The sequence below is a fragment of the Intestinimonas sp. RTP31139st1_F5_RTP31139_211217 genome, from assembly GCF_040226735.1.
Classification (GTDB): Bacteria; Bacillota; Clostridia; order Oscillospirales; family Oscillospiraceae; genus Intestinimonas; species Intestinimonas butyriciproducens.
Window position 1 is genome coordinate 1 of the sequence record NZ_JBCOAQ010000027.1, and the last position, 43,043, is coordinate 43,043.

35 protein-coding genes and 1 pseudogene are annotated in these 43,043 nt (G+C 61.0%); 19 read left to right on the top strand and 17 right to left on the bottom strand.

Translation table 11 applies throughout. The annotated features are described in order from the left end of the window. The 5 genes and pseudogenes from ABUA09_RS13785 to xdhC all read left to right on the top strand — a co-directional run. Positions 1-222, top strand: a pseudogene (locus tag ABUA09_RS13785) (knotted carbamoyltransferase YgeW); the annotation flags it as partial. 66 nt (positions 223-288) lie between these two features. Beyond that, on the top strand, positions 289-1,221 hold the full coding sequence (gene arcC / locus ABUA09_RS13790; RefSeq protein WP_033118284.1) for a carbamate kinase: 933 nt from the start codon (positions 289-291) through the stop codon (positions 1,219-1,221). Positions 1,222-1,306: 85 nt separating this feature from the next. Then, a complete protein-coding gene (gene xdhA / locus ABUA09_RS13795) occupies positions 1,307-3,625 on the top strand; it encodes a xanthine dehydrogenase subunit XdhA (RefSeq protein WP_279203173.1) in 2,319 nt (772 codons plus the stop codon). Between the two features lie 3 nt (positions 3,626-3,628). Continuing rightward, positions 3,629-4,510 (top strand): xanthine dehydrogenase subunit XdhB, encoded by an 882-nt coding sequence (gene xdhB / locus ABUA09_RS13800; RefSeq protein ID WP_208319959.1) that lies wholly within the window; start codon positions 3,629-3,631, stop codon positions 4,508-4,510. After that, positions 4,507-5,001: a xanthine dehydrogenase subunit XdhC gene (xdhC, locus tag ABUA09_RS13805; protein ID WP_033118287.1), complete on the top strand. Its 495-nt coding sequence runs from the start codon at positions 4,507-4,509 to the stop codon at positions 4,999-5,001. The genes xdhB and xdhC overlap by 4 nt, the downstream gene beginning before the upstream one ends. Before the next feature lie 105 nt (positions 5,002-5,106). On the opposite strand, the gene ABUA09_RS13810 is transcribed toward xdhC, so the two are convergent. The 9 genes from ABUA09_RS13810 to ABUA09_RS13850 form a co-directional block, all read right to left on the bottom strand. After that, positions 5,107-5,769 (bottom strand): 3-oxoacid CoA-transferase subunit B, encoded by a 663-nt coding sequence (locus tag ABUA09_RS13810; RefSeq protein WP_033118288.1) that lies wholly within the window; start codon positions 5,767-5,769, stop codon positions 5,107-5,109. Next, complete coding sequence (locus tag ABUA09_RS13815; protein ID WP_075704821.1) at positions 5,769-6,455, bottom strand: CoA transferase subunit A; 687 nt, start codon at positions 6,453-6,455, stop codon at positions 5,769-5,771. The genes ABUA09_RS13810 and ABUA09_RS13815 overlap by 1 nt, the downstream gene beginning before the upstream one ends. Positions 6,456-6,538: 83 nt before the next feature. Continuing rightward, on the bottom strand, positions 6,539-7,723 hold the full coding sequence (locus ABUA09_RS13820) for an acetyl-CoA C-acetyltransferase (RefSeq protein ID WP_033118289.1): 1,185 nt from the start codon (positions 7,721-7,723) through the stop codon (positions 6,539-6,541). Positions 7,724-8,019: 296 nt separating this feature from the next. Continuing rightward, a complete protein-coding gene (mfd, locus tag ABUA09_RS13825; protein ID WP_349949430.1) occupies positions 8,020-11,529 on the bottom strand; it encodes a transcription-repair coupling factor in 3,510 nt (1,169 codons plus the stop codon). A gap of 259 nt (positions 11,530-11,788) precedes the next feature. Continuing rightward, positions 11,789-12,244 (bottom strand): hypothetical protein, encoded by a 456-nt coding sequence (locus tag ABUA09_RS13830; RefSeq protein ID WP_349949431.1) that lies wholly within the window; start codon positions 12,242-12,244, stop codon positions 11,789-11,791. 44 nt (positions 12,245-12,288) lie between these two features. Next, the gene (pth, locus tag ABUA09_RS13835) at positions 12,289-12,882 is read right to left on the bottom strand and encodes an aminoacyl-tRNA hydrolase (RefSeq protein ID WP_033118293.1); all 594 of its coding nucleotides are present in this window, start codon (positions 12,880-12,882) and stop codon (positions 12,289-12,291) included. A 158-nt stretch (positions 12,883-13,040) separates the two neighbouring features. Then, on the bottom strand, positions 13,041-14,000 hold the full coding sequence (locus ABUA09_RS13840) for a ribose-phosphate pyrophosphokinase (RefSeq protein WP_033118294.1): 960 nt from the start codon (positions 13,998-14,000) through the stop codon (positions 13,041-13,043). A 69-nt stretch (positions 14,001-14,069) separates the two neighbouring features. Then, positions 14,070-15,248 (bottom strand): DapH/DapD/GlmU-related protein, encoded by a 1,179-nt coding sequence (locus ABUA09_RS13845; RefSeq protein WP_033118295.1) that lies wholly within the window; start codon positions 15,246-15,248, stop codon positions 14,070-14,072. Positions 15,249-15,435: 187 nt separating this feature from the next. Continuing rightward, complete coding sequence (locus ABUA09_RS13850) at positions 15,436-15,942, bottom strand: HD domain-containing protein (RefSeq protein WP_033118296.1); 507 nt, start codon at positions 15,940-15,942, stop codon at positions 15,436-15,438. Between the two features lie 249 nt (positions 15,943-16,191). On the opposite strand from ABUA09_RS13850, the gene ABUA09_RS13855 reads away from it, so the two are divergent. The 3 genes from ABUA09_RS13855 to ABUA09_RS13865 are packed head-to-tail and all read left to right on the top strand — an operon-like array spanning position 16,192 to position 19,443. Further along, the gene (locus tag ABUA09_RS13855) at positions 16,192-16,560 is read left to right on the top strand and encodes a GntR family transcriptional regulator (RefSeq protein WP_033118297.1); all 369 of its coding nucleotides are present in this window, start codon (positions 16,192-16,194) and stop codon (positions 16,558-16,560) included. Continuing rightward, complete coding sequence (locus tag ABUA09_RS13860) at positions 16,557-17,459, top strand: ABC transporter ATP-binding protein (RefSeq protein ID WP_033118298.1); 903 nt, start codon at positions 16,557-16,559, stop codon at positions 17,457-17,459. Before ABUA09_RS13855 ends, ABUA09_RS13860 begins: the two co-directional genes overlap by 4 nt. Beyond that, positions 17,434-19,443 (top strand): ABC transporter permease, encoded by a 2,010-nt coding sequence (locus ABUA09_RS13865; RefSeq protein WP_279203060.1) that lies wholly within the window; start codon positions 17,434-17,436, stop codon positions 19,441-19,443. Before ABUA09_RS13860 ends, ABUA09_RS13865 begins: the two co-directional genes overlap by 26 nt. Positions 19,444-19,528: 85 nt before the next feature. Here the strand turns inward: ABUA09_RS13865 and ABUA09_RS13870 are convergent, their stop codons facing one another. Then, positions 19,529-20,200 carry an HAD family hydrolase gene (locus tag ABUA09_RS13870; protein ID WP_058118655.1) on the bottom strand — a complete coding sequence of 224 codons (672 nt, stop codon included), beginning with the start codon at positions 20,198-20,200 and terminating at the stop codon, positions 19,529-19,531. A gap of 563 nt (positions 20,201-20,763) precedes the next feature. Between ABUA09_RS13870 and ABUA09_RS13875 the strand changes: the two genes are divergently transcribed. The 6 genes from ABUA09_RS13875 (at position 20,764) to ABUA09_RS13900 (ending at position 26,431) form a co-directional block, all read left to right on the top strand. Further along, the gene (locus ABUA09_RS13875; protein WP_195969897.1) at positions 20,764-21,201 is read left to right on the top strand and encodes an RpiB/LacA/LacB family sugar-phosphate isomerase; all 438 of its coding nucleotides are present in this window, start codon (positions 20,764-20,766) and stop codon (positions 21,199-21,201) included. A 1-nt stretch (position 21,202) separates the two neighbouring features. Continuing rightward, on the top strand, positions 21,203-22,039 hold the full coding sequence (locus ABUA09_RS13880) for a transketolase (RefSeq protein ID WP_058118652.1): 837 nt from the start codon (positions 21,203-21,205) through the stop codon (positions 22,037-22,039). 2 nt (positions 22,040-22,041) lie between these two features. After that, positions 22,042-22,986, top strand: a complete 945-nt coding sequence (locus ABUA09_RS13885; RefSeq protein WP_227152295.1) for a transketolase family protein — start codon at positions 22,042-22,044, stop codon at positions 22,984-22,986. Between the two features lie 67 nt (positions 22,987-23,053). Continuing rightward, positions 23,054-24,394 (top strand): transaldolase family protein, encoded by a 1,341-nt coding sequence (locus ABUA09_RS13890; RefSeq protein ID WP_195974260.1) that lies wholly within the window; start codon positions 23,054-23,056, stop codon positions 24,392-24,394. 30 nt (positions 24,395-24,424) lie between these two features. Beyond that, positions 24,425-25,312: a dihydrodipicolinate synthase family protein gene (locus ABUA09_RS13895; protein WP_208319954.1), complete on the top strand. Its 888-nt coding sequence runs from the start codon at positions 24,425-24,427 to the stop codon at positions 25,310-25,312. Between the two features lie 48 nt (positions 25,313-25,360). Next, positions 25,361-26,431, top strand: coding sequence for a sugar kinase (locus ABUA09_RS13900; protein WP_349949432.1), 1,071 nt, complete (start codon positions 25,361-25,363; stop codon positions 26,429-26,431). Positions 26,432-26,548: 117 nt separating this feature from the next. Here ABUA09_RS13900 and ABUA09_RS13905 read toward each other — a convergent pair whose 3' ends face one another. Beyond that, on the bottom strand, positions 26,549-27,271 hold the full coding sequence (locus ABUA09_RS13905) for a UTRA domain-containing protein (RefSeq protein ID WP_033118305.1): 723 nt from the start codon (positions 27,269-27,271) through the stop codon (positions 26,549-26,551). Positions 27,272-27,745: 474 nt separating this feature from the next. Here ABUA09_RS13905 and ABUA09_RS13910 point away from each other — a divergent pair, with 474 nt between their 5' ends. Both ABUA09_RS13910 and ABUA09_RS13915 read left to right on the top strand, forming a co-directional pair. Next, positions 27,746-29,020 carry a peptidylprolyl isomerase gene (locus ABUA09_RS13910; RefSeq protein WP_058118650.1) on the top strand — a complete coding sequence of 425 codons (1,275 nt, stop codon included), beginning with the start codon at positions 27,746-27,748 and terminating at the stop codon, positions 29,018-29,020. Positions 29,021-29,196: 176 nt separating this feature from the next. Continuing rightward, complete coding sequence (locus tag ABUA09_RS13915; protein ID WP_279203071.1) at positions 29,197-31,854, top strand: calcium-translocating P-type ATPase, PMCA-type; 2,658 nt, start codon at positions 29,197-29,199, stop codon at positions 31,852-31,854. 76 nt (positions 31,855-31,930) lie between these two features. Here ABUA09_RS13915 and ABUA09_RS13920 read toward each other — a convergent pair whose 3' ends face one another. The 6 genes from ABUA09_RS13920 to ABUA09_RS13945 all read right to left on the bottom strand — a co-directional run bounded on the left by ABUA09_RS13920 (position 31,931) and on the right by ABUA09_RS13945 (position 38,596). Further along, positions 31,931-32,866 carry a phosphate acyltransferase gene (locus ABUA09_RS13920; RefSeq protein ID WP_033118308.1) on the bottom strand — a complete coding sequence of 312 codons (936 nt, stop codon included), beginning with the start codon at positions 32,864-32,866 and terminating at the stop codon, positions 31,931-31,933. A 295-nt stretch (positions 32,867-33,161) separates the two neighbouring features. Continuing rightward, the gene (locus tag ABUA09_RS13925) at positions 33,162-34,403 is read right to left on the bottom strand and encodes an MFS transporter (protein WP_208319952.1); all 1,242 of its coding nucleotides are present in this window, start codon (positions 34,401-34,403) and stop codon (positions 33,162-33,164) included. A 132-nt stretch (positions 34,404-34,535) separates the two neighbouring features. After that, positions 34,536-35,261 (bottom strand): TetR/AcrR family transcriptional regulator, encoded by a 726-nt coding sequence (locus ABUA09_RS13930; protein ID WP_081959908.1) that lies wholly within the window; start codon positions 35,259-35,261, stop codon positions 34,536-34,538. A gap of 139 nt (positions 35,262-35,400) precedes the next feature. Next, a complete protein-coding gene (locus ABUA09_RS13935; protein ID WP_052082755.1) occupies positions 35,401-36,180 on the bottom strand; it encodes a coenzyme F420-0:L-glutamate ligase in 780 nt (259 codons plus the stop codon). Between the two features lie 139 nt (positions 36,181-36,319). Further along, the gene (gene gltA / locus ABUA09_RS13940; RefSeq protein WP_058118647.1) at positions 36,320-37,717 is read right to left on the bottom strand and encodes an NADPH-dependent glutamate synthase; all 1,398 of its coding nucleotides are present in this window, start codon (positions 37,715-37,717) and stop codon (positions 36,320-36,322) included. A 3-nt stretch (positions 37,718-37,720) separates the two neighbouring features. Next, a complete protein-coding gene (locus ABUA09_RS13945) occupies positions 37,721-38,596 on the bottom strand; it encodes a sulfide/dihydroorotate dehydrogenase-like FAD/NAD-binding protein (RefSeq protein ID WP_349949433.1) in 876 nt (291 codons plus the stop codon). 190 nt (positions 38,597-38,786) lie between these two features. Here ABUA09_RS13945 and ABUA09_RS13950 point away from each other — a divergent pair, with 190 nt between their 5' ends. Genes ABUA09_RS13950 through ABUA09_RS13960 form a run of 3 tightly spaced genes read left to right on the top strand, consistent with a single transcriptional unit; the run spans position 38,787 to position 42,610 of the window. Beyond that, a complete protein-coding gene (locus tag ABUA09_RS13950) occupies positions 38,787-40,304 on the top strand; it encodes a spore germination protein (RefSeq protein WP_033118312.1) in 1,518 nt (505 codons plus the stop codon). Further along, positions 40,301-41,446: a Ger(x)C family spore germination protein gene (locus tag ABUA09_RS13955; protein WP_208319950.1), complete on the top strand. Its 1,146-nt coding sequence runs from the start codon at positions 40,301-40,303 to the stop codon at positions 41,444-41,446. The genes ABUA09_RS13950 and ABUA09_RS13955 overlap by 4 nt, the downstream gene beginning before the upstream one ends. A gap of 51 nt (positions 41,447-41,497) precedes the next feature. Further along, entirely contained in the window at positions 41,498-42,610 is a 1,113-nt protein-coding gene (locus ABUA09_RS13960; RefSeq protein WP_279202152.1) for a GerAB/ArcD/ProY family transporter, read from the top strand. The last annotated feature ends 433 nt before the right edge of the window (positions 42,611-43,043 follow it).

A 43,043-nucleotide genomic window follows, 5' to 3' on the forward strand; every position in this document is an offset into this window, starting at 1 on the left:
GCGCTGTATCTCCACTGCCTGCCCGCCGACATCAACGGCGTCTCCTGTGTGGACGGCGAGGTGGAGGCCGGTGTCTTTGACCGCTACCGCACCCCCCTCTACAGGGAGGCCAGCTTCAAGCCCTATATTATCGCCGCCATGATCTTCCTGGCCCAATGTGAAAAGCCCGTGGAGATGCTCCGGGAGCTGGAGCGCCGGGGCCGGGTCCGGAGGAAGAAGTAAGGACCCATATCCGCGGGAGAGACAGCGCCCGCGCGGCGGCCGAAAGGCTGGAAAGGGGGATTGCCTATGAAACCCAAGCGCATTGTTCTGGCTCTGGGGGGAAACGCCCTGGGGGAAAACCTGCCTGAGCAGATGAAAGCCGTAAAGCGCACCGTCAAGACTATCGCCGACCTCCTAGAGGAGGGACATCAGATGGTCATTACCCACGGCAACGGTCCCCAGGTGGGGATGATCAACATGGCCATGACCACGCTCTCCCGGGAGGACCCCAGCCACCCCATGGCCCCTCTCTCGGTATGTACCGCCATGAGCCAAGGCTACATCGGCTATGACCTCCAGAACGCCCTGCGGGAGGAACTGCTGAACCGTGGCGTTCGCCGCAGCGTGGCCACGGTGCTCACCCAGGTGGAGGTAGACCCCGCAGACCCGGCTTTCCAGCATCCCACCAAGCCCATCGGAGCCTTTATGACCCAGGCGGAGGCGGAGGAGATGCGCCGCCGGGGAAATCCGGTCATGGAGGATGCCGGGCGGGGCTGGCGCCGGGTGGTGGCCTCTCCACGGCCCCGCCGGGTGGTGGAGCTGGACACCATCCGCACACTGGCCGATGCGGGACAGATCGTCATCGCCTGCGGCGGAGGCGGCATCCCGGTGTTGCCGGATGGCAACCACCTGCGGGGCGCCGGCGCCGTGGTAGACAAGGATTTCACCGCGGAGCTCCTGGCGGAGGAACTGGGGGCGGACTGCCTCATGATCCTCACCGCCGTGGAAAAGGTGGCAGTCCACTTTGGAAAGCCCAATCAGCGTTGGCTCACCCATATGACCGTGCCTGTGGCGGAAAAATACATCGCGGAAGGACAGTTTGCCCCCGGTTCCATGCTGCCCAAGGTGGAGGCCGCTGTGGCGTTCGCCAAGTCGAGCCCCGGCCGGCAGACCCTGATCACCCAGTTGGAGAAGGCGCTGGACGGGATGCGGGGTCAGACCGGGACCATCATCGGCTGATGGGACCCATTGAAAAGGGGGCTGGACGCCCCCTTTCTTTTTGGACAAAACTGTGTTATATTACCTTTAAAAGGAGGTGTGTTTTGTGGAAGTTGGCAGAAGTCTGACTCGCGTAGACGCCTTTGACAAGGTGACGGGGCGGGCCAAGTATACGGACGATCTCCACGGTGAGGCCATCCTTGTGGCCAGAATCCTCCACAGCACCATTGCAAACGGCGTGGTCAGATCCATGGACATTTCAGAAGCCCAGGCGGTCCCCGGCGTGGTGAAGGTGCTCACCTGTTTTGATGTGCCCGACATCCAGTATCCCACGCCGGGCCATCCCTGGAGTGTGGAGGAGGCACACCAGGACGTGGCCGACCGAAAGCTGCTGGCCACCCGGGTACGCATCTATGGGGACGACATCGCCGTAGTGGTAGCGGAAAATGAGCTGGCAGCGCAGCGGGGGCTGGAGGCCATCCGGGTGGAGTATGAGGAGTACCCCGTTTGCACCACGCCGGAACAGGCGATGGCGGAGGGGGCCCTTCCCATCCACGAGGAGCACCCGGACAATGTCTTGAAGCACACTCTGTTCAACGTGATCACCCCGGGCGCGGCGGTAAAGGATGTGGATGAGGTCTTTGCCGATCCCGCCTACCGGGTCTTCGAGGACCACTTCGACACCCAGGCCGTTCAGCACTGCCACATCGAGAACCCGGTGTCTTACGCCTATATGGAAGCCGGGCGCATCGTGGTGGTGTCCTCCACCCAGATCCCCCATATCGTCCGCCGCGTCATCGGCCAGGCCCTGGGCATCGGCTGGGGCAACATACGGGTCATCAAGCCCTATATCGGCGGCGGGTTCGGGAATAAACAGGAGGTACTCTACGAACCTCTCAATGCCTGGATCACCACCCAGGTGGGCGGCCGGCCGGTGAAACTGGAGTGCACCCGGGAGGAGACCTTTCAAAATACCCGCTCCCGCCATCCCATCCACTTCGACCTGAAGGCCGCCGTGGGGCCGGATATGCGCCTTATGGCCCGGGAGTGCCGGGCGGTCTCCAATCAGGGGGGATACGCCTCCCACGGCCATGCCATCGTGGCCAATGCCGTCACCGGTTTCCGCCAGACCTATCCCGATGTCCTGGCCCACCGCTCCGAGGCATGGACGGTGTACACCAATCTGGGCTCTACCGGCGCCATGCGGGGCTATGGCATCCCGCAGTGCAATTTTGCCGGCGAGTGCATGATGGACGACATCGCCCGGGAGATGGGGTGGGATCCGCTGGAATTCCGGCTGAAAAACAGTATGCCGCTGGGCTACGTGGACCCCACCAACGGCATCACGTGCCACTCCACCGGACTCCGGGACTGCATCCGGAAGGGTGCGGATTTCATCAGGTGGAGGGAGCTGCGGGAGAAATATGCCCATGAGACCGGAGCCATCCGCCGGGGTGTGGGCATGGCGGTCTTTTCCTATAAGACCGGCGTGTGGCCCATCTCCCTGGAGACCTCGTCGGCCCGGATCATCCTCAACCAGGACGGTACCGTGCAGCTCCAGCTCGGGGCCACGGAGATCGGACAGGGGGGCGACACCGTCTTTTCCCAGATGTGCGCGCAGGCCGTGGGCATCCCCACCGAGGATGTACATATCGTCTCTTTCCAGGACACCGACACGGCGCCCTTTGACACCGGTGCCTATGCATCCCGGCAGACCTATGTCACCGGTAAGGCCATCAAAAGGGCGGGAGATATCTTCCGGGACAAGGTACTGGACTATGCAGCCGAGCTCACCGATCTGGACCCGGGCAATCTGGACATCCGGGGCCGGGATGTGGTGTCCACAGTCAGCGGCGCGCCTGTGCTGCGCATGGCGGACCTGGCGATGGAGGCCTTTTACTCTCTGCAGCACTGTGTCCACATCACCGCTGAGGCCACCGTCCAGTGCAAGAACAATACCTTTTCCTTCGGCTGCTGCTTTGCCGAGGTGGAGGTGGACATCCCGGTGGGCAAGGTGCGGGTGCTCCGCATCGTGAATGTTCACGATTCCGGAAGGCTCATCAATCCCAAGCTGGCCGAGGCACAGGTGCACGGCGGCATGAGCATGGGGATGGGATATGCCCTCTCAGAGGAGATGAAGTACGATGACAAGGGCCGCCTCCTCAACGGCAATCTGCTGGACTATAAGCTGCCCACCGCGATGGACCACCCGGAGCTCCACGCCCTCTTCGTGGAGACCGACGACCCCTCGGGGCCCTTTGGGAACAAATCCCTGGGAGAGCCGCCGGCCATTCCTGTGGCCGGCGCGATCCGAAACGCCGTGCTCCAGGCCACCGGCGTGGGCCTCCGCCGCCTGCCCATGAATCCGCAGCGGCTGGTGGAGGCCTTTACGGAGGCGGGACTCATCGAGAAAGTGGGGGATTGAGCCGTGTACGATATTCAATCCATTTACCGGGCCGTATCCGTGGAGGACGCCATTTCGGCGCTGCAAAAGGACCCGTCGGCCGTTGTCATCGCGGGCGGCTCCGATGTGCTCATCAAGATCCGGGAGGGAAAGCTAGCCGACAGCCGTCTGGTGTCCATCCACGGACTGCGGGAGGAGCTGGAGGGGGTGACGCTGCTGGAAAACGGCGATATCGCCGTGGGACCTCTGACCACCTTCCGGGGCGTCACCGGCAGCGAGATCATTCAGGAGAGGGTCTCCGTGCTGGGGGAGGCCACCGATTTGGCCGGCGGACCCCAGCTCCGGGCAGTGGGGACCATCGGCGGCAACGTCTGTAACGGCGTCACCTCTGCCGACTCGGCCCCCACCCTTATGGCCCTGGACGTCCGGATGCACCTGCGGGGCCCCGCGGGCTGGCGGATTGTGCCCATTTCCCAGTGGTATCAGGGGGTGGGCAAAGTGGACCTCGGCCCCGCCGAGCTCCTGTGCAGAATTGTGATCCCAAAAGAAAATTATGACGGCTGGAGCGGACACTATATCAAATACGCCCAGCGCAACGCCATGGACATCGCCACACTGGGGGTCTCCTGTCTGGTCCGGCTTTCCGCAGACAAGAGGATCTGTGAGGATGTGCGCCTCGCCTTTGGCGTGGCCGCGCCGACGCCCATCCGTGCCCGGACGGCGGAGGAGGGGGTCCGCGGCCTCCCCGTATCGGAAGCGGCTGCGCGGCTTGGAAGCCTGGCGCTGGAGGACGTCAGCCCACGGACCAGCTGGCGGGCCTCCAGGGAATTTCGCCTCCAGCTCATCCGGGAACTGTCCGGGCGGGCCCTGCTGGAGGCGGCCCGGAAGGGAGGGGCGCAGCTATGATGGAAATTCTGCACTGCACCGTCAACGGAAGGCCGGTGGAGGTGGGGTACGACCTGCGGGAGTCCCTGCTGGACACCCTGCGGGACCGGTTGGGCCTTACCAGCGTCAAGCGGGGCTGCGAGGTAGGGGAGTGCGGGGCTTGTACTGTTCTGGTGGACGGCGTGGCCATCGACTCCTGCATCTATCTCACCTGTTGGGCGGAGGGAAAACACATCCTGACTGTGGAAGGACTCCAGGGGGAAAATGGGGAGCTTACCGAGATCCAGAAGGCGTTTATCGAGGAGGCCGCCGTCCAGTGCGGCTTCTGCACCCCGGGCATCATTCTCTCCGCTGTGGAGATTGTGGGAACAGGGCGAACGTACACACGGGAGGAGCTCCGAAAGCTGATCTCCGGCCATCTGTGCCGCTGCACCGGCTATCAGAACATCCTCAACGCCGTGGAGAAGGCGGTCAACGTCTGCAACGGCTACGTGGGGGAGAAACAGAGTTAAAAAGGAGCAGCCCGCCATACGGCGGGCTGCTCCTTTTTAATAGGGCCGGGCGGGGAGAAAAAAGATTCCCCGGACAGATGTCCGGGGAATCTTGATAAGAAAAACTCAGGCGGTCATATCCTTGAGGTCCTCGGCCACAGTGAAGTCCGCGGCGGTAGCGGCCTTCACATCATCTACCGTGAACTCAGGGTTGATCTCGGTCATCACCAGGCCGTCCTTGGTCACATTGAATACGCACATCTCGGTGATGATCTTGGTGACACAGTGCACGGCGGTATAGGGCAGGGTGCACTTCTTCAGGATTTTGGGGTTGCCCTTGGCGGTGTGCTCCATGGCCACGATGACTTCCTTGGCGCCCACCAGCAGGTCCATGGCGCCGCCCATACCAGGCATCTTCTTGCCGGGGATGATCCAGTTGGACAGAGAGCCCTCCTGATCGACCTCCAGACCGCCCAGGATGGTGGCGTTCACATGGCCGCCGCGGATAAAGGCAAAGGAGGTGGCGGAATCGATGTAACAGCCGCCCTTGGCAGCCTGAGCGGGAGAGCCGCCGGCATCGGTCTTGTAGGCGGGTTCAGCGTCGGCGCCGGTGGGTTTGGCGCCGGTGCCGATGATGCCGTTCTCAGACTGAAGAATCACATGTACGCCCTCGGGCAGGTAGGCGGGGACCAGGGTGGGCAGGCCGATGCCCAGATTCACCACGTCGCCGTCCTTGAGCTCCTTGGCAACACGCTTGGCGATAAAGCCCTTGATCTCAGACTTTTCCATTACAGCTTCCCTCCATCCACGATGTATTTGATGTAGGCGCCGGGGGTGACAACGTTCTCAGGCTCGATGTCGCCGATCTCGACCACGTGATCGGCCTCGGCGATAACGATGTCAGCGGCGGTGGCGGCTACAGTGTTGAAGTTGCGGGTGGTGCCCTTGTACCACATGTTGCCGGCCTTGTCGACGAAATGGGCGTTGACCAGAGCAAAGTCGGCCTTCAAGGCCTTCATGAGCAGGTACTCCTTGCCGTCGATGGTCTGCTTGCCCAGGCAGAGAGGGGAGTCCTCCACGATGGTACCCACGCCGGTGGGGGTGAGCACGCCGCCCAGGCCCGCGCCGCCGGCACGGATCATCTCGGCCAGAGAGCCCTGGGGGACCAAGTCCACGGTGAGGGTCTTGTCCACCATGTTCTGAGTGCCCACGTCGGGAGTCATGCCCACATGGGTGGCGATGACGCGCTTGACTTGGTGGTTGTGTACTAGTTTGGCCATGCCGTACAGGTCGCCGTTGGGGCCGGTGGCCATGCCGCAGTCGTTGCCAATGATGGTGAAGTCCTTCTTGCCACTTTTGGACAGGGCATCGATGATATGGTGAGCGCTGCCGCAGCCCAGGAAGCCGCCGAACATGATGGTAGCCCCATCGGGGATCATGGCGATGGCTTCCTCAACAGAAATAATTTTTGCCACTGTTACGTTCCCTCCTAAAATTGTTTCTATGCTGACTTCGGCGGACGGACTCTGCCCGCCCGCCGAAGAACCGCAAGCTTATTTTAGCACTTTTCAAAGATGGTGGCAACGCCCATGCCGCCGCCGATGCAGAGGGTGGCGAGGCCCTTCTTGGCGTCGTCGCGCTTGAGCATCTCGTGGAGCAGGGTGACGATAATCCGGGCGCCGGAAGCGCCGACAGGGTGGCCGATGGCGATGGCACCGCCGTTGACGTTGACCTTGCTCATGTCGAATTTCAGCTCACGGGCAACCGCCACGGACTGGGCGGCAAAAGCCTCGTTGGCTTCCACCAGGTCGATGTCCTCGATGGTCACGCCGGCCTTTGCCATGGCGTTCTTGGAGGCGGGCACAGGGCCCACGCCCATGATCTTCGGGTCCACGCCGCCCTGGCCCCAGCCGATCAGCTTGAACATGGGCTTCAGGCCATACTTCTCCACGGCCTCCTTGGAGGCCAGAACAATGGCGGCGGCGCCGTCGTTGATACCAGAGGCGTTGGCGGCGGTCACGCGGCCGCCGTCGGGCTTGAAGGCGGGCTTCAGCTTGGCCATCTTCTCCAGGGAGACGTCGCCCTTAATGAACTCGTCGGTCTTGAACTCCACGATCTCCTTCTTCACCTTCACGGGCACAGGCACGATCTCGTCGTTGAAGCGGCCGGAGTCACGGGCGGCGGCGGCCTTCTTCTGAGAGTTGTAGGCGAACTCATCCAGCTCCTCGCGGGTGATGCCCCACTGATCGCAGACATTCTCGGCGGTGATGCCCATGTGATAATTATTGAAGGCGTCGGTCAGACCGTCGTTCACCATGGTGTCGATGATCTTGTTGTTGTTCATCCGGGCGCCCCAGCGGGCGGCGGGGATGGAGTAGGGGGCCGCGGACATGTTCTCGGTGCCGCCGGCCACGATGATGTCGGCATCACCGGCGACAATGGAGCGGGCACCCTCAATGACGCTCTTCATGCCGGAGCCGCAGACCATGCCCACGGTGTAGGCGGGGACCTCAATGGGAATCCCGGCCTTGAGGGAGGCCTGGCGGGCCACGTTCTGGCCCAGGCCGGCGGTCAGAATGCAGCCAAACATGACCTCATCCACATTCTCGGGGGCAACATTGGCGCGCTTGAGCGCTTCCTTGATGACAATGGCACCCATCTCGGGAGCCGGAACGTCCTTCAAGGACCCGCCGAACGAGCCGACAGCGGTACGGCAGCAGTTCACAACATAGACTTCTCTCATGGGACTAACCTCCATAAATTAAGTATTTTTGTATTTTGCTTTCCCATCCTTATGCTTCGTGGTTTATTATATATGATTGTCCCATAAAAAGCAACGGGACCTTTGAGAATTGTTTGTGTATAAGTTAAGGTTTTTTTATACTTTGTGGTATATCGCGGAACTTAATTGCCGGATGTTCTGATCAGCGGAACCAGATGAGAGAAAACAAAGAGATTGTCTGCATATAGGCTCGAATTGGTATTACCAATATAAAGGCAACTTGGAGGCCGCGGGATCGGAGCGTCAGGCGGCAAGGGCTATTTTGCGGGGGAAGGGAGCGGTGTGGCCCTGTACTCCTCCACCAACCGGGCGGCCAGTTTCAGCGCGTCCTCTCCCTTACGCACCTTGAGGGCCAGGTAGGGATTTTCCCCGGCGGAGAAGAGAAGGCGGCCCCGGTAGGCCGCTCCACCGCACAGAGAGGAGACCTTGGCGAAATCCACCTGGGCCAGCGTGAAGTTCAGGCGTTCCCCTTTCTGGGCGATCTCTGTAATGCCGCAGCCGGCAGCGGCGGCGCGGAGCAGCGCCACGGAGATGAGATTGTTTACGGTCCGCGGGGGATCTCCGTAGCGGTCGATGAGCTCATCCACCAGGTCGTCGGCCTCCTCTTCGCTGCGGATACGGGCGATGCGGCGGTAGAGGTCCATGCGCTGTTCCGGCGAGGGGACATATCGATCCGGGATAGAGGCGGCCACCGCCAGATCGGCGGCGCATTCGGCCTGGACCTTGGGCGTCTCGCCCCTCTGTTCCAGGACCGCCTCCTCCAAAAGCTTCAGGTACATATCATAGCCCACGCTGACCAGGAAGCCGGACTGCTCGGGACCCAGCACGTTACCCGCGCCCCGGATCTCCAGGTCCCGCATGGCGATTTTGAACCCAGAGCCGAATTCGGCGAACTCCCGGATGGCAGAAAGGCGCTTGGCCTGGACCTCGGTGAGCACTTTGCCCTGGCGGTAGGTCATATAGGCGAAGGCGCGACGGGCGGAGCGCCCTACCCGACCCCGGAGCTGGTGGAGCTGGGCAAGCCCCATCCTGTCCGCATCCTCTATGATGAGCGTATTGGCGTTGGGGATATCGATACCGGTTTCGATGATGGTGGTACACACGAGAATGTCCACCTCGCCGTCGGTCATCCGGCTCATGACATCGTTGATCTCTTCCTGGGTCATGCGGCCATGGGCGATGGCGATGCCTGCATCAGGCAGCATGGCCTGGATACGGGCCGCCGTGCGCTCGATGGTCTCCACACGGTTGTGGAGATAGTACACCTGGCCGCCCCGCTCCAGCTCGCGGCTCATGGCGTCGCCCAGCACGGACCAGTCGTGCTCAAGCACATAGGTCTGGACCGGTTGGCGGTCCTGGGGCGGCTCCTCCAGGGTAGACATGTCACGGATACCGGAGAGGGCCATGTTCAGCGTGCGGGGAATGGGGGTGGCGGAGAGTGTAAGCACGTCCACCTGCTTGGAGAGCTCCTTGAGCTTCTCTTTGTGCTGGACGCCGAACCGCTGCTCCTCATCCACCACCAGCAGCCCCAGGTCCTTAAAGTGGACATCCTTATTGAAAAGGCGGTGGGTCCCGATGAGCAGGTCCACCTTTCCGGACTGCACGTTCATCAGCGTGGCCTTCATCTGGGCCGGTGTACGAAAGCGGCTCACCACATCGATCTCCACGGGGAACTGCGCAAAGCGGCGTTTGGCGGTGAGAAGGTGCTGCCGGGCCAGCACGGTGGTGGGGGCCAGGATGGCCGCCTGTTTGCCGTCCAGCACACATTTCATGATGGCACGGAAGGCCACCTCCGTCTTGCCGTAGCCCACATCCCCGCAGAGAAGCCGGTCCATGGGCTTGGGCGTCTCCATATCGCGTTTGATCTCCTCGATGCATCGGAGCTGGTCGTCGGTCTCAGCGTACTCGAACTGATCCTCGAACTCCTTCATCCAAGGGGAGTCGGGCGAGAAGGCATAGCCGGGCATGCGCTCCCGCTCCGCGTAGAGCTGGATGAGCCCCTTGGCCAGGTCCTGGACCGCCTTCCGCGCCCGGGTCTTGGCCTTTTCCCAGTCGGTGCCCCCAAGCTTGGAAAGCTTTTTATGCTCGGTGTCATCGCCGGAGCCGATGTACTTGGACACCAGGTCGAGCTGGGTGGCGGGCACATAAAGAATATCGGACCCGGCATAGGCGATTTTTACATAGTCTTTCTGCACGCCGTCGGCGGACATTTTTACCATGCCCACATACCGGCCGATGCCATGGTGCTCATGGACCACCAGATCGCCGGGGGAGAGGTCGGCATAGGAGTCCAGCTTCTGGCGGTTGGATGCCTTCCTGCTTTTCGGCTTTTTGACGGGGGCGGCCCGCCCTTCGGTAAGTACGGCCAGTCTGGCGTCCGGATACTCAAAGCCGGCGGAGAGGCCCCCCACGCAGATGACCGTCTTGCCGGGCGCGGGCAGATCGTGGAGGGCGAAGTCCACGGCGGAGCGGACCTTCCGCTCCCGCAGCAGCGACTGGAGGTTCAGACAGCGCTGCTCGCCGGCGGCCAGGGCGATGGACCGGAAGCCCACGGACTGGTAGTGCTCCAGGTCGGCGGCGGCGGTCTCCGGGCTCGCGCCGTAGGAGGGGAGCTGTTTGGCCATCACGTCCAGAAGCGATCTGGGACGCAGGGGGTAGGAGGACGAGGAAAAGGTGTCCAGAAAGACCACGGGGTAGTCGGAAAGCCCGTGGGACAGGTCGTCCATGGTGCGGGAGAAGGCGGCCAGCTCCCCAGGGAGGAGGCCGGACTCCATCAGGGTCTTGGCGTCCTCCTCCAGCCGCCACTGGTAGTTCCTGGCCCGCTCCGCCACGCGGGGACTTTCAGAGAGGCAGACCACGGCGTCCTCGGGGAGATAGTCGACTGCTGTGGACATCTGAGGATAAATAAGGGCGATGTACCGGTCCACGGCGGGAAAGGAGCCCCCCGCCTCCAGGCGGTCCCGGTCCTCGACCAGGGTGGCGAGAAGCTCCGGCTGTGGGTGTTTGGCCCGTTTTACCCGGGAAATGAGCTGGTCCATGGACTCCAGGAGCCCGGGATAGCCTCCGGGGGCAAACTGAGGGAGGACTTCTGCCACCGGAAGAATCTCCGCCTCCTCCCGGTTTTCCGTCCTGCGCTGACTGGAGGGGTCAAACAGACCCATGGAGTCGATCTCATCTCCAAAAAATTCGCATCGGACAGGCCGGTCGTAAGCAGGGGAGAAAAAGTCCAGAATACCGCCCCGCAGAGCAAACTGGCCCGCGCCCTCCACCTGCTCACAGCGGGCATATCCCGCGGCGGCAAGGCGTTCGGCCAGCTCCGGCAGGTCATGGACCTCCCCCACGCGCAGGGTCTGTGCCGCCTGGGACAGCAGTGTTTTCGGGAGGGTCCGCTGGAGGAGGGCATCCACAGTGGCCACGACCAGCGGCGCCCGCCCGGTGGACATGGCCCGGAGAACGGAGAGCCGCCGGTGCTCCCACTGGCGGGAGACCACGGCGGCGTTGTGGAAGGTAAACTCCCTGGCGGGCAGCCGAAGGACCGTCTCCCCGGTCAGAGCGGCCAGGTCCTCCCCCAGACGGGCGGCCTCGGTCTCGTCGGCGCACAGAAGGACCACCGGACGCCCGGTATTAGCCCGGATGCCGGCGGCAAAATGGGCGCGGTGGACCGCCGCCAGCCCTGTGACGGCCGCGGGACACCCGCCGGAGTCGATGGCCGCCAGAAGCTGGGAAAATTCCGGGACCTGGGATAAGATCGAGAGCAATTGATTCATAACAGGCGGTACTCCTTGGATCAGGTTTCTCCGGCGACCGGCGCGGAGCTGCGGAGCAGTGCTTCCGCGTCGGCGCGGTGGTGGAGCCACCCACCGTGGGCGGCGGCGTATTCCAGATGGGGGCGGGCCTCCTCCGACCGGCCCGCATTTCAGGCAGAGGCGGCCCAGCAACAGACGGACTCATACGGAAGTGTAGCGGTCGGGAGCGGGAGCCATCGGGGAGAGCAGGTCAGCCTCCAGGCCGACACGCTCTTCCTGGTCAAACCGGAGCAGCAGACCGTTGAGACAGAGGTTCCACTGGAGGGAAAAACGATTTTCCCCGCTCATAGGTCCATGGCGGAAGGATTCCGCGGCCCGGTTGTGGTCTTCCGCCGCCTCCTGCCAGAGTTCGACGCCGGCGAGGGCGCAGCTCAGGGCATACCAATAAGGCGGCACGGACCAAGGCATGGTTGGGAAAGACGGCATCGGGCTCCATCCGGCACAGGAGGGAGAGCGCAGTGCTCTCCTCCCCCATATCCATGCTGACATCCGCCAGATTGAGGGCATGGAGGAAGTAGAGCTGGGGAGAGGAGACGGTCAGTCCGGCGTCGGCCATGGTCCTGCGGGAGACATCCAGCAGCGGTCCCGGGTCGCAGTCCTCTTTCAGATGCCGCATGGCGCGTTCGCCGCTGTGGGCGGTGCGGTGCATGTGGAATAGATTCGCCCAATTTCCCATGCCGGACCCTCCTCAGAATCAGAGCGGCCGGGGAGAAGGCCCCATCAGCCGTTGTAGCGGTTCATGGCCTCCTCGGGGCCCCGTTCGATGAGGCATTCCACTGCGTCGGCGGCGCGCTTCACCGCAGCTTCCACCGCTTTTTTGTCCTCGCCCTGGAACTTTCCCAGGACCCAGTCGGCCATATCACAGGCGGGGTGGGGCTTCTGGCCCACCCCCACCCGAACCCGGGGAAACTGGTCGGTGCCAAGGTGGGCAATGATGTTTTTCAGGCCGTTGTGGCCGCCGGCACTGCCGTTTTTTCGGACCCGGATCTTTCCAGGGGGAAGGGCCACCTCGTCGGAGACCACCAGGACCCGCTCCGGAGGGATCTTGTAAAAGGAAGCGGCCTCGTGTACCGCTTCGCCGGAGAGATTCATGTAGGTCATAGGCTTCATGAGCAGGACCTTCCGGCCGCCCAGCGTCACCGTGTTGGTGAGGGCGCGGAACTTCAGGCGCTGAACGGGTACGTTCAGGCGGTCCGCCAGCTCGTCGGCCACCATAAAACCCGCGTTATGGCGGGTATTCTCGTACTGGTCGCCAGGATTGCCCAGGCAGACCAGCAGCCAGTCCACACCGCCGCTCTTTGGGGAGAAGAACATGGTTTCACCTCGATGATCTGGATAAGAAGCGGCCCAGCAAGGGGAGGGGACTCCGGCGCAAGGCGGGCGCCCAGCCTTACAGAGGCCGACTTTCTTCCGATGCACAACGGGGGCGAAGCTGCCGCTCCGCCCCTGTCGCAGTGTTCAGTTGAAGCCGATCAGTTGAAGAGCTTGGAGACGGAGATCTCCTCGTAGATGCGCTCGATGGCCTCGGCAAACATCTCAGCCACGGAGAGATACTTGATTTTAGCACACTTTACCTCAGGACGCGCGGGAATGGTGTCGAGGAAGATGACCTCGTCCAGGACGCTGTCCTCAATGCGCTGGATGGCGGGACCGGAGAGAACGCCGTGGGAAGCGCAGGCGGTGACGGACTTGGCGCCGCCCACCTCGACCAGGGCCTTGGCCGCGCCGCAGAGGGAGCCGCCGGTGTCCACCATGTCGTCGAGGAGGATGACCCGCTTGTCGCGGACATCGCCGATGATGTTCATGACCTCGGAGGAGTTGGCCTTCTGGCGGCGCTTATCCACGATGGCCAGCGGCATATCCAGCTTCTGGGCAAAGGCGCGGGCGCGGGCCACAGAGCCCACGTCGGGGGAGACCACCATGACCTCCTGGTGACAGTCGGCATACTTCGTCATAAAATGATTGACAAAAATGGGAGAGCCCAGCAGATTGTCCACGGGAATGTCGAAAAAGCCCTGGATCTGATTGGCGTGCAGGTCCATGGTCAGCACCCGGTCGGCGCCGGCGCGGGTGATGAGGTTGGCCACCAGCTTGGCGGAGATGGGGTCGCGGGGCTTGGTCTTGCGGTCCTGGCGCGCATAGCCGAAATAGGGGATCACGGCGGTGACGCGCCCGGCAGAGGCACGGCGCATGGCGTCGATCATGATGAGGAGCTCCATCAGGTTATCGTTTACAGGAGAGCAGGTGGACTGGACGACAAATACGTCGGAACCACGGACGGTCTCATAGATGGAGACGGACTTCTCTCCGTCGGAGAACGTGCCCACCTCGGCGTTGCCCATCTGGGTACCCAACTTCTTGCAGATGTCCAGCGCCAGCTTGGGGTTGGAGTTGCCGGAGAAAATCTTGATGTCCTTGCCGTGTGCGATCATTTCAGCATCCCTCTCATTTTTTGTGATGTGTTTCACATAATTTGCAGGCGTTCCCGCCTGGAAGCTACGTTATTTCCGGCCCTTGGCCCTGCGGCGTTTGGCGGCCCACTGCACTTTGATGGTCTGGGGCGAGCGGGCGATGCACAGGCTGTCCGCCGGCACATCCTCGGTGACGGTGCTGCCCGCTGCGGTGTAGGCCCTGTCCCCGATTTTCACAGGGGCCACCAGATTGGTATTGCAGCCGATAAAGGCGTGGTCGCCGATGGTGGTGCGGTATTTGGCCGTGCCGTCATAGTTCACTGTGACAGTGCCGCAGCCGAAATTCACATGGTCGCCCACGTCGGAATCCCCCACGTAGGTGAGGTGGGAGATCTTGGTGCCGTCGCCGATGGTGGAGTTTTTGAGCTCCACAAAGTCGCCCACCTTCACGTCGGCGCCCACATGGCAATGGGGCCGGACATAGGCAAAGGGGCCCACCTTGGTCCGGTCGGCCACGGTGGACTCGTTGAGCTGGGAGGCGTTCACCGTCACACCGTCGCCGATGACACAGTCCTGGATCATGGAATTGGGGCCGATCTCGCAGTCGGCGCCGATGGTGGTCTTGCCCCGAAGGATGGTGCCGGGTAGGATCACCGTACCCTTGCCGACCCGCACGGTAGGGTCGGAAAAGAAGGAGCCGGGGTCGATGAACCGGGCGCCCATCCGCTCCAGACGGCTCACCTCCAGCACCTGCGCCTGACCCTGGTACATGCGCCACATGGCGGGGTTCCGGCTCTGGAGGGGCATGGCGCAGGTCTCGCTCACCGCGCCGCCATGGAGCTTGAGGGCACCGGCGAAGTCCTCGCCGGCGGCCAGGTCGGCGGCCAGGACCTCGGTGGACATGCAGTACATGCCGGTCTCCACCTTGGGAGACTGTCCGGCGGGCAGGAAGTTGAGTCCGTCCGGCGCCAGAAGCACCGGGCGGGTGACGACCACCACCTTGCCCGGTTCCCGGGTGAGGAAAGCGGAGAGCTTTGCGCCGGCGTCGTCCGCGCCGGTGGTGACAAATTCCGTATCCGCGGGGAAACAGGCTGCAGCCGCCTCACGGTCATCATCGTGGCAGACCACCAGAAAACGGCCCACTCCTGCGCTTTTCAGGGCTTCGCACAGCCACACCGCGCCGGGAGAAAACAGCAGCTTCTCCAGCAGCAGGGGCATTTCATTGGCGTGATCGCGGGGCAGAAATACAACGGCGCCCACAGATTCCATATCCAAGCCTCCCAGAAAAAAGTCGAACGGACACAGTATAGCATATAAGAAGGGAAAAAGCGATGTCCAGTCTTGCAAGAACATTATATCAGAGCGAGAGGTTTTTTGCACTGATATATAAAAAATTTTCGTACAGGAATACAAAAAGCCGGCCTCGCCCCCTGAAAGGGGCGCGGCCAGCTTCCTGTTATACGGCGGCGGCAATTCGGCGGCGATATTTGCGGTTCCGGATGCGGCGGATACCGTGGTAGAGGTGGGAGACCTCAGCGGTGGCGCACAGTTTGTCCGCCAGATTGACCACTAGGGACTCCTTGTAGCGGGGCATCCGGCGGGAGAGGGGCCACATGTGGGAGATGATGATGTTCTCCTCCATAGGGGTGAGGCTCCCGCACAGGGCCCAGGCATTCTTCAGCGCAGCCACCGGATGGGCGAAGCACTGATTGCCGTAGTAGGCGGGCTTGTTCCGGGCATCATAGAGATAGAGGTCATGGAGCAGCCCCGCTCTGGCCGCGGCCCTGTAGTCCAGGCCCCAGCGGCGGGCCAGACGGAAGGATACATAGGCCACAAAGACCGAGTGTTCATAGCAGGAGGTGCCGGGGTGATGGGGCAGCGCCCGCATGGACTGGACTTCGGGGGAGTCCAGAAGGTCCCGGACACAGTTTACAAAACAGCGGATATTGACGTCATAGTACATGATGTGCCTTTCATATGAGCGGAATAGATTCGTGGGGAGAGCCGCGTCGGGCGGCTTTCGCCGGGACGGAGGGGAGGGCCTGCTGCTTGCAGGAGTTATTTTTTATTATAGTGTGTAAGATGGGATTTGTCATGCGATTTCTCAGGAAAATAGGAAAAACGTTATAATAAATTAAGACTTGCAGCGGCAGGTCCGTGTATACTAAACTGTACCAAGCGATCTAGTACAGTCGGAAAGGAGGCCGGAAGTGTGTTCAGCTTGAATTATCGGGACGCCCGGCCCATCTATGAGCAGGTGAAGGACGGTCTGCGGCATCTGGTGGTCACAGGGGCCATCCAGCCTGGGGACCAGCTCCCCTCGGTGCGGGCATTGGCGTCGTCCCTGGCCATCAATCCCAACACCATCCAGCGGGCCTATGAGTCGCTGGAAGCGGAGGGATATCTCTACACCATGCCGGGCAAGGGATCCTATGCTTCGGAGCAGACTGGTGTGAATCAGGACCGGCGGCGGAGGCTGCTGGAGCAGTTTGATGCCGCCGCCTCGGAACTCATCTTTCTGGGCATGACGGCGGAGGAGCTGGCCCTGCGGGTGTCCGGTGCGAAGGAGGGGAGAGTATGATCGAAGTTAAGCATGTGACAAAGACCTTTGACGGGTTTCGGGCGCTGGACGGACTCACCATGTCGGTGCCGGACGGGTCCATCTACGGCCTGGTGGGGCCCAACGGCGCGGGCAAATCCACCATTCTGCGCCACATCACCGGCATTTACCGCCAGGACGAGGGCGAGGTGCTGGTGGCGGGGGAACCGGTGTACGAGAATCCGGCGGTCAAGGCCCGCATCGCCTCCATTCCGGATGAACTCTATTATTTCCTCTCCGCCTCCACCCGGGACATGATGCGGCTCTTCCGGGGCTTTTACCCCCGCTTCGATCAGAAACGGTACGAGGCCATGAAGGACATCTTTACCACCGTAAATGAAAAACAGCCCATCCGGCGGCTCTCCAAGGGCATGCAGAAGCAGTCGGCCTTCTGGCTGGCCATGTGCTGCCGCCCTGAATTACTGGTGCTGGACGAGCCGGTGGACGGGCTGGACCCGGTGATGCGGCGTCAGGTGTGGAGCCTCCTCATGTCCGATGTGGCCGAATACGGCACCACGGTACTGGTCTCCTCCCACAACCTGCGGGAGCTGGAGGACGTGTGCGACCATGTGGGCATCCTCTCCCATGGGAAGGTCCTGGTGGAGCGGAGCCTTTCCGACCTTCAGGAGAATGTGGTAAAGATGCAGGTGGTCTTTCAGGAGAAGGAGCTTCCGCAGCTCCCCGCCGATCTGGAGATCCTCCATGTATCGCAGGTGGGGCGCATCCACACGCTTATCATACGGGGGAACGCCACCGACATCACCAACCGTCTGGCGGTCTACGCCCCCATCCTTATGGACGCCCTGCCCCTCACCCTGGAGGAGATCTTTATTTACGAGCTGGGAGGTGAGGACTATGAAGTCCGCGACATCGTGCTCTGACAGGAGGCTCTTCTATCCTGTCCTCTGGAAAAAGAACATGGCCCGGTTCTGGCCCATCTGGTCGGTATATGGAGCGTGCTGGCTCCTGGCCATGCCCCTCAACCTGCTGATGTTGCGGGCGGAGGATACTTACGGCTCTATGCTGTCTCCCCAGTATTTTGCCGATCTGGAGGTCCTCTCCATGATCACACCCGGCAGCGTGATCGCCGCGCTGGTGTTCGGCATCCTCTCTGCCATGGCGGTGTTCTCCTATCTCTACAACAGCCGCAGCGTGGGGCTCTTTCACGCGCTTCCGGTCAGGCGGGAAGGGCTGTTCCTCACCAACTACCTGTCCGGGCTCTCCTTTATGCTGCTGCCCTCTCTGGTTGTGTTTTTCTGCACCCTTTTGGCGGAGCTGGCCAAGGGATGTCCCAACATCGGGGCGCTGTGCATGTGGCTTGCCATGCAGGTGCTCCTTACGCTGTTTTTCTACTCCTTTGCCGTGTTCTGCGCCATGTTTACCGGACACATTCTGGCCCTGCCCGCCTTTTACGGGATTCTGAGCGTTCTGGCCGTGGTGATGGTCCAGCTCGTCAACGAGGTGCTGAGGGCGTTTGTCTTTGGCTATCGGTATGTGGATACCCTCAACACCCTGGGCACATGGCTGAGCCCGGTGATTCTGTTTTTGGAAAAACTGCGGGTGGACCGCGCCTGGGACACCGATGGAAATCTGGAAAGAGCCGTCTTTCAGGGCCTGGGGTACGGCCTGATCTATGCGCTGATCGGCGCTGCGCTGGCGGCGGTCGCCCTGGTGCTCTACCGCCGGCGGCATCTGGAGGGGGCGGGAGACGTGGTCACCGTGCGCTGGGTGCGGCCCATCTTCAAGTATGGGATGGCTTTCTGCTTTGCGCTGGCGCTGGGCCTGTTCCTCTACCTGTTCTTCGGCTACAACCTGCCCCAAGGGGCCTGGACGCTGCTGTGCTTCATGGTGCTCTGTGGAGCGGTGGGCTATTTTGCCGCTGAAATGTTGCTCAAAAAGAGCTTTTGGGTCTTTCTGGACAGCTGGAAGGGCTGTGTGGCGTTCTCTGCCTGTCTGGTGGTCCTGATTGCCGGGATGGAACTGGACGTGACGGGATTTGAGCGCCGGGTACCCGAGGCCGGACAAGTGACGGCAGTACGGATCAGAAATGTGAGCAGCGCGCCCTACGACAGAGGGGACGGCAGGGAAATCCACACGGCGGACCCGGAGCTCATCAGGGCGATCACGGAGCTCCACCAGAGTATCGTGGACGAGCGGGCGCGCCATGAGGGGACTACGTTCGGCGGCAGCTATGAGACGCGCACCCTGGCTGACGGGACTTATCTGGAGAGCGTACAGACCGAGGGCATTGTGAGCCTGCTGCTGACCTACGAACTGGCGGGGGGCGGCACCCTGACCCGGGACTACACCCTGGACGTCACGGAAGAAGACCTTCAAGACCCGGATTCGGCCGCGGCGCGGCTTACGGCGATCCTCAATCAGCCCGAGGTGATCCTGAACGCCTACTTCCCCCAGAGCTACGAAGGGCGGCAGATCACCAATATCAGACTGAATCTGATGGACATGGAAACGGGTGAATATGACAATTATCCCGTCCCCGCCGGATTCCGGGAGGATCTGGTGGCTGCGATAAAGGCGGATATCCAGGCCGGGCGTTTGGGACAAAGGTACCTGCTGGACGACGAGGCGCGGCTCACCAACTGCTATGTAAATGACCTTTTCATTGAGTATGCGCCGGTGGACCGGGAGAACAGCGCCGAATACGAGGGCGACGGATACAGTATCACTCTTCAGGTCAGCGCAGTGGAGACCCTGGAGTGCCTCCGGGAGGCCGGAGTACTGGACGAGACCCATATACTGGAGACCCAGGCGGAACACCAGCAGACCGAATGGCTGGAGCGCCGGGCTGAGGAACTGTTCTGGGAAGAGAATATGCGCATGGCGCCTGCGGCGGCGGAGCAGTGACCGCCTGAGCCGCGGTCATCCATCAGAAAAAGGCCCCCGGAATGCTGTGAACAGCATTCCGGGGGCCTTTCTCTGACAAGAGAGATCATGCGCCAAAGCCAGACTGCTCCGACAGCCACTGCAGCGCAAGGCGCAGCAACTGCCCGTAGTCGGCGGCGGTGGCGTCAGCCAGCGAGACGGCCTGCGGGAGACTGCCGGCGGTCAGTCCGACCACAAACATCCCGGCCCGCTTCCCGGCTAGGATGCCGGGCGGAGAGTCCTCCACCACCATGCAGTCCTCGGGGCGCGCCCTTAAGAAACGGGCGGCATGCAGATAGGGGTCGGGGGCGGGTTTCCTCCGCGGGGCCGATTCGCCCCCCAGCACTACGTCGAAAAGTGGCAGCAGGGAAAAGCGGTTCAGCGCGTCCAGGACCTCCCGGCACTGGGTGGAGGACACCAGACCGGTTTTGGCGCCACGCTCTTTCACGGTACGGAGGAAGTGCTCCAGGCCGGGGAAAGGGCGCAGGCCCTCCGCCTCCAGATAGAGCCCCCGGCAAGTCCGCGCCAGCGCCCTTTGGCAGGCGGCCGCAGAGAGAGGCAGCTCAAAGCGCCTCGCCAGCCGCCGGGCGGCGTCGCGGTTGCTCACTCCACTCAGATCCAAAAGCGCCTCGGCCTGCACCTCGATCCCCTGCTGTTTTAAGAAACGCCTGATGTAGGCAAGACGTACCATTTCACTGTCCAGGAGTACGCCGTCCATATCCAGAAGAATCGTTTTCAATGCTTTTCCTTCTTTCTGTTGCGCTGTGCTGTGGCCCCCCTTTTTTGACGGCGGAGGGGGACGCCTCCCCTGCGGGACACGAAAAAGACAGAGCAGAGGATGAGACCACGGCCCAGCGACGTAAGGGGGAGAGCGGGTCGCGGAAGACCAGTGTGCTGACCGCCGGCCCCAGCATGTTGATCGCTGTAGCCGCGGAGGCCACAACGTCGCGTGTCCCCAGGGCAAAGAGCACAATGGAGCTTATGTTGCAGAGCTGGTTCAGCAGGGTAAACAGATACGCCCGAGGTTGCTGCATGGTAAGTACTAGTACATTTATTCATGTATATATAAGTATAATTAAGCTACAAATTGAATAATAGTCGATTTCTTGGATAAAGTCAACATATTTTTTGAAGCTTTTTTTGGTTTTATTTGGACTTGCTTAAGGATTAAAAGAAAGACTGAAAAAATCCCTTGACAAACTATCCGGGTTGATATATCTTGTATATACAAGTAAAAATAGATTGACCAAAGCTGTTCTTTTGCGCTCCCACACTTTTTGTCAGAAAGGAATTTGCCTTATTATGAAAATTGCAATTGGCAACGATCAGCATGGATTGGCCTATAAACAAATGCTTTTGAGCACTTTCGCAGAGCACGAGTTTGTCGATATGGGCTCCTACGATACCCAGGCGGTGAGCTATCCCGCCATTGCAGAGGCCGTTGCCCGCAAGGTGGCTTCCGGGGCGTGTGAGCGCGGCATCCTCATCTGTGGGACTGGTATCGGTATGGCCATGGCGGCCAACAAGATCAAGGGCGCATATGCCGCGGTCTGTCACGATATCTACTCCACACAGCGCTCCATCCTTTCCAATGACGCCAACATCCTCTGCATGGGGGCATTAGTGATCGGACAGAAAACGGCGGAGGAGTTGGTGCGCCTGTGGCTGCCGCTGCGCTTTGATCCCAGCAGTCCGTCTGCGGCCAAGGTGGCCCAGCTCCGCCAGCTGGAAGAGGTGTGACATGAAACCGTTTGACCGTGAAGCGCTGGAGCGGAGCGCCTTCCATATCAGGAGCAACATCGTGCGGACCATTGCCAGCAACGGTGAGGGGCACGCCGGCGGCGCGCTCTCCGCTGCGGATATCCTGGCGGTGCTCTACTTCGCTGTAATGGACTATGATCCGGAGGACCCCGTCCACCGCGACAAGCTGCTGCTCAGCGGCGGACACAAGTGCCTGGCCCTCTATGGAGCGATGGTGGAACTGGGGGTGCTGGAGCCGGAGCTGCTGAAAACCTATAACCAATTGGGGACCCTCTTTCCCGGACACCCGGACGCCACAAAGTTGCCCTGCCTGGATTTTTCCACAGGTTCTCTGGGGCACGGCCTGCCGCTGGGCTGCGGCTATGCCCTGGCGGCAAGAAAGGCAGGTCTGCCGTACCGTACTTACGTATTGATGGGTGACGGAGAACAGGGGGAGGGCACCAACTGGGAGGCGGCGGCCTTCGCCGCTCACAATCATTTGGATAATCTGGTGGCGATCCTGGATGAAAATACCCTTCAGATCAATGGACGCACCAGCGAGATCTGCAAGCCCACCTCCTATGAGTCCCGATATGCTGCGTTTGGGTGGGCAGTAAGGCCGGTCCCCGGGCATGACGTTGGGGCCCTGTATGACGCCTTCGCACAGATCCCTCTGGAGCCGGGAAAGCCCACGCTCCTGGTGGCCAAGACCACAAAGGGAAAGGGGATATCCTTTCTGGAGGATCAGCAGAAGTATCACCATTGGAACCCGGATGCGGGCGAAGCGGCCCGCGCCCTGGAGGAACTGGATGCCCGTGCGGCGGAAAGGGGTTGGTAAGCATGTGTTTGCGGGATCCCCGAAAGGCATTTGAGGCCAAGCTCCTGGAGCTGGGAAAAGACAATGAAGCGATTGTGGCGATTTCCTGTGACTCCGCCTCCGGCGGCGGCCTGGGCGCCTTTTTCCAGGCCTATCCCAATCGGAGCGTGGAGGTCGGCATCAGCGAACAGACCGCTGTGGGAATCAGCGCGGCGATGGCGCGTCAGGGCTTTATTCCGGTGGTCGTCGCCATCGACCCCTTCCTTACCATGCGGGCCTATGAGCAGATCCGGGATGACGTGGGTTATATGCACACCAATGTCAAACTGGTGGCCTCCGGCGGCGGTCTGGCCTATTCCACACTGGGGTCCACCCATATGGCTCTGGAGGACGTGGCCCTGATGCGCACCGTTCCCAATCTGGTGGTCCTCTGTCCCGGCGACGCCGACGAGGTGGAGTTCTGCCTGGAGGAGGCCATAAAGATAGACGGTCCCGTTTTTATCCGGATGCCCCGTCAGGCCAAGGAGCCGCCTGCAAAGCGGACGCAGCGAAAGATGGAGCTGGGCAGGGGGGAGGTACTGGTGGACGGCGGTGTAGCCGCGGCACTCTTTACCTATGGGCCCAGCACGGCCGAGGCTGTAGAGGCGGCAGAGATCCTGCAGGAGCAGGGGGTATCGATGTCGGTAATCAATTTCACCACCTTAAAGCCGCTGGACGAAGAATTGATCCGACACTACGCGTCCTCCGCCAAAAAGGTTTTTGTCTTGGAGGAGCACGCACCCAACGGCGGGCTGGGCTCGGCGGTGGCCGATGTGCTGGCGCGGAGCGGAATATCCGTGCCGCTGAAGGTCTTTTGCGTACCGGAGGGGGCGAAGCAGACCGGGCCGTATGAGGCACTGTTGAACTATTACGGCATCTCCGGAAGCGCCGTGGCCCGACGGGTCATGTCGGTCCTCTCCGGCGACTGATGCCCGCCCATGACGCTGTAATGTAATGCATTGGAAATAAGTATTAAGTATTAGGGGGACAAACAGAATGACAGTAAACTACCGTAGCCAGGGCGAGGGCACGCTTGGCCTCCACTTCCCACTGACCGCTCTGGGAGCGGGTGCGGCCAAAGGTGAGGAGGCATATATCGAGCGGGTGAAGGACCTGTGCCTGGAGCCGCAGCTTTTCTCTCTGCTGGAGGGGAAAGTGAAGTATCTGGCAGCCACGCCCCGGTTCAAGGATGTCATCCAGACCTTTGCGGTTCCCGCTGGAGAGACGCCCGCCGGGTTTCGCATCGAGAGCACGCTCCAGGAGGACGGACTTTTACTGATTGATTTAGTCCGCGATATCTCTTATGATAAAAACGGAGTGAAACGGCCTACCGGTATCCTCTACTCTGCCGACTCCGCCAACCCTTACGAGGTGGCGCCCATCGCCCCGTTGCTTGCAAACCTCACCTGCAATCCCGGCATCGTATACGACCTGTTTATCAACAATCCCAAGGCCAATGTAGGGAATGCGTTCCATACCCGCGACGAGGTCATGACTGAGCTGGGACGTATTCTGGGACCCGGCTGTGACATCAGCGTGGAGCTCAACAACCCCTTTGAGGAGGACTTTGACAAAATCCTGGAGGAATGTGAGACCTTCAAGAGCATTCTCTCGGAATACCGGCTGGTGGTCAAGGTCCCCCACACCGGCCCTGTCAACCCCAACAATGTACATGAGCTGCTGGAGGGCGACAAGAAGCTCTCCACCCGGTACGACCAGGCGTCCACCGCGGACGCCCTGCGCGGCCACAATCTGGCACTCAGGCTCAGGGAGCACGGATACCGCATCAATTATACCCTGATGTTTGAGCCCTATCAGACCGCCATGGCACTACAGGCAAAGCCCTATTTCATCAACAGCTTTGTCCGGCATCGCGCCAAACAGTCCTCTGCCATCAAGGTGCTGCTGGACTGCTATGACCGGACGGAGGACCGCAAATATCTGGAGGCGCTGCGGGCGGAACTTCTGGCCAACGATTACCTCAGCAGCGGGGAGGCGGACCGGGATCTGCTGGATGTGCTGAAGCTGGGCCGGGATGTCCTCAGATACCGCAATTTTGAGAACCCCGAAGGGGCCGATGGGCTGGACGGCGTGCGCCATAACCTCCGTCTCCTGCGCCAGACCAACCTGCCGGATACACGCCTGATTATCTGCTCCATGGAGGGCGAGTATAACTACCCCGACATCGACAACCTGATGGCCGACCCCGCCTATGCAGATATGGTGGACCGGGTGGTCATCACAGCAGAGCCCCAGTATCTGGCGCGGTTTACCGCCACCAACCAGGTGGTCTCGTATCAGCGCCGCTTTATGAACGCCGCCAACGGTCAAAAGTAGGAAACACAATATTTGAGAAGGGAGCCGTCTATGAACGAAAAGCTGATGGGCGTGTTCGCCCCCATCACGACCCCGTTCACCGCTGATGGGACCGTGGATTACAGCGGACTGGAGCACAATGTCCGCGCCTATGCCAAAAGCGGGCTGAAGGGGTTCCTGGCCCTGGGCTCCAACGGAGAGAACAAAAGCCTCACCAATGAGGAGAAGCTCAAGGTCCTGGAGATCATCTGTACCTGTAAGAGAGAGGACCAGGTGGTGATGGCCGGCTGTATCTTTGAGTCCACTTTCGAAACCATCGAGATGGCACATAGAATGGAGGCCTATCACCCGGATTTCCTCACCCTGCTGCCTCCCAACTATTTCAAAAAGCAGATGACCGACGATGTCCTCTGCCGCTATTTTACGGATGTGGCGGAGGCCGTTCACACCCCATGCCTGGTCTACAACGCGCCGCAGTATGCCGGCGGTGTGGGCCTGTCCATCCCGCTCATCAAGCGGGTCGCCCAGCATCCCAATATCGTGGGCGTGAAGGACAGCTCGACCGGCAATATCGAGAGCATCCTGTTTGCGGTCCGGAATCACTTTGACGTGATGGCCGGCTCCATCAACAACTTTTTCATGGGAATGATCACCGGCGCCTCTGGGGGCGTGCTCTCCCTGGCGGATTCTTTCCCCGACATAACGGTGGAGCTTTACCGCCTGCTGGCCTCCAAGCACTACGACAAGGCGGTGGCCCTCAATGACCGGATCCTTCAGATCAATAAGATCGTGTCCGGAAAAGGCGGTGTGGCCGCCGTGAAGTATGCCATGGACCTCAACGGCCTTGTGGGAGGATATCCCAGGCTGCCCCTGCTGCCCCTTGCGGAGGAGGACAAGGCGGGGATCCAGGAAAAACTGGCGGCGGAGGGACTGCTCTGACTCTTGTGGGACGCAGATCTACTACCATAAAAATAGGAGGCATATGTTATGGCAAAGTATGATTTCATGAGCTTTGGCGAAGCGATGGTCCGGTTTACACCTCCCGGCCACGACAGACTGGGACAGGCGGAGGAGCTCCAGCTGGGGATCGCGGCGGCGGAACTCAACTGCTGTGTGAATATCTCCAACCTGAGCCGAAAGCTGCTCAAACCTCAGCTCAAGACCGGCTTTGTGACCAAGCTGGTGGACGCCTGGGACGGAGACTACATCATCAAGCACGCTCAGATGCATGGCGTGGATATGTCCAATGTGGTGGTCTCTCCGTATGACAAGATCGGACGGAACGGGCGCAACGGCAAATGTTTTATTGAGGTGGGCATCGGTCCCCGTCCCAGCTATCAGACCTATGACCGCGGACACTCCGCGGTGGCCATGATCCAGCCCGGGGACATCGATTGGGAGTCTGTGCTGGATACCCGCTGGTTCCACACGACCGGCATTATCACCGCCGTGGGCGAGCATACCGCCACCGAGGTGGCCGCCGCGCTGCGGGCGGCCAAGAAGAACGGCGCGACCACCAGCTATGATCTGAATTTCCGCTCCACGCTCTGGTCCAGGGAGGATGCCCAGAAAGCCATGGTGGAGATCATGCCCTACGTGGATGTCGTCATCGGCAACGAAGAGGACTTCGAGACCATGCTGGGGATCAAGGCCGACAATACCGACCAGAACTTTTCCAAGCTGGATCCCGAGAGCTACTGCGGAGTGGCCCAGAAGGTCATGGAGAAGTACCCCAATGTGATCTGTGTGGGCACCTCGCTCCGCGAGGTCACCTCCGCATGCCTGAACAACTGGCGGACCGTGATGATGACGCGCAACGGCTTCTTCGTCTCCCGCAAGTACGACAATATCGAGATCTATGACCGTGTGGGCGGCGGTGACAGCTTTGCCTCCGCCTTGATCTGGGGCTTCCTGGAGGGCCATCCGGAGCAGGAGGTCATTGATTTTGCAGCAGCTTACTCCGCGCTGTGCCACACCATCCGCAATGACTGGAATCTGGTCACCACGGAGGAGGCCTACGATGTGATGAAGGGCGGCAGCGCGCGAGTGAAGCGCTGAGCGCAGCTCTGAATGAGTTTGCATGCTCTCTTTCCCTGTGTGGAGACCTTGTTTACACGGAAAACCCCGCCGGCATCCTCTGGATGCAGGCGGGGTTTTCCGTGTGCAAAACCGAAGTTAAAACTCCAGCGTAATTTTGATTTTTTCCCCCCGAAAGGCGACCTTGCTGTATTCAAAAGTCAGGCCGTCCTCGTTCTGAATCACATCCTGTAAGAGAAGAAGGGGCTGGCCGGGCGCAATATTGAGGAGATCCGCTTCGTGGGCGGTGGCGGGGACGGACTCCAGCGTCTCTATGGTCTTTGCCCGGTGCAGGCCGTAGTCCTGACTCAAGATGGTGCACATCTGCTCTGTGGCGATGTCATGACGCCCCAGATCCGGGCACAGTTCGGCGGGAATATAGGAAGTGTGCACGCTAAGAGGAGTCTTTTTGAGATACCGCAGCCGGCGGACCACAAAAAAGACAGGACTTTTGATCCCGGAAAATTTGGAAAAGGTCTTTTTGTCCAGCGTCTCTTTCGTGATAGACAGGACCCGGGTGGAGACCTCATAGCCCATTTTTTCCAACTGCTCCCGAATTCCAGCGTAAGACAGAGACTGCGCCACGATCTTGGGCTCGGCGACATAGGTGCCCTTGCCTGGGATACGGAAAAGAACCTCTTCCTGCACCAGCTTCGTGATGACGTTGCGCACCGTGGTGCGGCTGATGCCGTACATATGGCTCAATTCATTTTCGGAAGGGATCAGAGCTCCGGGGCTCCACTCACCAGAATCCAATTTCCCCCAAAATAACTCTTCCATTTGAACATAGAGTGGCTTCGCGCTTGCTTTATCAAGAAGCATCTCTCTCCCCCATTTCTAATTGCTGGTGAGCCGGGGTTACGGCACTGCCAACCGCGCGTGTGTTCCCATTCCGTGCATCTGAAACTTTCAAAAAATATTCAGATAAACCGGTATAAACTCATATATACAGGGTGGAGTAAAATATACATTTCCTGTATGCAGAGTGCGCCGGCTCCGCTCAGGAAAATAGGGCTCACCAATCCCCTTTGTATATTTTTTATCATACATCAAAAAGCCATTATTTGCAAGCGTCGATTGTGAGGGTGTAAAAAACACACTTATGGACACAGGGGATATCTTGTGCAATTTGAAGCGTGAGAGAAAGAAAGGGCGGGGCGGATTTGTGTGCCGGCGTCTCCAAGCGAGCTGTGCTGTGTAAAGAAAACATGAACTTGACGGCTTTCCCGTTGTGTTTTTGGAAAAAGGGTGGTATATTGAAAAGCGTCTATTGCGACGGTTAAGGAGAGTTATGAAATGAAACTTGGAACAAAGATGCTCAGCGCGGTCACCGCGGGGCTGGTTCTGGCCGCCTCTCTGGCGGGCTGCTCCAGCGGGGCGGCCACCGCTACTCCCACCCCGATCCCCCTGCCCGAGGGGGTGCCGGAGGACGTGATTCTGGAGGCGGCGGGGATCGCCAAGGACACCCCCCTCATCACTGTGGACGGCGCAGGTGTGCCGGCGGAAGAGCTCCTCTATTGGGTCACCTATTCTGCAGATCAGTATGCTCAATGGGGGATGACCGACCTCTCTATGGATATGGGTAGCGGGCAGACACTGGGGTCATATTATCTGGACAGCGCGGTGGAAAACGCGACCCTCTATCAGGTGGTACGCAATCACGCGGAAGAGCTGAAAATGGGTTGGAACGAGGCAAATGAGGCCGACTACGAAGCGCAACTGTCCCAGTTGAAGTCCAGTCTGGCCGCCCAGATGGGGGTTGGCACCGCCTCCGACGGCGAGTCCGCCAGCCCCGATCCTGAGATAGCTGCAAAGACGGACGCGGAATATGTCCGGTTCCTGGCCTATATGGGCCTGTCGGAAAACAGCTTTTTCCACATCAACGAGGTCTCCTATCTTTTCCAGAATCTGCGGGAGGGGCTCTATGGGACTAAGGGCACGGAGGCTCCCGACGGGGAAAAGATCGACGCAGCAGGCGTGCTCCACGCCAAACATATCCTCATCAAGGCGATCCCTGTCACCGACGAGTCCGGTAACGTGACCGACGACGGTATGGCATCCGCCCTGGAGAAAGCCAACGCGCTCTATGATGAGATCACGGTGGCGGAGGACCCCATGACCCGCTTTGAAGAACTGATGAATGAGAACAGCGAGGATGTGGATTCCAGCGGAAATGTGAACGGCGGAGCCGACGGCTATACCTTTGGCCCGGGCGAGATGGTGACCGAGTTTGAGGAGGGCACCGCCGCGCTGGCGGTGGGGGAGATCAGCCAGCCCATCCAGAGCGACTACGGCTACCATATCATCCTCCGTCTGGATGCCGACAATGAGGCCGGCCAGAGCAAGTACGCGGACATAAAGATGAACGAGCTGGTGGACCAGTGGATGGAGGAGGCCAAGGTGGAGCGCACCGAGGCGCTGGACGGCTTGGACGTGCAGGCTTTCTACGATACCCTTGCGGAGCTCCGGCAGACCATGACCGCCGCCGCTGAGGCCGAGGACGCCCCCGCGGTCACCGATGCCCCTGTGGAGACGGGAACACCCGCCCCTACCGCTACTCCGGTGGGCTGAGAAGATAAAGATGACCGGGCGGACAGCAAGTGCTGTCCGCCCGGTTTTTTGATGCGTCTATGCGCCGTCCCTCTTATTTATGACCACAATCGTCCGTCACGCTTCCCTTGGAAAGGGGACAAGCGGGGCGCTATACTTTGGGACAACCAGAATGTGGAAAAGAGGAGACGGTACTTATGAGCGCGTGGCATGCAAAGCGCACCGAGGAGGTGCTCAAAGAGCTGGGAACCGGCAGGAGATCGGGCCTTTCGGAGGCGGAAGCCGGAAAACGGCTGGGACGGTATGGCCGCAACGAGCTGGAGCACCAAGAGCCGGATGGGATGCTCAGACGTTTTCTGGCCCAGATGCGGGACCCGATGATCCTGGTCCTGCTCGCCGCCGCCATACTCTCCCTGCTGGCGAGCGGCGGGGAGGACTGGATCGACGCGGTGATCATTCTGGTCATCGTGGTGGTCAACGCCATCATCTCCATCTCCCAGGAGGACAGTGCCGAAAAGGCCCTGGAGGCCCTGCGGAATATGTCGGCCCCTCTGGCCAAGGTGATACGGGACGGAGGGCTGCGCCGGGTGGAGACGGCCCTTCTGGTCCCGGGGGATATCCTTCAACTGGAGGCCGGGGACCTGGTGCCCGCCGACGCCCGGGTGCTGGAGGCGCACAGCCTCAAGGCAGACGAGTCCTCCATGACGGGGGAGTCGGTTCCTGTGAGCAAGGAGGCGTGTGGAGCCCTGCCCGCGGATACCCCGCTGGGGGACCGGAGAAACATGCTCCTTTCCGCCACGGTGATCACAGGAGGAAACTGCACTTGTGTGGTCACGGGCACGGGGATGGACACGGAAGTGGGGCGCATTGCCGGAATGCTGATGGAAGAGGGAGATGGAGAGACCCCCCTCCAGCGAAAGATGGCGGAGATCTCCAAGACGCTCTCGTTCGTCTGCCTGTGCGTGTGCGCGGTGATGTTCGGCGTAGGACTCCTCCAGGGCAAGGAACTGCTGGACATGTTTATGACTGCGGTCTCCCTGGCGGTGGCGGCCATACCCGAGGGACTCCCGGCCATTGTTACCATCGTGCTGGCTCTGGGGGTGCAGCGGATGGTAAAGCGGGGCGCCATCGTCAAGCGTCTCCCCGCGGTAGAGACCCTGGGCTGCGCCGGGGTCATCTGCTCGGACAAAACAGGTACCCTCACGCAGAACAAGATGACGGTGGTGGACATATGGACCATCGGCGGCCGGCACAGGCAGGAGTGTCTGACCATTGGGGCGCTGTGCAACGACACGGTGCTCACCTACAGCCCCGGCGGAGAGATCGCCACCGCCGGGGATCCCACCGAGGCCGCGTTGGCGGCAGCGGCCTGGCGGGAAGGGCTGGACAAGAATGAGCTGGAGCGGAGCCAGCCCCGGCGGGCGGAGCTCCCTTTCGATTCGGAGCGGAAGCTGATGAGTACGGTCCATCCCTTGGCAGGGGGCGGGTTTCGGGTAATGGTAAAGGGGGCCCCGGACGTGCTCCTGGACCGGTGCAGGACCGCCCTGGGGCGGGTGGGGAAGACGCCCCTCAACGGCCCCCTGCGCCGGGACATCCTCCGCGCCAATGAGGATATGGCACAGCGGGCCCTTCGGGTGCTGGGAACGGCCTATCAGGATATTCCCGCACTGCCCGAGCGGCTGGACTCCGATGTTCTGGAGCGGGGGCTCACCTTTGTGGGGCTTGCGGGGATGATCGATCCGCCGCGGCCCGAAGTGAAGCGGGCCGTGGAGCAGTGCTATGGGGCGGGCATCCGCCCCGTCATGATCACCGGAGATCACCGGCTGACAGCTCTGGCCATCGCCAAGGAGTTGGGGATCTTCCGGCCCGGAGACCTGGCGGTCACCGGGGAGGACCTGGACTTCATGCCCCAGGAGATGCTGGAGCAGGACGTAGAGAAATTCTCAGTTTACGCCCGCGTGTCCCCGGAGCACAAGATGCGAATCGTGAAAGCCTGGCAGAAGCGGGGCAAGGTCGTGGCCATGACGGGGGACGGGGTCAATGACGCCCCGGCCCTCAAGGCCGCCGATATCGGATGCGCCATGGGCCTGTCCGGTACCGACGTGGCAAAAGGCGCATCCGATATGATCCTGACCGACGACAATTTTGCCACCATCGTTTCCGCGGTGGAGCAGGGCCGGGGGATCTACGCCAACATCAAAAAGGCCATCCATTATCTGCTCTCCTGCAACATTGGAGAGATTATCACCATCTTTTTTGCCACGGTGCTGGACTTTGCGCAGATGCCGCTGGTGCCGGTGCAGCTGCTGTGGCTCAATCTGGTCACGGACTCCCTGCCCGCACTGGCTCTGGGGATGGAGCCGGTAGAGGAAGGGATCATGAAGGAGAGGCCCCGGGCCGCCCACGAGAGCCTTTTTGCCCATGGGTTCGCGTTCCGCCTGGCCTGGCAGGGGGCCATGGTGGGGCTCCTTACCCTTGCGGCCTATATGCTGGGGGAGCATGTGCTCGGTACGCCGGGCGCGGCGGACGGAGTGGCCAACACCATGGCCTTTGCCACGCTGACCATGTGTCAGCTCTTCCATGCCTTCGACGTGCGCAGCGAGCACCACTCCCTGCTGCACATCGGGATCTTTTCCAACAAGGCCATGAACAAGGCATTTCTGGTGGGCATGGCCATGCAGCTCGCCGTGCTGTGCCTGCCGCCTTTGCAGTTGGTGTTCGACACAGTGCCCCTGGATGCGGCGGAGTGGGCCTGCGTACTGGCTTTGGCCGTGGCTCCCGTGGTGATCTGTGAAATCGGAAAACGATGGGGCAGACGGGAGGGTTCCCATCCCGCAAGCTCCGGGAGGAGATAAAAAACGCCCGTCCGGCTTTAGCCGGACGGGCGTTTGCAATTGCTGAAAGAGAGAGCAGACTTTTCCTGAGAGAGACTTACTCGGCGGCTCGGTTCTGCTTCCGCCAGGCGTCCAGCACGGCACAGAACACCAGGGAGAGATAGGTCTCCTCCTCATTGGCGCTGCGGCTGGTGAGGGCGATGGGCACTTTGGCGCCCACCACTGCGCCGCAGGTGACGGCATGGGCATGGATGAGCCAACTCTTGACCAGCGTGTTGGCGGTGGACAGGTCGGGGGCGATGATGCCGTCAAAACCGCCGCCGCTCCAGGGACAGTCATAGTGCTTCAGGCGGGCGGCCTCCTTGCTGAGAATGAGGTCGTAGGAGATGGGACCCCACAGCTCACAGTCGGCAAAGGGCTTTTGCTTCTGCTCGGCGACCAGACGCTGGGCCTCCACCGTGTCCTGCATGTGGAAGGTCACGTTCTCCACCAGGGACAGCAGAGCCAGCTTGGGATCCTCATAGCCGAAGGCCTTCAGGGCATCGGCGGTATTCTTGATGATGGCCTTTTTCTGAGTCATATTGGGATGGATGACCACGGTCATGTCGGAAAGGGCCAGCAGCTTGGGGTACTCGGGCAGAGAGCACAGGGAGACATGGCTCATCAGCCGCTCGGTCCGCAGGCCGTTTTTGCCGTCCAGCACCGGCATCAGAAAATCACGGGTGGGGATGTTGCCCCGCATCAGAACATCTCCGTCTCCGGAGTTGATGATGTCGATGGCCGCCTGGGTAATGTTGTGTCCGGGAGGGGTATCCACCATGGTGTAGGGTTCCTTCTCCAGACCGAACTGCTCCAGCACCGTCATGGTGCGGGCGCGGTCGCCCACCAGCACAGGCTGCACAAGGCCCTTCTCCTGGGCGGCGAAGATGCCCTTGAGCATGTTCTCACCGTCAGAACCGGCCAGGATCACCCGCATGGGGCGGGACATCTTCGGGACGCGCTCCAGGATCGCGTCAAAGTTTTTCAGTTCCATTCTGTCATCTCCGATTCTTTATCCGACTCGCCGCAGGGGCGGGATTCAGGTTACAATTCAGTATACCGTATTTCCCGGGCAAAGACAAGAAGAAAAGAGGCCGAAGCCGGCGTAAAAATGAAGGAATGGGGCCTGAGGTCTGTTTAAAACTGCAAACACGCCCGACACCGGACCTTTTGCGCCCTGGAAGGCGCCGTTTCCCCCTGCAATTGAAATCCGTCCCTTGCGGTAAACCGGCGCCCGGGAGGGCAAGGACCCCTCGGTGCCGGGCATATTGCGAATATACAAACAGGCCCTAAGCAATACGGACGCTCCGCGACAGCGCGCCACGGGCGGCCAGTGCCAGCAGGAAGGTGGCCCCGCCGCCCAGGAGGACCGCCAGCCAGGGAGCAGGCGCCAGGACATCGAACAGCGCACCGTACAGGGCCTGGCCCGCCGGCATCGCACAGACGGAGACGGTGGTGACCAGAGCGCCCACTTTGCCCAGCAGCGGGGCGGGGGTCTGCATTTGAAGAAAGGTCTGCGCCGAGATGGTGAAGAGTGCGGCACAGGTGAGGCCCAGCCCCATGCAGAGCAGGAGCGCGCCATAGGAGACCAGGGGCGGGACCGGAAGGACCAGGGCAACGGTGACGGGGAGCAGGAGCAGTGCGTTGCACAGGAGATAGCGGTGGGAGGACTCGAAACGGATTTGCCCCACAGTGGTGGCGGAGAGAAGGCCGCCTAGGATGGAGCCCAGGCCCAGGGCCGCCTCGGCCAGCCCGTAGAGCTGGTCGGAGAGGCCTAGGTGTACCTTGACCAGATAGGGTAGGCCTACGGTAAAGAGGGAGGAGAGAAACAGATTGATGAGGGCCACGATACCCAACAGCCGGAGGAGGGCAGGGTAGTCCCGGGAGAGAAAGCGAAAGGCAACGGCCAGGTCGTCCCTGGCCTGGATCAGGAGGGGTGCGGTGCGGGGCTGGGGCGTAAAGGGGATGTGAAGAAAAAGCTCCAGCACGGCGGAGCCGAAAAAGCATCCGGCGGAGACGGCCAGAATCGGATAGATCCCGAAAAAGCCCATGAGGATGCCCCCGAGGACGGGGCCCAGCAGCCCGGTCAACGCCTGCACCTGGAGCACAACGCCGTTGGCGGCGGTCAGGCGCTCCTCCGCAACCAGAGTAGGGACGCTGGCCTGGACAGAGGGCTGATAGACCGCCTGAATGAGGGAGAGAAGCACCATGAAGAGCGTGACGGCGGCCAGATTGCCTGAGCGGGCAAAGAGCGCGTCGAAGAGAAGGATGAACGCACAGGTAGAAAAATCCAGGATCACCATGATGCGTGCCCGGGGCATCCGGTCGGCCAGAATACCGCCCAATGGGGAGAGCAGAGCGGTGGGGACCATGGAGAGGGCCAAAATGCCGCCGAAAACAGCGGCCGAGCCGGTAAGCGCCAACACATGGAGAGAGAGGGCAAAGCGGAGGATGGCGTTTCCGAAGAGAGAGATGATCTGACCCACGGTCATCAGGGTAAAGTCGCGGGTGAAGAGGCGGGAAGCAGGCATAGAGAAGACTCCTTTCAATTAAATACCGACGGTTGGTATGTAAATGAGAGAGAAAAATCCCGGCGGCAGGGCCGGGAATTTTTCACGCAGGGCCGCGAATACAGGGATGAGGCCTTGTCCGGTTGGGGCAGCTTACAGTCCAGGCCGGTGAGCTTCTCCTAGCGCTGGGAGAGCTCCACCTGAAGCGGAGGGCATCCCCTCCTCCGGCGGAGGGGGCTGGGAGGGAAGGGAGAGGATGCGTTCGTAATAGGCCTGGCAGACCGAAAGCAGGTGGTCGTCCAGAACGGGCAGACCCATATGGTCGGTAAGATCCTTCAAAAAGTGCATTTTGGACATAAAATCCTCCCGCGTGGAGGAGAAAACGCCCACCCACAGATTCATGAGGATCATAAAGGCCTCCGAGAACTCCTTGGGCTGGGCCACGGCGATGGAGCCATCGGCAATGCCCTCCCGGATCAGGGCCTCCAAAAAGGGGCCGGAGTCCGCTACGGAGGCGCGCAGCGTCAGGGTCAGCAGCTTTGGGTCCATGGCGGTGGAGCTGGTGAGCCGATCCAGATCCAGCTTACCGGGATCGGAGAGCAGGCGGAGCAGAACCTGCCGGACCTTCTCCAGTCCTGTGAGGGAACTGTCCAGCCGGATGCCCCGAAACCAGCCCATCTCGTCATAGTACCGGTCGGTCAGCTTGTCTAGGATGTCCTCCTTGGACTTGAAATGGTGGTACACCGCGCCCTTTGACATGCCCAGGGCATCGGTGATGTCCTGAATGGTGGTGTGGTCGTAGCCTTTTTCCCGAAACAATCGATGGGAGACATCCAGGATTTTTTTTACCGTCTCCTCCGGGTATTTGTTGCGGGCCATGGGGGCCCCTCCTTTATATACATACCGTTGGTATGTTTAATATATATCGCAGCTCCCGTCTTGTCAAGGGGAAAATATCCGCGCACGAAAAGGCCCGGACGGGGCGGAGACCACGTCCGGGCCAAGCTGCGGGAGACGATCAGAGCGCCCCTTCGCCGCGGGCGGCGATCTCCGCCTGGGCCCTGGCTTCCAGCTCGGCGGCCTCTTCCTGGGGGACCTCACGGATGAGGATGAAGGGGGTGAGCTGGCGGACCTGGCCGGCCGGGTTGTCGCCGATGAGGCGGGAGAGCGTTTCATCCGGCCAATCCCGCAGGGCGTCGCATTTTCCCAGGATCTCCTGGGCCAGGGCATTGGCGTCCACGATCATAGATACCACGCCCGTCTCCTGAAAGACCTTGTTGCACACGCCGTCCGGATCGGCGGGGATGCGGATACCCATTTCGGCGTACTCTTCAATATCGTGGCCGAAGAAGCCGTCCAAGCCATAGACCTCGTCTCCGGCAATTTTGTAGAAGGTGCCGTGGACGCCGCGGAGCTTGTCGATGGCGGCGCGGAAAGCGGCCCACAGGATCTTGGGGGCGCCGCACTGGTTGATGGCAAACTGCATCTTATAGGGGACGCCGGCGCCGGGGCCGGCCTTGGTCTGGGCCACAAAGCGGCAGAGGATCCTGGCCAGCAGGCCGGGCTGAACATCCTGGGCGTAGACCACCCGCTTTTGGCACAGGGCCACGATCTTCTCGCTGACCGAGACGATGTCGCCGCTCTGCCAGAGGGGGACCACATACTGCCGCACCAGCGCGTCATAATCGTCGCCCACATTGACAAAGGGGATCTGAATGGCGTGGCGGGCATAGGTCTTGCCATCCACCTCAATGATGAGCTTTTTCGTTGCGTTGACGTAAAAATCTTTCGCTTCCATAGCCGCTCCCTCTTTTGTATTCCCTCCGGCAGGGCGCCGGAGTACACGCATGCATCAAAAATAAGGCCGGGCCCCCGCACAGGCGGGGGCCCGGCTACACCCTTTAAAAGTATATCCGTTTTGCCGTGAAAATCAACCCTTAATCCTCTTTTTTGGCAGAAAGTGCCTCGTGAATGGCCTTGGCGGCCCTCTTGCCTGCGCCCATGGCCAAAATCACAGTGGCCGCGCCGGTCACCGCGTCGCCCCCGGCATAGACATGCGGCCGGGTGGTCTCCATGGTGTCCTCGTGGACGACGAGGCATCCCTTCCGATTGGTTTCCAGGCCCGGGGTGGTGGAGCGGATCAGAGGATTGGGCGTGGTGCCCAGACTCATGATGACGGTGTCCACGTCCAGCACGAACTCGCTGCCCGGCACCTCCACCGGGCGGCGGCGTCCGGACGCGTCGGGCTCACCCAGCTCCATTTTGATACACTCCATTCCGGCTACGCTTCCCTTGCCGTCGGAGAGAATCCTGGTGGGATTATTCAAAAGATGAAACTCGATCCCTTCCTCCCTGGCGTGGTGGATCTCCTCGTTCCGGGCGGGCATCTCCGCTTCGCTGCGGCGGTAGACCACATATACATGCTCGGCACCGATGCGCTTGGCACACCGGGCGGCGTCCATGGCCACGTTTCCGCCGCCCACCACGGCCACGGCCCTGCTTTTTTTGATGGGCGTGTCGTATTCCTCCAGATAGGCCTTCATGAGATTGACACGAGTGAGATATTCATTGGCGGAGTAGACCCCACTGAGCGTCTCGCCGGGGATACCCATAAACATGGGCAGGCCCGCGCCAGAACCCACAAATACGGCCTGGTAGCCCTGTTCAAAGAGTTCGTCGATGGTGATGGTCTTGCCGATGACGGTATCCAGCCTCAGCTCCACGCCCATATCCAGAATGCCCTCCACCTCATGGCGGACAATCTCCTTGGGCAGCCGGAATTGGGGAATGCCGTAGACCAATACGCCACCGGCGGTGTGGAAGGCCTCGAAGATCGTGACGGCATAGCCCAGCTTGCCCAGGTCGGAGGCGCAGGTGAGCCCGGCGGGGCCGGAACCCACCACCGCCACTTTGACGCCGTTGGAGGCGGGCTTGGCGGTTTTCTCCGTACCGTGCTCCCGATACCAGTCGGCGACGAAGCGCTCCAGGCGGCCGATGGCAACGGGCTCCCCCTTCTTGCCGCGGACACACAGACATTCACACTGGCTCTCCTGGGGGCAGACGCGGCCGGAGATTGCGGGGAGGGTATTGGTGGTATGTATGATCTCATAGGCGGCCTGGAAGTCCCCCTCCGCCACCTTGGCGATAAACTCGGGGATGCGGATGTTCACCGGGCAGCCGGCCACGCAGGGGGAATTTTTGCAGTGGAGGCAGCGTCCGGCCTCCTCCACGGCCATCTCAGCGGTATAGCCCTGGGCCACCTCCTCAAAATTGCGGCTGCGGACGGCGGGGTCCTGCTCAGGCATGGGGAGTTTGGTCGCACTCATATTCGCCATGGCTTACTCAACCTCCTTTTGCATCAGCCGGCAGGCATGGGTCCGGCGGGTCTCCGCTTCGCGCTCCTGATAAGCCCTGTTCCGGGTCATCAGCTCGTCAAAATCCACTTTATGCCCGTCAAAGTCGGGGCCGTCCACACAGGCAAACTTCATCTCGCCCCCCACGGATACCCGGCAGCCGCCGCACATCCCGGTGCCGTCAATCATGATGGGGTTGAGGGAGACTAAAGTTTTGATGCCGTAAGGCTCGGTGGTCTTACAGACGAACTTCATCATGATGATAGGCCCAATAGCGATGACGGCGTCGTAGTGGATGCCGGAGTCGATGAGCGTTTTGAGCTTGTCGGTGACCAGCCCCTTTTCCCCGCAGGAGCCGTCGTCGGTGGTGAGATAGAAGTGGTCGCAGGCTTTTTTGAACTCCTCCTCCAGAATGACGATATCCTTGGAGCGGAAACCGGCGATGACGTCCACCTCTACGCCGCGGGCGTGGAGATACTTGGCCTGGGGATAGGCGATGGCGCAGCCTACGCCGCCGCCGATGACGGCCACCCGCTTGACAGGGCCCAACTCCAACCCGGGGTGTTCACGGTCCAGCAGGTCGGTGGGAGTGCCGAGGGGGCCGACAAAGTCCAGAATGTCATCGCCCTCCTCTAGCCGGTCCAGCAGCTCGGTGGTCAGACCTACCTTTTGAAAGATAATGGTGACGGCACCCCGCTCCCGGTCATAGTCCGAGATGGTCAGGGGGATTCGTTCGCCGTGTTCATCTACGCGGAGGATGATGAATTGGCCCGGCTGCGCCTTTTTGGCGATCAGGGGGGCGGACACCTCCATCAGAGTTACCGTGGGATTCAGGCGGCGCTTGTGCTGGATCAAAGCCATGTTACTACCACTCCTTTGAGACGCTGCAAAGCAACTGTTCAGCCGTTGATTTTTACTATTATAAAGGACAAATGCGCTGTTGTCCATACTATGGTTGCAGACAGCGGAACAGACTTTCGACAACTGCGCCCGGACGCATATCCGCCCGCGCTCCGGGAGAGAATAGCAGGATAGAAAAGGAGGCGTGGCTGTGGGCTTTTTTGGGAGAAAAAAGGTCGAGGTGCCGCCCCACCCCAGGCGGGAGCCCAGGATCGATCTGCCGCTGACAGTGGAGAGCGTCCGACAGGTCTTTGCGGACTGTGTGGATTTTTCCGAACGGGAAGCCGCCTTGGGTGGAGATCCGGACAAGCTGGTGACGCTGTGCTATATCAGCGGGATGGTGAAAATGGAGCGGGCCAGCGACTACGTGCTTCGCCCTCTGGCGCAGGACACCGTCCTGAGCGGGTGCGGCATGGCGCAGGCCATGGAGCGCATCCGGAAAGGCGCCCTCTACAATTTAGGGGTGGAAAAACGCGCCACGATGGACGAGGCCGTATTCGATATGATTGGCGGGAATTGCATCCTCTTTTTTCCAGGGGAAAAGGAGGTCCTCTCCTTTAATGTAGGGACCGAGGAGAAGCGGTCCATTTCCGATCCGGAGAACGAGCCTCCGCTCAAAGGGCCGAGGGATTCCTTTGTGGAGTCCGTGCGTACCAACACCTCCCTGTTGCGGCGGCGGGTACGCACCCCGGATCTGCGGATCAGGGAGCTGCTGGTGGGGCGGCAGACGGTGACCCCCGTGGATATTGTGTGGATCGAGGGCATCACCAACCCCGAGACGGTCCGCGCCGTAGAGCGCCGGGTGGCGGAGATCGATATCGACGCCCTCATCGCCACAGGGAATCTGGAGGAATATATCGCCGACGACATCCACACCGCCTTTCCCACCCTGGCGTACACCGAACGGCCGGACCGCTTTTCCGCCGGCGTGGTGGAGGGCCGCGTGGGACTGCTCATCGACGGGCTGCCTTTGGGCTGGCTCCTGCCCGGGACCCTCAGCCAGTTTTTTAAGACGCCTCAGGACAAGTCCCAGGGCTGGATGGCGGCATCCGCCCTCATGGTGCTGCGCTACCTGTGTATGCTCATCACTCTCTTTCTACCGGCCGTCTATATCGCCGCTGTAACCTTCCACCTGGAGATGCTGCCCACCGAGCTGGCCCTGTCCATCATAGCGGCCAAGCAGGATGTGCCCTTTACCACGGTGTTCGAAGTCCTCCTGATGCTGGTGGCCTTTGAGATCATTCAGGAGGCCGGGCTCCGGCTTCCCAGTTCCATCGGTCAGACCGTCTCCATTCTGGGGGGACTGGTGGTGGGGTCCGCCGCTGTGGAGGCCCGTATCGTCTCTCCCGCGGTGCTCATCGTGGTGGCGGTGGCGGGTATTGCCGGATATACTATGCCGTCTCAGGATTTCGCGGGCGCGCTGCGGATCTGGCGCTTTGGTCTGGCGGCGCTGGCCTCTCTAGCGGGAATGTTCGGCGCGGCCATTGGGGCACTGCTGCTCATCTGTCATCTCGCCTCCCTGGAGAGCTTCGGCGTGGCCTACCTCACGCCCTTTGCCGCCAACGACGGGGAACAGGTGGAGGGGCATGCCGTGATCCGACAGCCGCTGCCCAGCGTCAAGCTGCGGGAGACGGCGCTCAAGACCCAGAACAGGAGGAACCAGCGATGAGAGTGAAAAAATCTGCTGTCCTGCTGCTGTGCGCGGCGCTGCTCCCCCTGTCCGGCTGCTCCAGAGCCGAGGCAGCCCTGCCATACGCCCATGAGATCGAGGATACCGTCCTCATGGGGGCGCTGGGAGTGGATCTGAAAGAGGGGGCTCCGGGGAGGGTGGCGGTTACCGTCTCCAGCGGGGGACGGTCCGGTGCGGGGGACTCGCCCGGGCAGTCGCCGGTGGTGCTCTCCGCACAGGCTGAAACTGTGTCCGCCGCCTGCGCAGAGATGCAGACGTTCGGTTCGGATTTTGTCTTTTTCGGGGATGTGGAGCATGTCCTGGTGGGGGAAGAGCAGGCTCTAACGGGCGTTATGTCGCTGCTGGGACACATGGCACGGGACCCGGAGCTGCGGCTGGAGGCCCGCCTCTGGGTGATAAAAGACGGCAGAGCCGGGGATATCCTCTTTGACGCCGCGTCTGACGGAGGCGCGCCGGATCGCCTCACGGCGCTGGAGACCGACGCCGAATTGGCGGCTTCCCCCGCGCCGCGGACAGCGAGAGAGGTGCTCTCAGACCTGCTGGACAACGGCTGTGCGCTTCTCCCGGCACTGGAACGCCGACCCGCCAGGACCGGAGACGGAGCGGAGGGGGAGTACACTGTGGCCGGAGCGGGTTATGCGATCCTGCGGAACGGAGCGCTGGCGGGCTGGACGGGGGAGGAAGGCGCGCTTGGGGCGGACCTTTTGACCGGGGATGCCCCGGGGCGGATACTGGAGTTTGCCGCGCCCAGCCTTGCACAGACCGCGCTGCGGCTCACCGAGGTGAAGACGGAGCTGACGCCGTCCTTTACGGACGGCGTCCTCGCCGGACTGGCCGTCACCTGCCGGATCGAGGCTCAGGTGGCGGAGCTGCGGGGGGCGGACGGACTCAGCGAGGAGGGCAGGATATGGCTGGAGGAACGCCTTGCGCAGACAGGTGAGGCGGCTATCCATACGGCGCTGGACCTGGCCCAGACCCTGGACGCCGACTATCTCCACCTGGGGAGGAAAGCCGCCCTGGCGGCGCCCTGGCGTAAGGCAGAGCTGGAAACACAGTGGAAAGCGGGGTTTGCCGCGCTCCCAATCTCCCTGACCGTAACGGGACAGGTGGCCCGCATGTAAGGGCGGGCCTGTTATTATTATTTAGGTGGTGATCCTCTGAACAGCGATAATATTTCCGCGCGGCAGCTCTATGTGATCCTGTTCACCGCGCTGCTGTCCCCGGCGGTGCGGGCGCTGCCGGGCTGGACGGTGGGGACGGCAGGAGAGAGCGCATGGCTCACCGGCATACTGGCCTTTCCGCCCTTTCTGCTGCTGGGGTGGATGGTTTTTTCGCTTTGCCGCCGGAGCGGAGGGCTGGCACAGGCCTATCAGGATGCCTTTGGTCCTCTGGCGGGAAAGGTGGTCATTGTAATTTACCTGTCCTGGGCGCTTTTTCTCCTGTGCGCCGAGGGGCGGCTCTACGCCGAGCGGATGCTCTCTGCCGGATATCGAAGCGCCGCCCCCTGGGTATTTCTGCTGGTGCTGCTGGGGGTGGTGCTCTGGATGGGACGGCGCAAATTGGGCGCCTTTGCCCGTGCGGCGGAGATCTGCTACCTGGTCCTAGCGCTGACCCTGGGGCTGGTACTGCTTTTTTCCATCCTAGATATGAGCCCCGAGCATGTGCTGCCGGTCTGGATAACGGACGTTCCGGCCGTAACAGCGGCCACGCTGGTGCCGGTTGGCGTACTGAGCTGCGGGGTGTTCGGAGGATTTTTAGGGGGGAACGTCACCAGGCGTTCTGGTGACGCCAGACAGGGACTGCTCTGGCTGTTGGCGGGATGCGGTGTTCTCACACTGCTCGAGTTCGGCGTCTTGGGACAGTTGGGCCCTGCGCTGTGCGGGCGCATGGATATCCCCTTCTTTGAAGTCGCCAGAGGCGTGGGAGTGGATGGAGCATTCCAGCGGGTGGAGTCTGTTGTGGTGGCCCTCTGGGTGCTCAGCGATTTTGCAATGCTGGGTCTGTTGGTGTTTGCCATCAGAAAAGGTGCGGGAGCGGTTTTGGGCTCCCGGTGGGAACATTGGGCCGCCCCTGTGGCGGTGATCGTCGCGTTTTTAGGCGGACTTACCCTGTTTCCGGACGACTTCTCTGTGGAAAAGGTCTCATCCGCATGGGTCCCTTGGGGTAATTTGATCTTGGCGTTTCCGGTCCCAGCCCTTGCATTGATTGTGACAAATGTCAAAGGGAGAAAAAAGACGGACACATCTTGTGGGGAGAAGAGGGGAAAAGACACAGGATATGGGTAAGCAAAGACGCAGTAAAAATAGATGAAAGAAAAACGGAAAAAGGAGTTGACAATTGGGGAGGAGTTTGGTATATTAACTGAGCGCCAAACGCAGGGCAGGAAAACAGTGGCAAAGAGCGGAGGAAAAATCCGTGAGCGGCTGAAGAAAATGCTTGACAAGAGCTTGGCCATCTGCTAGAATAACAAAGTTCGCGTCAGCCGAGAGGCGGCACTGATTCAAAGGGATTTGAAAAAAGTGCTTGACAAGGGCTTGGAGATCTGGTAAGATATAAAAGTTCGCGTAAGACGCAAACGAGTCAGGTGTCGAAATGGTTTCGAAAGAAATTGAAGAAAACGCTTGACAATGAGAGTACCATATGGTACAATCAAAATCCCGCCGCTGGAGCGGCGTGCACCTTGTAAATTAAACAACGTGAAGAAGAAACACGAAGCAC

What these genes read in the sequence shown, in the direction of transcription:
- arcC (WP_033118284.1), top strand. Translation starts at nt 289, where the DNA reads ATGAAACCCAAGCGCATTGTTCTGGCTCTGGGGGGAAACGCCCTGGGG.
- xdhC (WP_033118287.1), top strand. Translation starts at nt 4,507, where the DNA reads ATGATGGAAATTCTGCACTGCACCGTCAACGGAAGGCCGGTGGAGGTG.
- ABUA09_RS13810 (WP_033118288.1), bottom strand. Translation starts at nt 5,769, where the DNA reads ATGGAAAAGTCTGAGATCAAGGGCTTTATCGCCAAGCGTGTTGCCAAG.
- ABUA09_RS13820 (WP_033118289.1), bottom strand. Translation starts at nt 7,723, where the DNA reads ATGAGAGAAGTCTATGTTGTGAACTGCTGCCGTACCGCTGTCGGCTCG.
- mfd (WP_349949430.1), bottom strand. Translation starts at nt 11,529, where the DNA reads ATGAATCAATTGCTCTCGATCTTATCCCAGGTCCCGGAATTTTCCCAG.
- ABUA09_RS13830 (WP_349949431.1), bottom strand. Translation starts at nt 12,244, where the DNA reads ATGGGAAATTGGGCGAATCTATTCCACATGCACCGCACCGCCCACAGC.
- pth (WP_033118293.1), bottom strand. Translation starts at nt 12,882, where the DNA reads ATGTTCTTCTCCCCAAAGAGCGGCGGTGTGGACTGGCTGCTGGTCTGC.
- ABUA09_RS13840 (WP_033118294.1), bottom strand. Translation starts at nt 14,000, where the DNA reads ATGATCGCACACGGCAAGGACATCAAGATTTTCTCCGGCAACTCCAAC.
- ABUA09_RS13845 (WP_033118295.1), bottom strand. Translation starts at nt 15,248, where the DNA reads ATGGAATCTGTGGGCGCCGTTGTATTTCTGCCCCGCGATCACGCCAAT.
- ABUA09_RS13850 (WP_033118296.1), bottom strand. Translation starts at nt 15,942, where the DNA reads ATGTACTATGACGTCAATATCCGCTGTTTTGTAAACTGTGTCCGGGAC.
- ABUA09_RS13860 (WP_033118298.1), top strand. Translation starts at nt 16,557, where the DNA reads ATGATCGAAGTTAAGCATGTGACAAAGACCTTTGACGGGTTTCGGGCG.
- ABUA09_RS13865 (WP_279203060.1), top strand. Translation starts at nt 17,434, where the DNA reads ATGAAGTCCGCGACATCGTGCTCTGACAGGAGGCTCTTCTATCCTGTC.
- ABUA09_RS13875 (WP_195969897.1), top strand. Translation starts at nt 20,764, where the DNA reads ATGAAAATTGCAATTGGCAACGATCAGCATGGATTGGCCTATAAACAA.
- ABUA09_RS13880 (WP_058118652.1), top strand. Translation starts at nt 21,203, where the DNA reads ATGAAACCGTTTGACCGTGAAGCGCTGGAGCGGAGCGCCTTCCATATC.
- ABUA09_RS13885 (WP_227152295.1), top strand. Translation starts at nt 22,042, where the DNA reads ATGTGTTTGCGGGATCCCCGAAAGGCATTTGAGGCCAAGCTCCTGGAG.
- ABUA09_RS13890 (WP_195974260.1), top strand. Translation starts at nt 23,054, where the DNA reads ATGACAGTAAACTACCGTAGCCAGGGCGAGGGCACGCTTGGCCTCCAC.
- ABUA09_RS13895 (WP_208319954.1), top strand. Translation starts at nt 24,425, where the DNA reads ATGAACGAAAAGCTGATGGGCGTGTTCGCCCCCATCACGACCCCGTTC.
- ABUA09_RS13900 (WP_349949432.1), top strand. Translation starts at nt 25,361, where the DNA reads ATGGCAAAGTATGATTTCATGAGCTTTGGCGAAGCGATGGTCCGGTTT.
- ABUA09_RS13905 (WP_033118305.1), bottom strand. Translation starts at nt 27,271, where the DNA reads ATGCTTCTTGATAAAGCAAGCGCGAAGCCACTCTATGTTCAAATGGAA.
- ABUA09_RS13910 (WP_058118650.1), top strand. Translation starts at nt 27,746, where the DNA reads ATGAAACTTGGAACAAAGATGCTCAGCGCGGTCACCGCGGGGCTGGTT.
- ABUA09_RS13915 (WP_279203071.1), top strand. Translation starts at nt 29,197, where the DNA reads ATGAGCGCGTGGCATGCAAAGCGCACCGAGGAGGTGCTCAAAGAGCTG.
- ABUA09_RS13920 (WP_033118308.1), bottom strand. Translation starts at nt 32,866, where the DNA reads ATGGAACTGAAAAACTTTGACGCGATCCTGGAGCGCGTCCCGAAGATG.
- ABUA09_RS13925 (WP_208319952.1), bottom strand. Translation starts at nt 34,403, where the DNA reads ATGCCTGCTTCCCGCCTCTTCACCCGCGACTTTACCCTGATGACCGTG.
- ABUA09_RS13930 (WP_081959908.1), bottom strand. Translation starts at nt 35,261, where the DNA reads ATGGCCCGCAACAAATACCCGGAGGAGACGGTAAAAAAAATCCTGGAT.
- ABUA09_RS13935 (WP_052082755.1), bottom strand. Translation starts at nt 36,180, where the DNA reads ATGGAAGCGAAAGATTTTTACGTCAACGCAACGAAAAAGCTCATCATT.
- gltA (WP_058118647.1), bottom strand. Translation starts at nt 37,717, where the DNA reads ATGGCGAATATGAGTGCGACCAAACTCCCCATGCCTGAGCAGGACCCC.
- ABUA09_RS13945 (WP_349949433.1), bottom strand. Translation starts at nt 38,596, where the DNA reads ATGGCTTTGATCCAGCACAAGCGCCGCCTGAATCCCACGGTAACTCTG.
- ABUA09_RS13955 (WP_208319950.1), top strand. Translation starts at nt 40,301, where the DNA reads ATGAGAGTGAAAAAATCTGCTGTCCTGCTGCTGTGCGCGGCGCTGCTC.